Genomic DNA, 56,792 nt, shown 5'->3' on the forward strand with positions numbered 1-56,792 from the left:
GGGGAACGCCGAGAACCCTGTCGTCGTACGACGACAGGGTTCGGGAAGTGCGGCTTACGCGGCGGAGCTGCTGCTGGACGAGGTGCCCGTGCTCGACGACTTCGAGTCCGAGGAGGACGACGAGGTCGAGGACGACGACGAGGAGTCCGACGAGCCGGACGTCGACGACTTCGATGACGACGCCGGGGAGCTGCTCGACGAGGAGCCGCGGCTGTCGTTGCGGTAGAAGCCGGAGCCCTTGAAGACGATGCCGACCGCGGAGAACACCTTCTTGAGGCGGCCCTGGCAGTTGGGGCACACGGTCAGCGCGTCATCGGTGAACTTCTGCACCGCCTCGAGGCCCTCGCCGCACTCGGTGCACTGGTACTGGTAGGTCGGCACTTGTCTTCCTCCTGGCACTCTCACTCAATGAGTGCTAACGAGGGTCCATAGTGACGTATTCCCGGGGATCAGTCCACTGCCACCGGCACTCGGTGACCGACACCACGTGCGACGGTACGGCCCCGGGGCCGCCCCGCCAGGTGCGAGCGCAGCGCCAGCAGGGTCGCCAGGGCCAGCAGCGTGCCGCCCATCGGCACCAGGAACCCGGCGCCGCCCCAGAACCGGTCCTCCAGCTGTCCGGCGATCGTGACGGCGGCCGCCTGGCCGAGTGCCACCGCCCCGGTCAGCCAGGTGAAGGCCTCGGTGCGGGCGCCGGCCGGGACCAGGTTCTCGACCAGGGTGTAGCCGGTGATCAGGGCGGGCGCGATGCACATGCCGACCAGGAGGCCGAGGCTCGCCAGGACGAGCACCGAGTGCGCCGCCCACAGGCCGGAGGCCGTCAGCGCGAGGGCGCCGTAGGCCACGACCAGGCGCCGCCGGGGGGCCACCTTCCAGGCGATCGCCCCGCAGACCAGGCCGGAGATCATGTTGCCCGCGGCGAAGACGCCGTACAGGACACCGTTCAGGCCGGGTTCGCCGATCGACTCGCTGAACGCGGCGAGGGAGACCTGCATGCCGCCGAAGACGGAACCGATGCCGAGGAAGGTCACGATCAGGACCCGCACGCCGGGGACGCGCAGGGCGGAGCCGTGCTCCACGCGCGTGTGCCCGCCGAGCACGACCGACGGCTGGGTGCTCTTCTGCGCGGCGAACAGCAGGCCGCCGAGCAGCGTCAGGGAGGCCTCCGTCACCAGGCCCGCGGCGGGGTGGACCGCCGTGCACAGGGCGGTGGCGAGCAGCGGGCCGAAGACGAAGGTCAGCTCGTCGGTGACGGACTCGAAGGCCGCCGCGGTGGTCATCAGGGGTGAGTCCTGGAGCTTGACGCCCCAGCGGGCGCGCACCATGGGGCCGATCTGAGGCACCGAGGCGCCGGTGGGCACCGCCGCCGCGAACAGCGCCCACAGGGGCGCGTGCGCGAGGGCGAGTGCCGTCAGGGACAGGCCCGCCAGGGTGTGCGCCAGCACGCCGGGGACCAGCACGGCGCGCTGTCCGTAGCGGTCCGCGAGACGGCCGCTCCAGGGCGCGAACAGCGCCATGGAGACGCCGGTGACGGCCGCGACGGCGCCCGCGGCGCCGTAGGAGCCGGTGGTGTGCTGCACGAGCAGCACCAGGGACAGGGTGAGCATCGCGAACGGCTGGCGTGCCGCGAAGCCGGGGAGCAGGAACGTCCAGGCGCCGCGGGTGCGCAGCAGCTGTCCGTATCCCGGGCGGGAGGAGGTGACCGTGGATGCCACGGCCCGTGCCTTTCTGCCGCCTGGTAGCGCCACTCCCTTTCCCAGGGATGGCACCGAGAGCTGTCCTCTTGCGCGGACTGCGGTAGATGCCGAAGACCACGTCGCGAGGGACGTCCCGGCCGCCATACGGTCGCGCCAGCTCTGCGTCAGGCAGAGTTGGTTCGATCAGGAGTGCGGCCCCCATCGTACAGGGGGCGCGAAACACCCTGTTAACGTGCGTCGCTGTCGCCGCTCGTGCCCAGCCAGTCGGCGAGCTTGCCGCCGTGGCCCACCGCGCGGAGCCGTCGTTCGGCGGCGTCGCGGACCGGGTCGGTGGCCACGACGAGGAGTTCGTCCCCGCGCCGCAGCACGGTCGTGGGCAGCGGGACGAACGATTTTTCATCGCGGACGACCAGGGTGACCGCGGCCCCGGCCGGCAGCCGCAGCTCGTTGACCTCGACGCCGTGCATCCGCGAGCCCTCGGGGATCGCGACGGACAGCAGATGCCCGCGCAGCCGCTCCAGGGGCGCCGACTCGATGCCGAGGTCGGCGGCCTCGGGGTCGCCGCCCAGGCGCAGCTTGCGGGCCAGCCAGGGCAGTGTCGGGCCCTGCACGAGGGTGTAGACGACGACCAGCACGAAGACGATGTTGAAGATGCGCCGGCTGCCCTCGACGCCGTTCACCATGGGGATCGTCGCCAGGATGATGGGCACGGCCCCGCGCAGCCCGGCCCAGGACATGAGGGTCTGCTCCTGCCACGGCACCCGGAACGGCGTCAGGCACAGCACGACGCTCAGGGGCCGCGCGACCATGGTCAGCACCAGGCCGATGACGAGTCCGGGCAGCACGTCGTCGCCCAGCTCGTGCGGGGTGACCAGCAGGCCGAGCAGGACGAACATGCCGATCTGGGCGATCCAGCCGAGCCCGTCGGCGAAGCCGCGGGTGGCGGGCCAGTGCGGCAGCTTGGCGTTGCCCATCGCCATGGAGGCGAGATAGACGGCGAGGAAGCCGCTGCCGTGCGCCAGCGCGCCCGCCGCGTAGGCGGTGACGGCGATCGCCATGACCGCGATCGGGTAGAGACCGGAGGCCGGCAGGGCGACGTGCCTCAGGCCCCAGGAGCCCAGCCAGCCCACCGCGATGCCGACGGCGGCACCGATGGCCAGTTCGAGGGCTATCTCGCCGATCAGCGTGTACCAGTGCTCGACCGGACCGGACTGCGAGAAGGCGACCACCAGGATGACCACAGGGGCGTCGTTGAAGCCGGACTCCGCCTCCAGCGTGCCCGTTATGCGCGAGGGCAGGGGGATCTTGCGCAGCACCGAGAACACCGCCGCCGCGTCCGTCGAGGAGACGACCGCCCCGATGATCAGCGCCTGCCGCCACTCCAGCCCGATCAGGTAGTGCGCGGCCGACGCCGTGACCCCGACGCTCACCGCGACCCCGGCCAGCGCGAGCGCGGTCGCCGCGGGCAGGGCCGGTCTGATCTCCTTCCACTTCGTGCCGAGGCCGCCCTCGGCCAGGATCACGACCAGGGCCGCGTACCCGATGACCTGGGTCAGTTCGGCGTTGTCGAAGTGGATGTCGCCGATGCCGTCCTGGCCCATGGCGATACCGATCCCCAGGTACACGAGCAGGCTGGGGAGCCCGCTGCGCGAGGAGATCCGGACCGCTGCCACGGCGACGAGCAGGACGAGCGAGCAGACGAGCAGGAGCTGGTTGAGGTGGTGGACAGTCAGCGGCCGTTCCCTTCCCTGGCTCACCGCATCACGCGCGCGTGAGCTCACGTACATAGGACACGAAGAGGGGGACTCCCGCATCCAAGTACTTCGTTACCTTACCTAACTCTTGACGATTTCTTGACGCTCGGCGAGGCATGATCGAACGCTCGTCCGCGCTGGTTCCCGACTCCGCGTCAAGTGCCCGTAGGCGCTGCGCCTATGGTTGCTCCAGCGCGCAGAGCCTGCGTCACGCAGGCTCTCAGTCAAATGCACCAGCCCGCCCTGCCGCTCGCGTTAGGACAGCAAGGACAGCGATGCCCCCCACCACCACCGCCTCCTCGGGTCAGCAGCCCGGCAAGTCCGGCAGGAAGAAGGGGCGCAGAGCCCGTCTGATCGTTCTCGTCCTCGTACTGGCCCTGGTCGGCGGCGTCGCCTACGGCGGCTACTGGTCGGTGAGCACCGTGCGCGCGTCGTTCCCGCAGACCAAGGGCTCCATCGAGCTCCAGGGCCTGTCGGGCCCGGTCGACGTCAAACGCGACAGTTACGGCATCCCGCAGATCTACGCCTCTTCCGACGAGGACCTGTTCATGGCGCAGGGCTACGTCCAGGCGCAGGACCGGTTCTACGAGATGGACGTGCGCCGCCACATGACCTCCGGGCGGCTGTCGGAGATGTTCGGCAAGGGGCAGGTCGAGGACGACGAGTTCCTGCGGACGCTGGGCTGGGACCGGGTCGCGAAGAAGGAGTACGACACCAAGCTGTCGGCCTCCACCAAGAAGTACCTCCAGGCCTACTCCAAGGGGGTCAACGCCTATCTTGAGGGCAAGAGCGGCGAGGAGATCTCCCTGGAGTACGCGGCGCTCGGCTTCGTCAACGACTACAAGCCCGCGAAGTGGACCCCGGTGGACTCGGTCGCGTGGCTGAAGGCGATGGCCTGGGACCTGCGCGGCAACATGGACGACGAGATCGACCGCGCCCTGATGACCAGCCGCCTCGGCCCGAAGCAGATCGCCGACCTGTACCCCGAGTACCCGTACAGCCGGAACCGGACGATCGTCCAGGAGGGCCAGTACAACGAGCTGACCGGGACGTTCGAGCAGGACGGCAGCTCGCAGGGGAACGGCCTGTCCGGCTCCGGCGGCTCCACGAGCGGCTCGGGCACGGCCACCGGCGGTACCACGGGCACGTCGTCGTCCACCGGCACCGGTACGGCCGGCTCGGCCCTCCAGAGCCAGCTGTCGGGCCTCTACGACGCCCTGGGCGACCTTCCGACCGCCGTCGGCGTGAACGGCCAGGGGATCGGCTCCAACTCCTGGGTCGTGGCCGGCGAGCACACCATCACCGGTCACCCGCTGCTGGCCAACGACCCGCACCTGTCGGCCTCCCTGCCCTCCGTCTGGTACCAGATGGGCCTGCACTGCCGGACCGTCTCCAGCAAGTGCCAGTACGACGTCACCGGCTACACCTTCGCGGGCATGCCCGGCGTGGTCATCGGCCACAACGGCAAGATCGCCTGGGGCATGACCAACTCGGGCGTCGACGTCACCGACCTCTACCTGGAGAAGCTCTCCGGGGACGGCTACCTGTACGACGGCAAGACGGTTCCCTTCACCACGCGCGAGGAGACCATCAAGGTCGCCGGCGGCGCCTCCAAGAAGATCGTCGTCCGGGAGACCAACAACGGCCCGCTGCTGTCCGACCGCTCCAGTGAGCTGGTGAAGGTCGGCAAGAAGGCCACCGTCGACAACGCCGCCCCGGACCGCGGCGACGGCTACGGCGTCGCCCTGCGCTGGACCGCGCTGGACCCGGGCACCACCATGGACGCCGTCTTCGCGATGGACAAGGCGTCGAACTGGAGCGAGTTCCGCGCGGCGGCGGCCCTGTTCGACGTGCCGTCCCAGAACCTCGTCTACGCCGATGCCACGAACATCGGCTACACCCTGCCGGGCCGCATCCCGATCCGCGCCAAGGGCGACGACGGCTCCATCCCGGCGCCCGGCTGGGACCCGAAGTACCGCTGGACCGGCAAGTACATCCCGCAGGACGAGCTGCCCTACGAGTACAACCCGGAGCGCGGCTACATCGTCACCGCCAACCAGGCCGTCGTCGACCAGGACAAGTACCCCTACACGCTCACCACGGACTGGGGCTACGGCACCCGCAGCCAGCGCATCACCGACCTGATCGAGCAGAAGATCAAGGGCGGCGGCAAGATCTCGACCGACGACATGCGCCAGATGCAGCTCGACAACAGCAGCGAGATCGCCAAGCTCCTGGTGCCCAAGCTGCTGAAGATCGACATCGGCGACAAGGATGTGCGCGAGGCGCAGGAGCTGCTGGAGGGCTGGGACTACACCCAGGACGCCGACTCGGCGGCGGCCGCCTACTTCAACGCCGTCTGGCGCAACATCCTCAAGCTCGCCTTCGGCAACAAGCTGCCCAAGGAGCTGCGGGTCAAGGGCCAGTGCCTGAGGGTCGACCCGGCCAGCACCACCGGTCCCGCGGACGACACGGAGAAGGTCCGCGAGTGCGGCCAGCGCGACGCCGACCAGGCGCAGCCCGACGGCGGCGACCGCTGGTTCGAGGTCGTGCGCAACCTCATGGACGACCAGAACAGCGACTGGTGGAAGACCCCGAAGGGCGTCGGCGACCGGCCCGAGGCCACCAACCGCGACGAGCTCTTCAAGCGCGCCATGATCGACGCCCGCTGGGAGCTGACCGCCAAGCTCGGCAAGGACATCGACACCTGGAGCTGGGGCCGGCTGCACCGCCTGTTCCTGAAGAACCAGACCCTGGGCACCGAGGGCCCCGGCTTCGTCCAGTACCTGCTCAACCGCGGCCCCTGGAAGCTCAGTGGCGGCGAGGCCACGGTCAACGCGACCGGCTGGAACGCCGCGGGCGGCTACGGCGTCGTCTGGGTGCCGTCGATGCGCATGGTGGTCAACCTCGGCGACCTCGACAAGTCGAAGTGGATCAACCTCACCGGGGCCTCCGGGCACGCCTACAGCGCGCACTACACCGACCAGACCGGCAAGTGGGCCAAGGGCGAGCTGCTGGACTGGTCCTTCTCGGACGCGGCCGTCGACAAGGGCACCAAGGACTCGCTGGTGCTGAAGCCGTGACGTGAACCGGTAGGGGCCCTCCACGCGCGCGTGGAGGGCCCTTCGTCATGCCGGGGCGCGGAAGCGGCGCACGCCCGAGGGCGTCACCACCGCGTGCACCGGCCGGTCGTGCGCCTCCGTCGGGACCTCGGCGACGACCTCGGTGTCGTACAGCAGCACCACCAGCGCCGGTCGTGCGCCGGCGCGCTCCAGGCGCGCGAGCACCCTGTCGTACGACCCCCCGCCGCGCCCCAGTCGCATCCCGCGCGAGTCCACCGCCAGGCCGGGCAGCAGCACCACGTCGGCGCCGGTCACGGCGTCCGGGCCCAGGCGGTCGCCGGAGGGTTCGAAGAGCGCCATTTTTCCGCCGTGCTGGACCCGTGCGACCGAGCCCTCACCGGTGTAGGCGCCCCAGTCCAGGTCGTTGTCCGGCAGCAGCGCCGGGAGCAGGACCCGCACGCCCCGCTCGCGCAGCGCGTCCAGCAGCGCCAGCGTGCCGGGTTCGCTTCCCACGGAGACGTACGCCGCCACCGTGCGCGCACGCGACAGCTCGGGCAGCTCAAGGGCCCGGCCGGCCAGCGCGGAAGCCGCTTCCCGCACGTCATCGGCCGTCAACCTGTTCCTCACCGCCAGGTATTCTCGCCGCAACACTCGCTTGTCAGGCTCGGTGGGACGTCCGACGTGACTCAAAGTCTGCACCCGTACCCTTCCAATACGCTCATATAAGAGCTTATTAACCGGAGCCCCAGATTCCAGGCAAAGGCACCGGATAGGGTTGCGGTCATGACTCAGTCGCACCCTCGGATCAGCAAGGCTGTCATCCCGGCAGCCGGGCTCGGCACCCGCTTCCTGCCGGCAACCAAGGCCACTCCCAAGGAGATGCTGCCGGTCGTCGACAAGCCGGCGATCCAATATGTGGTCGAGGAGGCCGTCTCGGCGGGCCTCGACGACGTCCTCATGATCACGGGACGCAACAAGCGCCCCCTGGAGGACCACTTCGACCGCAACTACGAGCTCGAGTCCGCCCTCCAGAAGAAGGGCGACGCCGGCCGGCTCGCCAAGGTCCAGGAGTCCAGCGACCTCGCCACCATGCACTACGTCCGCCAGGGCGACCCCCGCGGCCTCGGCCACGCCGTCCTGTGCGCGGCGCCCCACGTGGGCCACGAACCCTTCGCCGTCCTCCTCGGCGACGACCTGATCGACGCCCGCGACGCGCTGCTCCAGCGGATGATCGAGGTCCAGGAGCAGCACGGCGGCAGCGTCATCGCGCTCATGGAGGTCGCCCCCGAGCAGATCCACCTCTACGGCTGTGCCGTGGTGGCGGAGACCGAGGACAGCGACGTCGTCAAGGTCAGCGGCCTCGTCGAGAAGCCCGAGGCGGCCGACGCCCCCTCGAACTACGCCGTCATCGGCCGCTACGTCCTCGACCCGCACATCTTCGAGATACTGCGCAAGACCGAGCCCGGCCGCGGCGGCGAGATCCAGCTCACCGACGCCCTCCAGCAGCTGGCCCAGGACGAGAAGGTCGGCGGCCCGGTGCACGGCGTCGTCTTCAAGGGCCGCCGCTATGACACCGGGGACCGCGGCGACTACCTGCGTGCCATTGTCAGACTCGCGTGCGAACGTGAAGACCTGGGCCCGGACTTCCGGACCTGGCTTCGCAGTTACGTAGCCGAGGAGATGTAGGGACTTGAGCAGCGCCGCGCCCCGCCCCGCCGACCAGGACCACCTCTGGTCGGTGGACGAACACCTGGAGGACATCCTCGCGACCGTCCGCCCCCTCGAACCCATCGAGCTGCAACTGCTCGACGCCCAGGGCTGCGTCCTGGTCGAGGACGTCACGGTCCCGGTGTCCCTCCCGCCGTTCGACAACAGCTCCATGGACGGCTACGCGGTGCGGGTCGCGGACGTGGTGGGCGCGAGCGAGGAGTTCCCGGCCGTCCTCGACGTGGTCGGGGACGTCGCGGCGGGCCAGGCCGAGCTGCTCCATGTCGGCCCCGGGCAGGCCGCCCGCATCATGACGGGCGCCCCGCTGCCGCCCGGCGCCGAGACCGTCGTCCCCGTCGAGTGGACCGACGGAGGACTCGGCGAGGGCCCGGTCAGCGGGATGCGCGCCCGCAGCCTCGCCCCCGAGGGCGCCGAGGGGCAGGTCCACGTGTACCGGCCCGCCGAGGCCCGCGCACACGTGCGTGCCCAGGGCAGCGACGTCCGGGCCGGCGACCGCGCCCTGGACGCCGGCACCGTCCTCGGCCCCCCGCAGATCGCCCTGCTCGCCGCCATCGGCCGCGGCACCGTACGCGTGCGCCCGCGCCCGCGCGTGGTCGTCATGTCCACCGGCAGCGAACTCGTCCAGCCCGACGAGGGCCTCGGCACCGGCCAGATCTACGACTCCAACAGCTTCGCCCTCACCGCGGCCGCCCGGGACGCCGGCGCCATCGCCTACCGGGTGGGCGCCGTCGCCGACGACGCCGAGACCCTGCGCTCCACCATCGAGGACCAGCTCGTCCGCGCCGACCTCGTGGTCACCACGGGCGGCGTCAGCGTCGGGGCGTACGACGTCGTCAAGGAGGCGCTGTCCTCGGTGGGCGACGAGGACGAACCTGGCAGCGGCATCGACTTCCGCAAGCTCGCCATGCAGCCCGGCAAGCCCCAGGGCTTCGGCTCCATCGGCCCCGACCACACCCCGCTGCTGGCCCTGCCCGGCAACCCGGTGTCGTCGTACGTCTCCTTCGAACTGTTCGCCCGCCCCGCGATCCGCGCCCTCATGGGCCTCGACGACGTCCACCGCCCGCGGACCCGGGCCACCCTGACCGCGGACAAGGCGCTGAGCTCGCCCAAGGGGCGCCGGCAGTTCCTGCGCGGTGCCTACTCCGATGGGTCGGTCGCCCCGGTCGGCGGCGCCGGCTCCCATCTGGTGGCCGCGCTCGCGCAGGCGGACGCGCTGATCGTCGTACCGGAGGACGTCGAGTCCGTGGAGCCCGGCACCGAGGTCGAAGTGGTCCTGCTCGGCTGAGCACCGCTGGTTGGCGGTACCGTGTCGCGCACAACGCCGGGACCGGGAGCGCCGCACAACCATGAGTACGCAGGACCGACTGACCCACATCGACGAAGCGGGCGCCGCCCGCATGGTCGACGTATCCGGCAAGGACGTCACCGCACGCACCGCGCGCGCGAGCGGGCGCGTCCTCGTCTCGCCCCGAGTGATCGAGCTGCTGCGCGGCGAGGGCGTCCCCAAGGGAGACGCGCTGGCCACCGCGCGGATCGCGGGCATCATGGGCGCCAAACGCACCCCGGACCTCATCCCGCTGTGCCACCCGTTGTCGGTGTCGGGTGTGAAACTGGATCTGTCGGTCGCGGACGACGCCGTGGAGATCCTCGCCACCGTGAAGACCACGGACCGCACGGGTGTCGAGATGGAGGCCCTCACCGCGGTCTCCGTCGCCGCGCTCACCGTGATCGACATGGTCAAGGCGGTCGACAAGGGAGCGGTCATCACGGACGTACGGGTGGAGGAGAAGACGGGCGGCAAGTCGGGCGACTGGAGCCGGTCATGACAGCCGACGGCTCGATCGGCGGCGCCCTCCTCGCGCCGTACAGCGCCCTGGTCGTCACCGCCTCCAACCGGGCCGCCGCCGGTGTCTACGAGGACAAGGGCGGCCCGCTGATCGCCGACGGCCTGAAAGGGTTCGGCTTCGCGGTCGACGGCCCGCAGGTCGTCCCGGACGGGGACCCCGTCGAGGCCGCCCTGCGCGCGGGCGTCGAAGCGGCCTACGACGTCATCGTCACCACCGGCGGCACCGGCATCTCGCCCACCGACCGCACCCCCGAGGCGACCCGCGCGGTGATCGAGTACGAGGTGCCGGGCATCGCGGAGGCCATCCGCGCGTTCGGCCGGGACAAGGTGCCCACCGCCGCGCTCTCCCGGGGCCTGGCCGGGGTGGCGGCAGGCACGCTGATCGTGAACCTGCCGGGTTCCAGTGGCGGGGTCAAGGACGGACTGGCCGTCCTGGAGCCCCTGTTGAGGCACGCCGTCGACCAGATCCGTGGCGGCGACCACCAAAGACCCGGCGCCGGCAGTGGGGGTGCGAGCTGAACAGCCCGTCATGGCCCGTCGTACTGGCGGACGGCGATGTCGTCCTGAGGCCGATAAGGATGCGCGACCAGCGGACCTGGCGAGAGGTCAACCGGCGCAACCGGGACTGGCTGCGCCCGTGGGAGGCGACCATTCCGCCGCCCACCCCGAGCGGGCCGATCGCCCACCGGCCGACCTACCGGCAGATGGTCCGCCACCTCAGGTCCGAGGCCAACGCGGGCCGGATGCTGCCGTTCGTCATCGAGTACCGGGGGCAACTCGTCGGGCAGTTGACGGTCGCCGGAATCACCTGGGGCTCGATGTGCTCGGGGCACGTCGGTTACTGGGTGGACGAGTCGGTGGCCGGGCGCGGGGTGATGCCGACGTCCGTGGCGCTTGTCGTGGACCACTGTTTCCGCACGGTCGGACTGCACCGCATCGAGGTCTGCATTCGCCCGGAGAACGGGCCCAGCCGACGGGTCGTGGAGAAACTCGGATTCCGCGAGGAGGGGCTGCGGCCGCGCTATCTCCACATCGACGGGGCCTGGCGGGACCACCTCGTCTTCGCGCTCACCGCGGAAGAAGTGCCGGACGGGTTGCTCAGACGCTGGCAGCGGGCACGCTCCAGCAAGCAGGTTCCGGATACAGGTCCCGGAAATTGAATAAGTGTTCGAAAATGATCGGTGCATGACCGTCTCAGGGCATTGAATTCGCGACTCGGGCGGCCTGCTGATCGGATCGGTCACAAAAAAAGCTCGAAATATCAGCCAGATCGTGCGACACACCGGCTCAATTGGCAGATGGCCTCACGCAAACCCCTCTACCGTGTGAGGCGTGAGCAGCAGCGGCCTCATCTACGCAGTCATTGTCGGGGCCTGGGCCGCCTACTTGGTGCCGATGTGGCTCCGTAGGCAGGACGAGCTGAACGAGGCCCGTCCGACGGAACGCTTCAGCACCGCCATCCGGCTGCTGTCCGGACGGGCGGGCATGGAGCGTCGATACGCCAAGGACCTGCGCGCGCGCTCCACCGACGAGGGGGAGCACGGCGCCGACGATCCGGACGCCGTCACCGACTCGGTGGACGTCCGGGCCTTCGCCATGCCCCCGACCCGTCCGCAGGCCCAGGCGACGGTCCCGCCGCCGGCCACGGGACGCTCCGCCGACCCGGCACGCGAGTCCACGCGGGAAGCGGGACAAGCGGGACGGGAAGCAGGGCGAGAAACGGGACGGGACGCAGCGCGGGAAACCGCACGGGAAGCGGCGCACGGAGAATCGGCGCGCGCGAAGACGAACGCGCCCGCGCCCGAACACGGTGGCGCCCCCACGCGGAAGCAGCCCCCCGTCTCCGCCGCCCGGCGCACGGCCGCCGCGGAGGCGGCAGCAGCACGCGCCCGGCGTACGAAGGTCCTCGCGCGCCGACGCCGTACCACCGTGATGCTCTTCGCGGCCTTCACCCTCGGCACGATCGTCGCCGCCGTCGGAGGACTCGCCTTCCTCTGGGCGCCCGGTGTCCCCGCGGTGATGCTCAGCGCGTACATCGCGTACCTGCGCTCCCAGGAACGCCGCCGGTTCGCCTACCAGATGGACCGGCGCCGGGCCGAGGCCGCCGCGCAGCACCTGCGGGAACGGGCCCGCCAGCCGCGCCGGCGCGCGTCCGTGGCCACCGGAGTGGACGCCGACGAACCGGACGAGGGACCAGCGCCCCAGACGGATCCCGGGCTCTCCGCCCTCGCCGCCGACCGGCGCGCCCTCGTCGAGCAGACCGACCACGCCGAGTGGGTCGACCAGCAGCGGGAGCGGCAGCGCCGGCCCGGACACGGGGACAGCTGGGACCCGGTACCGGTGCCGCTGCCGACGTACGTGACCGCTCCGGTCGCGCCGCGGGCCACCGCGGACGTGGACCTCGGCGCACCCGACGCGTGGAGTTCGGCACGGTCCAGCACGGTCACCCCGGAGCACGAGACGGCACCCGTCGCGCAGGACGGGGGTTCGGAGGACGAGCCCGCCGACGCGGACGACAGGCCCGCGGCGGACGGCCGCACCGACGCCCGCCGCGCCGCCTCCGCACGCCGGGCACGCGAGCGTGGCCGTACCCCCCTCTTCGACCAGTACGAGGAAGGCGAACGGCCGCGCGCGGCCAACGAGTGACGTCCGGGACGGGACCGCGAGGCCCGCGGACCGCCGTCCCTGACCAGCCGGGAACGGATTTCCAAGCACCCGGACGGGGATGCTAGAGTTTCACTCGTTGCAAGGGCCTGTGGCGCAGTCCGGTAGCGCACCTCGTTCGCATCGAGGGGGCCAGGGGTTCAAATCCCCTCAGGTCCACGCATCATGAAGACCCGCTCCTGATCCAGGAGCGGGTCTTCTGTCGTCTGTACGGCGTCTCACAGCGCCTTCGCGAAGCAGCGGCTGTCCTCGAAGTGGCGGTAGTAGCCGAACTTGGCGCAGGGCTCGTAGCCGCTGGACGTGTACAGGGCGATGGCCTCCGGCTGCTTGGTGCCGGTCTCCAGGACCATGCGGCGGCGGCCGGCCGCGCGGGCGTGGTCCTCCAGAGCGGTGAGGATGCGACGGGCGAGACCCCGGCCGCGCATCTCCTCGATCACATACATGCGCTTGAGCTCGGCGTCCCCGTCCAGGTTGCCCTCGCCGTTGGTGTCCTGGGCGCGCCAGCCGCCCGTGGCGACGGGGCTGTCCCACTCGTCGTACGCGATCAGGTACACGCCGTTCGGGGGCGCGAAGTCCGCCGGGGCCAGTTCGGTGGCGTCGCCGCCGTCGCCGTAGCGGACGTGGTACTCGGCCTGGACCTGGTCGTTGAGCTTGACGGCGTCGGGGTGGTCGAAGGGGACATGGCGGATCATCATGCCCTCCAGTGTGCCGGTATCGTGCCGGGGTGCTCACTGTGACCTCCGCCAATGTGAACGGGCTGCGTGCCGCCGCGAAGAAGGGCTTCGTGGAGTGGCTCGCGGACACCTCCGCCGACGTGCTCTGCCTTCAGGAGGTGCGCGCCGAGCCGCAGCAGCTGCCCGAGGGGGTCCGGGCGCCCGAGGGCTGGCACGTGACGCACGCGCCGGCCGCCGCCAAGGGGCGGGCCGGGGTCTCCCTCTACACCCGCCGTGAGCCGGACCGGGTCCAGGTCGGCTTCGGGTCGGGCGAGTTCGACACCAGCGGGCGGTACGTGGAGGCCGACCTGCCGGGTGTGACGGTCGCCTCCCTCTATCTGCCCTCCGGCGAGGTCGGCACCGAGCGGCAGGACGAGAAGGCCCGCTTCATGGACGAGTTCCTGGAGTACCTGAAGGGTCTGCGCGTGCGCGCCGCCGCCGACGGCCGCGAGGTCCTCGTCTGCGGCGACTGGAACATCGCCCACCAGCAGGCCGACCTCAAGAACTGGCGCGCCAACCAGAAGAGTTCAGGCTTCCTGCCGGAGGAGCGCGCCTGGCTGAGCCGGGTCCTCGACGCCGGTGACGGCGGCTACGTCGACGTCGTACGCACCCTGCACCCGGACGTGACGGGGCCGTACACGTGGTGGTCGTACCGGGGGCGGGCCTTCGACAACGATTCGGGTTGGCGCATCGACTACCACCTCTCCACGCCGGGGCTCGCCGCCAAGGCGCTCAAGGGGTACGTCGAGCGGGCGGCCACGCACGACGAGCGCTGGTCGGACCACGCGCCGGTGACCGTGGTCTACGACCTCTAGGCCCCTCTAGGCCTGCGGTTTCCGCAGTCGCCGGTCCAGCGCCAGGGACAGTTCCGCCTCCACCACGCTCCGTGCCAGGGGGCGCAGGCGGTGGAGGTCGTTCTCGGTGGCGTGGCGGAGGACCAGGTCGGCGAACATCTCGGCCAGGGCGTCGACGTGTTCGCGGACCTGTTTGCCAGCGGTCAGGACCTCCGCGAGCGGGATGCCCTCGCGGACCAGGGCGGAGGAGACGTCCAGGAGGCGGCGGCTGATGTGGACGATCTCGTCGCCGTCGGTGCCGAGGTAGCCGAGGTCGAGGGCGGCCGCGAGGTTCTCCGCGGTGACCTCGCCCTCGAAGCGGGCCGCGAGTTCCTCGGGGGTGAGGCGGACCGGTTCCTCCTCCGAGGGGGCGACGCCCAGGACGTCGGCGACATCGCGGCCGTGGTCGAGGGCTTCGGCCAGTTCCGCGATGCCCGTGAGGGTGTGCCCCCGTTCCAGGAGCGCCGCGATCGTGCGCAGGCGGGCCAGGTGGTGGTCGTCGTACCAGGCGATACGGCCCTCGCGGCGGGGCGGCGGGATCAGTTTGCGTTCGCGGTAGAAGCGCAGGGTGCGCACGGTGATGCCGGCCAGACGGGCCAGTTCCTCCATGCGGTATTCGCGTCGTCCTCCGTCTTCTGCCACGCCCGCACCCTATGACGTACTGCCGGTAACTTCTTGCCCCCCACCCCCTACCCATCGGTACGGAGCTGCTCTACCCTCCCATTGCGCCAGTGTTCACTGGCAGAGTCGGGCAGGGAAGGCATCGGCATGGCCGAACACGAGCATGTGCGGGTGGCGGTGGTCGGGTCCGGGTTCGGTGGGCTGGGGGCCGCCGTACGGCTGCGGCGGGAAGGCGTCACCGACTTCGTCGTGCTGGAGCGGGCCGACAGCGTCGGCGGCACCTGGCGGGACAACAGCTATCCGGGGTGTGCCTGCGATGTGCCGTCCCATCTGTACTCGTTCTCCTTCGCGCCCAACCCCGACTGGCCCCGCACCTTCTCCGGGCAGGAGCACATCCGCGCCTATCTGGAGCATGTGACCGACGTCTTCCGGCTCCGCCCGCACATCCGTCTCAACTCCGAGGTCAAGCGCATGACCTGGGACGCCGAGAAGCTGCGGTGGGACATCGAGACCGCCAGTGGCCGGCTCTCGGCCGACCTCGTCGTCTCCGCCACCGGGCCGCTGTCCGATCCCAAGATCCCCGAGATCCCGGGGCTGGACTCCTTCCCCGGCAAGGTCTTCCACTCCGCCCGCTGGGACCACGACTACGACCTGCGCGGCAAGCGGGTCGCCATGGTGGGGACCGGAGCCTCCGCGATCCAGATCGTCCCGGCCATCCAGCCGCTCGCCCGGAACGTCACGCTCTTCCAGCGCACCCCGCCCTGGGTGATGCCCCGCATGGACCGGGCGATCAGCGGCGCCGAGCGCTGGCTGCACCGGCAGCTGCCCTTCAGCACCCAGGCGCGGCGCGCGCTGCTGTGGGGCATCCGGGAGTTGCAGGTCCAGGCGTTCACCAAGCGTCCGGGCGAGCTGGGCGCGGTGGAGCAGCTGGCCAGGCGGAACATGGCCCGCGCCATCAAGGACCCGGCGCTGCGCGCCAAGCTCACCCCCGACTACCGCATCGGCTGCAAGCGGATCCTGCTGAGCAGCACGTACTACCCGGCGCTCGCGCAGCCCAACGTGGACGTCGTCGCGAGCGGGCTCAGCCGTGTCGAGGGGTCGAAACTCGTCGCCGCCGACGGCACCGAGGCCCAGGTCGACGCGATCGTCTTCGGGACCGGCTTCCACGTCACCGACATGCCGATCGCCGACCGGGTCGTGGGCGCGGACGGGCGGACGCTCGCCGAGGCGTGGAAGGGCGGGATGGAGGCGCTGCGCGGTGCCTCCGCGGCCGGCTTCCCCAACTGGATGACGATCATCGGGCCCAACACCGGTCTCGGGAACTCCTCGATGATCCTGATGATCGAGTCCCAGCTGAACTACCTGGCCGACTTCGTACGGCAGTTGGACGTTCTCGGCGGCCGGGTGGCCCTCGACGCCCGCCCCGAGGCCGTCCGGACCTGGAACCACCGGGTGCAGGAGCGGATGAAGCGCACGGTGTGGAACACCGGCGGCTGCACCAGCTGGTACCTGGACGCCAACGGCCGCAACAGCACGATCTGGCCGGGCACGACGACCGAGTTCCGGCGGGCGACCCGGCGGGTGGACCTCGCCGAGTACGAGGTGCTGCGGCCCGCCCCCCGCGGCAGCGGCAGCGCGGTCGCGGACGAGAGCGCGGAGGCCGCCGTATGAGCCGACTGGCACACGTCGACTCCGGGCCGTACGCCCCGCCCGCGCCGGCGCGCGAACTCACCGTCTCCTCCGCCGACGGCGCCCGGCTGCACGTGGAGGTGCACGGCCCCGAGGGCGCGCCCCCGGTCGTCCTCGCGCACGGCTGGACCTGCTCCACCGCCTTCTGGGCCGCCCAGATCCGTGAACTGGCCGTCGACCACCGGGTCATCGCGTACGACCAGCGCGGCCACGGACGCAGTCCCGCGAGCCCGGCGTGCAGTGCGGACGGACTCGCCGACGACCTCGAAGCCGTACTGGAGGCGACCCTCGGGCCGGGCGAGAAGGCGGTGATCGCCGGTCACTCCATGGGCGGGATGACCGTCATGGCCGCCGCCGAACGCCCCGCGTTCCGCGCGCACGCGGCGGCCGTCCTGCTGTGCAGCACCGGTTCGTCGCGGCTGGTCGCCGAGTCGACCGTCGTACCGATCCGGGCCGGGCGGCTGCGGACCTGGCTGACCCGGCACGTCCTCGGGGCGCGGGCGCCGCTCGGGCCGGTCACACCGCTCGCCCTGCGGATCCTCAAGTACGGCACGATGGGCCCCGGTTCGGCCCCGCACATGGTGGAGGCGTGCGCGCGGATCGTGCACGCGTGTCCGCGCAAGGTGCGCCACGCCTGGTCGCAGGTGCTCGATCTGCTCGACCTGGATCACGGTGTACGGCGGCTCACCGCGCCGACGGCCGTCCTGGTCGGTACCGCCGACCGGCTCACCCCGCCCGTGCACGCACACCAGTTGGCGGCCGCGCTGCCGAACTGCCTCGGGGTCACCGAGCTGCCCGGCCTCGGCCACATGACGCCCGTGGAGGCGCCCGAGCTGGTCAGCGCGCGGATCCGGGAACTCGTCACCACCTACGTCCAGGTCAAGGAGGGCGCATGAGCAGGGTCGGACTCGAAGGACAGGTCGCGGTCGTCACGGGGGCCGCGCGGGGCGTGGGCGAGCTGCTCGCCCGCAAGCTGTCGGCGCGCGGGGCGAAGGTCGCGCTGGTCGGCCTCGAACCGGACGCCCTCAAGCAGCTCTCCGAGCGGCTGCACGGCGAGAGCGACCACTGGTACGCCGACGTGACGGACCACGAGGCGATGGCACGGGTCGCGGGGGAGGTGAAGGAGCGGTTCGGCAAGGTCGACATCGTGGTCGCCAACGCCGGGGTCGCGACCGGCGGCCCCTTCGTGGACTCCGATCCCGAGGCCTGGCGGCGGGTGATCGAGGTCAACCTCATCGGATCGGCCGTCACCGCGCGGGCGTTCCTGCCGGCGCTGACGGAGAGCCGGGGGTACCTGCTCCAGATCGCCTCCCTCGCCGCGATCACCCCGGCGCCGATGATGACCGCGTACTGCGCGTCCAAGTCCGGTGTGGAGGCGTTCGCGCACAGCCTGCGGGGCGAGGTCGGGCACAAGGGCGTGCGGGTCGGGGTGGGGTATCTGTCGTGGACCGACACCGACATGGTGCGCGGCGCCGACCAGGACGACGTGATGCGGGAGCTCAGGCAGCGGCTGCCGTGGCCGGCCAACAAGACGTATCCGCTGGGGCCGGCCGTCGAGCGGATCGTGGCCGGGATCGAGCGGCGCTCCAGCCATGTGTACGGGCAGGGGTGGCTGCGCGGGACGCAGGGGCTGCGCGGGTATCTGCCGGGGATCATCGGGACCGTCGGACAGCGGGAGATGCGGCGGTTCGGACAGCGGTTGGAGGGCATGCGGGTGGGGCTCGTCGGTGCAGGTGGGGCGGCGGATGAGGAGGCCCGCGCGGAGGGGCGCGCGGAGGGGCGCGCTACGCACCGTAGTTGATCGAAATGCGGTCTTTGTCCGGCCGTGTGAATCTGGTCGAGGCCCCGGACCGGGGCTCTTCCCCTCACCCCCACGGGAGTGAACCCACATGGGTATCAAGGACCAGTTCCAGGACAAGTCCGAGCAGTGGCAGCAGCAGGCGAAGCAGAAGGCCCAGGAGGGCCGGGAGCGGGGTCGCCGCGGCGAGCAGGACGGCGAGCGGATGCGGGACGAGGAGTCCGAGCGGATGCGGCGCGAGGAGCAGGAGCGGCTGGATCCTGACTACGACATGTAGTCACTGCGCTTGAAGTGTGGGGTGCCCTCTGGTTGTTGGAGGGCACCCTGTGCTTTTTGGGTTCGTTGTCGGGTGCGGGCCCGGTGGGGGTTCTCGCGCAGTTCCCCGCGCCCCTAAAAGCACCTACCTGGGCGGCAACTTCGGCCGTGCCCTGTTCGGTACGTCCCGGTAGTCCGGTGGGGTTGCCGGGGGGTTCGTCTCCAGCAGGTCCAGCGCGAGCGTTACCGCGTCGTCCAGTTGGGCGTGGCGGCCCTCCGCCCAGTCCAGCGGGGTGCGCAGGATCTCCAGGTCCGGGCTCACTCCCTCGTTCTCGATGGACCAGCCGTACGCGTCGAACCAGGCCGCGTTCATCGGGACCGTGATCACCGTGCCGTCGCCGAGCTGGTGGCGGCCGGTCATGCCGACCACTCCGCCCCAGGTGCGCTGGCCCACCACCGGGCCCAGCTTCAGGAGTTTGAAGGCGGCCGTGATCATGTCGCCGTCCGAGGAGGTCGCCTCGTCGGCGAGGGCGACCACCGGGCCGCGCGGGGCGTTCGAGGCGTACGACACCGGCTGGGCGTTCCTCGTCAGGTCCCAGCCGAGGATCTTGCGGGTGAGTTTCTCCACCACCAGTTCGCTGATGTGGCCGCCCGCGTTGCCGCGGACGTCGACGATCAGGGCGGGGCGGGAGACCTCCATCCGCAGGTCCCGGTTGAACTGGGCCCAGCCCGAGCCGCCCATGTCGGGGATGTGCAGATAGCCGCAGCGGCCGCCGCTCAACTCCCGGACCACGGCCCGGCGTTTGGCCACCCAGTCCTGGTAGCGCAGGGGGCGCTCGTCGAGGAGCGGGACCACCGCCACCCGGCGGGGCCTGCCTTCTTCCGAGGTGGACTCCGCCGGGGTGAAGGTCAGCTCCACCGTCGTACCGCCCGCCGCCGCGAGCAGCGGATACGGGCCCGCCGTGGCGTCGACCGGGCGGCCGTCCACGTGGGTCAGGACCGCGCCCTCGCGGATGCCCGTGCCGGCCAGCGGGGAGCGGGCCTTGGAGTCCGAGGAGTCACCGGGCAGGATCCGCCGGACCGTCCAACCGCCTTCCCTGAGCTCGAAGTTGGCGCCCAGCAGGCCCTGGCGGCGCTGGTAGTGCGGCGGGCCCTCGTTGCGGCGGGCGGCGGTGACGTAGGCGTGGGAGGTGCCCAGTTCGCCGAGGACCTCGCGCAGCAGGTCGGCGAACTCGTCGGGGGAGGCGATCCGTTCGAGCAGCGGGCGGTACTGGTCGAGCACCGCGTCCCAGTCGATGCCGCACATCCCCGGGTCCCAGAAGTAGGCGCGGATCAGCCGGCCCGCCTCCTCGTAGGACTGGCGCCACTCGGCGGGCGGGTCGACCTCGTGGAGGATGCGGCGCAGGTCGATCCAGACGGTCGAGTCGCTGTCGCCGGACTCGGTGGCGGGGGTGGCGCGCAGGTCTCCCTCGTCGACGACGACCAGCCTCGAACCGTCGCCGCTGACCGCGAACCAGTCCAGGTGCTCGACGAGTTCGGTCTTCTTCGCCTTGCCGATGGCGAAGTGTTCGAGGGTCGGTCGCTCGGAGGTGTCGTCGGGGTTGACGAAGGTCTCGCCGAGCGCGCCCGAGATCGGCCAGCGCAGCCAGACCAGGCCGCCGCCCGCGACCGGGTGGAGCGCCGAGTACTTGGAGGCGGGGACCGGGAAGGGGGTCACCCGGCTCTCCAGTCCTTCGAGTTCGACCGTGACGGCCCCGCCGTCGCCGCTCTCGTCCTCGACCGGGTCCAGGCCCCCGGCGGCCGGCCGGCCCTCCGGGTTCAGGGCGAAGGGAGAGGGGGTCGCCGAGGAGAGCGGGACGAGGTAGGGGCGGCAGCCCAGCGGGAAGGACAGGTCGCCGGTGTGGACGTCGTACACCGGGTCGAAGCCGCGCCAGGAGAGGAAGGCCAGGTAGCGGCCGTCCCTGGTGAAGACCGGGTTCTCGTCCTCGAAGCGGCCGTTGGTCACGTCCACGATCAGACGGTCCTTCATGCGGGCCATCTTGATCTGTCTGAGCGACCTGCCGATCCCCGGGTGCGACCACGTCAGCCAGGCGCCGTCCGGGGAGAAGGAGAGGTCCCGGACCGGGCCGTTGACCGAGCGGATCAGCTCGGTGACCTCACCGTTGGAGTCCTCGGTGGCGTCGAGGAGGAGCAGGCGTCCGTCGTGGGCGGCGACGGCCAGGCGCTCGCCCGCCGGGTCCGAGACCAGCTCCAGGACCCGGCCCAGCTCGCCGGAGGCCAGCCGGCGCGGGGCGCGGTCACCGGTCGCCCGGGGCAGGTAGGCGATCTCGACCGCGTCCTCGCCCTCGGCGTCCGTCACGTACGCGACCTGGCCGACGGAACCGAGCATCTCCGGGAGCCGGACCCGTACCCCCGCGGTGTCCGTGATCGTGCGCGCGGGCCCGTCCCGGTGGGTCAGCCAGTACAGGCTGCCGCGGACGACGACCGCGCTCGCGCGGCCCGTCTCGTCGACCGAGATGCCGTCCACGTGCTGGGCGGCGGGCACCTGGTACGTACGGCGTCCCGCGCGCGGCCCGCCCAGCCGGACGTCGAGCCTGCGGGGCTCCGACGAGGCGAGGTCGTCCACGATCCACAGGTCGCCCCCGCACTGGTACACCACCCGGGTGCCGTCGCTCGCCGCGTGCCGGGCGTAGAAGGCGTCGTGGTCGGTGTGGCGGCGCAGGTCGGAGCCGTCGGGGGCGCAGGAGTAGAGGTTGCCGACGCCCTCGTGGTCGGAGAGGAAGGCGATCCGGTCGCCGACGAACAGGGGGGAGTGGAGGTGGCCGTTCAGGTCCGGCAGCAGGCGTTCGCCGTGCAGCCAGAGCCGGCCGGTGGCCCCGCCCCGGTAGCGCTTCCAGGCGGCCGGTTCGTGCGGCGGGGTGCCGGTCAGCAGGAGGGTCCTGCGGTCGGCGACCTGGATGTCGGAGACCGGGCCCCAGGGCAGCTTGCGGCCGGGGGAGCCGTCGGTGGGGACCTTGTAGGCCCAGGTGAAGTAGGAGAAGGGCTCGCCGTGGGAGGCGACGGCGAGGATCTCGTCGTTCGGGGTCCAGCCGGTCACCTGGGTGTCCGAGGAGCCCCAGTAGGTGAGCCGCCGGGCCGGTCCGCCGGACACGTCGGCCAGGTGGATCTCGGGCACGAGACTGCGCCAGCTCGTGTACGCGATCCGGGTGCCGTCGGGGCTGAAGCGGGGGTGGCCGACCTTGGTGCGGTCCACGGTCAGCCGCCAGGCGCGGCCCGGGCCGTCGAGGGGGGCCAGCCAGAGGTCGTCCTCGGCGACGAAGCACAGCAGGTCGCCGCTCAGGTGCGGAAGGCGCAGATAGCTCACCTCCCCATGCTTTTCCGGGGGATGGACCGGAGCAACTTATGAAAAATCCTCCGGATGGAGGCATGGGTGGATGCCCGGGTGACCCATGACACGAACGAAACCGTTTCGTTTCGTTCGGTGATGCGCTACATTCGTGTCGTACGAAACAGTGTCGTTCGACGTCCGAAACCGGAAGGGTGAGGGCCATGACCGAGGTCACGACAGCACGTCGCAGCCGCATCACCCCCGAGCGCGAGGCCGAGCTCTACGAGGCCGTGCTCGAACTGCTCCGGGAGGTCGGGTACGACACCCTGACCATGGACGCCGTGGCGGCCCGCACCCGGTCCAGCAAGGCCACGCTCTACCGTCAGTGGGGCGGCAAGGCCGAGCTGGTCGCGAAGGCGGTGCGGCACACCAAGCCCGGCGGCCTCGCTCTAGGCGAGATCGACACCGGGTCCCTCCGGGGCGACCTGCACGCCCTCACCATGCGCTCGGACGACTGCACGATGGAGCAGAACTCCGCGCTCATGCGAGGGCTGGCCATGGCGATCCACGGCAACCCGGATCTCCTCCAGGCGTTCCGCGCGCACCTCATCGAGCCGGAGATGGCGGAGTTCCGCCGGCTCGTGCAGCGGGCCGTCGACCGGGGCGAGGTACGCCCCGACAACCCGGCCATCGACTTCATGATCCACATGATGATCGGCGGGTTCGCCGCCCGCACGATGATCGACGAGCTGCCGCCGACCCAGGCCTACCTCATCTCGTACATCGACGCCGTGGTCCTCCCCGCCCTCGGCATTCCCCACGACTGACCCGGGGACGAGCCGGTGAGAGGGACCGCCCTCACCGGCTCTCCGTCGCCGTGGGCCGGCCGAGACAGGTGACGGGCCCGGCGTCCGGTACGGCGATCTCGTGGAAGCCGAGACGGTCGTAGAAGGCGCGGGCGGCCGTGTTGGCGGTCACCATGCACAGGTGTTCGGTGGCCACGCCCCGCTCGTGCAGCGCGCGGAACAGGGTCGTCAGGAGCGCCCGGCCGTATCCGCGCCCCTGCCACCCGGGCAGCAGATCGATGTGCAAGTGGGCCGGGTACGCGGCGACTTCGGGCACCAGCATCCGCTCGGGATCGTGCAGCAGCGCCGCGATCTCCTCGTCCGGGGTGCGCGGCGGGCCGCTGGGCTCGGGATGGCGGTCGGCCACGAGGGGCAGCCACCGCGCGCGGTACTCCGCGACGAACCGGGGCGTGTCGGCGGTCCCCACGACATACCCGACGGCCTCCCCCTTCCCGTCGTCCAGGACGAAGGCGAGTTCCGGTTCGAGATGGGCGTACGGCGCCGCGAAGGCCGCGGTGAAGACACTCGCGTCGGTGTAGTGGGGTCGGGCGTCCTGGCCCAGGTGCGCGGTGCGGACGCAGATCTCGTCGAGCGCGTCACGGTCCCGGGCTTCGTAGGGGCGTATGGCGGGAGACGGGGTCATCGCAGCATCCTGCCCGACGACAGCGGGAACGACCCGCAAACCGGGTCGCGTGGCCCGTACACCCACCGCTAGCGTGGCGGGCATGACGACCGCAGACGCCGCCCACCCCCGTTTCGCCGAGGCCCTTCGCACGCTGGGACTCGACGAGCTGAACGGGAGGATCCGCCGTTTCCCGGACGCCACCCGGACCGCCGCCGAGGCCGCCGCGGCCGTCGGGTGCGAACTCGGTCAGATCTGCAAGTCGTTGATCTTCGCGGCGGACGGGGTGCCGGTGCTCGTGCTGATGGACGGGGCCTCCCGGGTCGACGTCGAGCTGGTGCGGCGGGAACTCGGCGCGGAGAAGGTCACCCGGGCCAAGGCCGAGGTCGTACGGGAGACGACCGGGTACGCCATCGGCGGGGTGCCGCCGTTCGGGCACCGCACCCGCACCCGGGTCCTCGCCGACCGGGCGCTGCTCGACCACGACATCGTGTGGGCGGCGGCGGGCGATCCGCACACCGTGTTCCCCCTCGCGCCCAAGGACCTCGTCGCACACGCCGGCGCCACCCTCGTGGACGTCCGCGAGCGCACCGCGTGACCCCCCTGGTCACCGCGGCCGTCCTCCTCGCCGCGGTCACCCACGCCTGCTGGAACGCCATCGCGCACCAAGTCACCGACAAGCTGGTCGGGTTCACGCTGATCTCCGGCGGCGGGATGCTCATCGGGCTGGCGATGATCCCGTTCGCGGCCGTGCCGGCCGCGGGGGCGTGGCCGTATCTGCTCGTCTCCTCCTGCATCCACATCGCCTACTACGCACTGCTGATGAAGTCCTTCCGGCTCGGGGACTTCGGCCAGGCCTACCCGATCGCGCGTGGCACCGCGCCCCTGGTCGTCACCGTGCTCGCCGCCCTCTTCGCCCACGAGGTGCCCGACGGCTGGGCGGCCGCCGGAATCGCCCTGTCCTGCGCGGGGCTCACCGGCGTCGCCCTGTGGGGGCTGCGCGGCCGCCGGCCCAACTGGTCCGCGATCGGGGCCGCGCTGGCGACCGGGCTGAGCATCGCCGCGTACACCGTCGTCGACGGCCTCGGCGTGCGTGCCTCCGGCTCCTCCCTCGGGTACATCGCCTGGCTGATGGCGGTGCAGGGGGCGGTGATCCCGCTGTACGCCCTCACCCGCTGGCGCGGCCGGTTCGGCGCCGAGCTGCGGCCGTTCGCACGGGTCGGCCTCCTGGGCGCCGCCCTCTCCGTGGCCGCCTACGCGCTCGTCCTGTGGGCCCAGACCAAGGCCGAGCTGGCCCCCATCGCGGCCCTGCGCGAATCGTCCATCATCGTCGGTGCGGCCATCGGCGCGGTGTTCTTCAAGGAGCGGTTCGGGGCGCCGAGGATCGTCGCGGCGGGACTCCTGGTCGCGGGCATCGGGCTGATGCTGCACGCGGGTTAGGCAATGGGCTGGTGCTGAACGCCGGTTAGGGCACGCCCGCGGAGCCCGCCCGTCCCCCGGAGCTCGCCCCCGTTCCCAGGAGCCGCTTCCGGAACGCGGCTCCAAGTCTTGGTGATCTCCATACCCGCGCAAAGTGGTCAACCCCTCGGCTGCCAGTGAGGATTGCCGACAACACCATGGGAGAAACCGGAGGGGCCGTGCTGTCACGTTCGATCGCGGTCTACGCAAGCGCAGTCGGCCTTCTCTGCATGGGGCTCGCGCTGACTCCGTCCACCGCCCGCGCGGACAGCAGCACCCTGTACGTGAACAGCCTCTCCTCGTCGAACTGCTCGAACGACGCGGCCGGCGCGGGCTCGCAGGCTCAGCCCTACTGTTCGCTGCAGACCGCCGTCGACGCCGCCCAGCCCGGTGACACCGTCATGGTGGTGGGCGGGACCTTCGGATCGCTCGACGTGAAGACCTCGGGTACGGCGAGCGCTCCCCTCACCATCACCGATGCGAGCAAGGGACGCCTCGACATCGTCGCCCCCTCGTCGGGCTCCGGCCCGGGGCTCACGCTCGACCACGTGCACGACGTGGTGGTTCACGGCTTCTTCATCGGTACGGGCACCCAGGCCCCGGCCGTCGCGGTCGAAGGGTCCGACGACGTCACGCTGGACGGGAACACCGTGGGAGGTGATTCCTCGGCCGTCCTGGTGGGTATCGACGGGCAGAGCAACGCGGTCACGCTGAGCCGGGACTACGTGGAAGCCAGTCCCAGCCAGGAGGGTGTGGACATCGCGTCGGGAGCCGGCGGGACGGTGATCACCGACAGCAAGTTCTCCTACACGAAGAACACCCCCGTGCACGCGGCAGGGGCGCCCGGCACGGTCGTGGTGGGCAACACCTTCACCGATGACGGCGGTTGCAACACCGTGGTCGCGCTCACCGGCGCCTCCACGGGGTCGACGATCGAGAACAACGCCTTCTTCCTCGGAGTCCCGGGCACCTGTGCGTCCTACGGCACCAGCACGCCGGTGGTGGTGTCCTCGGGCTCGACCGGCGGCACCACCTATGCCTACAACGTCTTCGAGTCCGAGTCCGACGGCGCGCCCTACAGTTGGGCAGGCCAGACCTACGCGACCGCCGCCGATCTGCAGGCCGCGACCGGCCAGGGGCAGCACGACGAGTACGTCGCGGTGCCCACAGGCGCTTCCAGCTGGGACGTCACCTCGCTCATCGACTCCGCCGACGCCGCCGCACCGGACGAGCTCAGCACCGACTACGACGGCAAGCCCCGCGTGGACGACCCACGTGTGGCCGACACCGGCACCGGCGTCGGCTACTACGACCGCGGTGCCGCCGAAGCCCAGGACCCCTACCAATTGGCGCCCGCCGTCTCCATCAGCAAGGGGCCTGCCCCGCTGTCCGAGACGGTCACGGCGACCGAGACCAACCCCTGGAAGACGCCGATCACCCGCTACACCTTCGACTTCGGAGACGGCAGCGCCCCGGCGGTGTCCACCATCCCGAGCGTCACCCACTCCTACACCGCGGTCGGCTCCTACCCCGTCACGGTCACCGCGAGGACGGCGGCCGGGGCCTCCGTCAGCGGCAGCAAGAAGGCATACGTCACCGTCGCGGCCGTAGCTCCGCTGGTGCCCGCGCTGTCGCTCGGCCAGGCCTCCGCGCACAGCAGCCTCAGCGTCCAGGCGGACGCCTCCAAGACCACCGACGACTGGAGCATCGCCGAATACAGCCTGGACTACGGCGACGGCACCCCGGCGACGGACCTCGTCAACGGCGGCTTCGGGGGCCACACCTACGCTGAGCCCGGCACCTACACCGCCACCCTGACGGTCAGGGACGACGGCGGAAACACCGCGACCACCACCGGACAGATCACCGTCGGCAGCGCACTCGTCCCCTTCGGCCCGACCCGGATCCTGGACACCCGCACCGGCACCGGCGCCGCCAAGGCGAAGCTCGGCCCGGGCGCGGTGCTCCGGCTCAAGGTGGCCGGCGTCAAGGGGATGCCCGCCACCGGCGTCACCGCGGTCACCCTCAACCTGACCGGCGTCAACGCGTCCACCAGCACCGTGATCACCGCCTATCCCGACGGCATCACCCGGCCGACCGCGTCCAACCTGAACCTGGTCCCCGGCCAGGTCACGCCGAACCTGGTCACCGTCCCCGTCTCGCCGGGCGGCTACGTCGACCTGTACAACCACGCCGGCAGCGTCGACCTGGTGGGCGATGTCGAGGGCTACTACAGCACCACAGCCGTGGTCGCCCCGGGCCAGGCGGGCTTCGTCCAGGAGAGCGGCCCTGGCCGGGTGCTGGACACCCGCAACGGGACCGGCACCCCCAAGGGACAGGTCGGGCCGGGCGGGCTGGTCACGCTCACCCTGCCCGACGACGGCTCCAGCAACGCCTCCGCGGTCCTGCTCAACGTCACCGAGACCCATGCCTCCGCCTCCGGATGGGTCGGTCTCGAGCCGAGCTCCGGCGATGCCCCCACCAGCTCCATCCTGAACTTCACGGCCGGACAGACCAGCGCCAACCTCGTCGTCGCGCCGGTCAGGAACGGGCAGGTCCAGTTCTACAACCGCAGCGGAAGCATCGACCTGATCGCTGACATCGAGGGCTATGTCGTCTCCGATGAGACGACCTCCCCGGCCGGCCCGGGCTCGCCCTACCTGCCGGTCTCGCCGACCCGGGTCCTGGACACCCGCACCGGCACCGGCGCGGCCAAGGGCATGCTGGGTGCCAAGGCCAGGCTCAGTGTCAAGGTGGCGGGGACAGGCGGCGTCCCGGCCGGAGCGAAGATGGTGCTGCTCAACCTGACCGGCGTCAAACCCACCTCCAGCACCTATCTCTCGGCCTACGCCGACGGCTCCGCCCTGCCTGTCAGCTCCGTCCTGAACATCACTGCCGGCGCCACCCGCGCCAACCTCGCCCTGGTACCCGTCGGTTCCGACGGGGCGATCGACATCTACAACAACAGCGGCAGCGTCGACGTGGTCGCGGACGTCGAGGGTTACTACACCGACTGACCCGGCCCGCCGCGAGCCGCTCGCCGCACCGCGGCCGTCCCAGGCGTCGCCCAAGTCCCGCCCAACCCTCACCCCCCGTTTGCCCCTCCCTTGCCCTCCTTGCCGAGGCCTTGACGGTTCGTTCCCTGAGCGTTCAGTCAGTCTTCTGTGCCGCTGTTGTGTGTCGTCCCTAGGGTCCCTGAGGACTCAGAAGAGGGGACTCATGGACACACGCCACGCGGTCCGGGCTCGCGGGATCACCAAGTGCTTCGGTGACGTCGTCGCGCTCGACGGTGTCGATCTGGACGTGACGCAGGGTCAGATCCATGGTCTGGTCGGGCCGAACGGGGCCGGCAAGACGACCCTGCTCGGGCTGCTGCTGGGGCTGGCCGTCGCCGACAGCGGCCGGCTGGAGATCCTCGGGGCGCCGGTCGGGCGGGAGTTCGCCGCCCCCGACCCGGTCGCCGGCTTCGTGGACGGGCCCGGTCTCTACCCCTCCCTCACCGCCCGGCAGAACCTCGCCGCCCTGGCCCGGCTCCGGGGCCGGCAGGAACGTACCGCCGACATCGATGCCGTGCTCGACGAGGTCGGGCTCACCGCCGTGGCTGACGACAAGGCCCGCGGCTTCTCCCTCGGCATGCGCCAGCGGCTCGGGCTCGCCGCCGCCCTGCTGACCGGGCCGCGGCTGCTGGTGCTCGACGAGCCCGCCAACGGGCTCGACCCGGCCGGGAAACGGCAGGTGCACGGGGTGCTGAACCGGCTCGCCGCGGGCGGCACGAGTGTCGTGGTCTCCAGTCACCGTATGGACGACCTGGAGGCCCTGTGCTCCGAGGTCACCCTCCTCGCCACCGGCCGGGTGGTGTTCTCCGGCCCGCTCGACAAGCTGGCCGCGGAGAGCCGTGAACTCGACTACCGGGTACGGACGTCCGACCCGCGGGCCGCGCGTCGGCTGGCCGACGGCACCGAGGGGGTGCGGGTCGTCGACGCCGCCCCCGTACGGCAGGACGGCGAACTCCTCGTCGTGCGCGCACGGGTGCCCGCCCTCGACGAACTCGTCGCACGGCTCGTGCAGTCGGGCATCTCGGTGCGCGAACTCGCCCCCGTCGTCTCACCGTTGGAAGCGGCCTTCCTGGAGCTCACCGCGTCCCGGGAGGCGGACGGATGACCGCCACCCTGCCCCGGGAGACCGCCGCCCCGACCGTCCCAGTCGTCCCGGTCTCCCGCGCCTACCGTTTCGAGCTCGTCAAGCTGGTCTCCCAGTGGCGCGTCCGGCTCCTCGTCCTCGCCTGCTGGCTCGCGCCCGGGCTCTTCGTCGCCGGGGTGTCCCAGCAGAGCACCCTGCCCTCCGACACCCTCTTCGGCCGCTGGATGCACGCCACCGGCTGGGCCGGTCCGCTGGTGGTCCTCGGGTTCGCCGGCACCTGGGCGCTGCCGCTGCTCACCTCGGTGGTGGCCGGTGACGTGTTCGCCGCCGAGGACCGGCTCGGCACCTGGCGGCACCTGCTGGTCGCGGTCCGCTCGCCGCGGCGGATCTTCGTGGCGAAGGCGCTCGCCAGCCTCACCGTCATCCTGCTGCTGGTGGCGGGGCTGGCCTGCTCCAGCGCCGCAGGAGGGCTCTTGGCGGTCGGCAACCACCCGTTGGTCGGACTCGACGGCCACCTCCTGGCCCCCGGGGACGCGGCCGCGAGGGTCCTCCTCGCCTGGACCGCCGCCCTCGCCCCCACCCTGGCCCTCGCGGCGATCGGCCTGCTCGGGTCGGTCGCGCTGGGCCGGTCCCCGACGGGCCTGCTGCTGCCCCCTCTCTTCGCGCTCGCGATGTCGGTCGCCCAGATGCTGCCGCTGCCCGTCGCCGTACGCCTCGCCCTGCCCGGCAGCGCCTTCGTCTCCTGGAACGGCCTGTTCACCGGCCCGGCCCAGCTCGCCCCGCTCCTGATCGGGATCGCGGTCAGCCTTCTGTGGGCCGTCCTCGCGACCGCCCTGGCCCATCACCTGTTCCTGCGCAGGGACTTCACCGACCCCGCCTACGACGGAGCGGGCCGCCGCGCGCTCACCACCGGACTGCTCCCCCTGGCCGGGCTGCTCGCCCTCAGCGTCGCGGTGCTCGCCGTGGCGGCCCCCTCCGCGGGCATCACCCGGGCCAAGGTCCAGCGCTCCCTCGCCACCGCCTTCGCCCACCTCTACCGGATGCAGACCGGCCAACTGCACCGCCCCGCCGTCACCGAGGCCCAGTTGCGGGCCTCGGCGGCCTGCACCAAGAGCGACGGACAGGCCGCGCAGGAGGGGCCGGGCAACGACTGGCGGTGTGTCGTGACCTGGCACCTGCCCGGGACCGCGGTCGCGGGGACCGCCGTCTACCAACTCGACGTCGGATCGGACGGCCGCTTCGTGGCCGACGGGGACGGTCCGAAGGAAGTGAACGGCTACTTCCTGGTGCGGACCGAGACCGGGGACGCCCCGAACCCGCTGTGGCAGTTCGACGGCAACGTCGAGCTGCTCGACACCACCTCGAAGGGATAGGTCCATGCAGGTAACACGGCGTATCAGAGAGAAGGAGCCGGTCGGACGCCGGACCCTCCTGGTGGCCGCCGGGATCGCTGTCGCCCTCGGCGTCACCGGCACCGCGGTCGCCTCGACCTACCAGTTCGGCACCCGGCAGGTCGCCCAGGACACCCCCGACGGCCAGGTCATCTCCAGCGACCAGTACCTCAAGCCGTACGGCAGCCGGACCGTGATCAACGACGGCAAGATCATGTCGTCCACGGTCAGCCCGGACGGCACCCACCTCGCCGCCTCCGTCGCCGACGGCGACGCGGCCCTCGTCATCATGGACCTCGCGACCGGCCAGGTGAAGCAGAAGATCGGCGCCAACGCGGCGGACGACCTGCGCATCTCCAGCGCCTCCGTCGGCCAGGAGGGCCCGGCCTACTCGCCCGACGGCAGGCAGCTCTGGCTCGGACAGGCCACCGGCTACACGAAGTTCACGGTGAACCCCGACGGCACCCTCTCCGCCCCGGTGGCCGTCCCGATCCCGACCGTCGGCTCCCAGCAGGCCCTCGTGGGCGCGGCCGTCTTCTCGCCCGACGGCTCCACCGTGTACGCGGCGGTCAACGGCCAGAACAAGGTGGTCGCGCTGGACGCGGCGACCGGAACCGTCGAGCAGACCTGGTCGGTCGGCAACGCCCCGCGTGGACTCGCCCTGGTCGGCGGGAGGTTGTACGTCAGCAACGAGGGCGGCCGCCCGGCGAAGCCCGGCGAGACCACGATGAACTCATACGGCACCCAGGTGCCCGCGAACCCGCAGACCGGTGCCGCCACCACCGGCACGGTCAGCGTCATCGACACCGCCGACCCGTCCGCCGCCGTGGGCACCATCCCCGTCGGCCTGCACCCCACCGCCGTCTACGCCAAGCACGGCACGGTGTTCGTCACCAACACCGCCGACAACACCGTCTCGGTGATCGACACCCGCAAGGACAAGGTCGTCCAGACCATCGCCACCCAGCCCTGGCCCGAGGCGAAGGTCGGCTACGAGCCGGACGCGGTCACCCTCACCGACGACGGCCGCCTGCTGGTGACGCTGGGCCGCGCCGATGCCGTAGCCGTGTACCGGTACAAGTCCCCGCAGGAGCCCGCCAGTTACGTCGGCCTGCTCCCCACCGACTACTTCCCGGCCGAGATCACCACCGTCGGCAAGCAGGTCGTCGTCTCCAACACCCGTGGCATAGACGCCCGTAGGCCCACCACCGCCACCGGCCACGGCACCCACGACACCACGTCCAGCCTCACGCGGTTCACGCTGCCGAGCGACCTCGTGATCAGGTCGCAGACGGCCAAGGTCTTCCAGCAGAACGGCTGGACACCGGGCTCGGTCCGCACCGCCGAGGGCATCGGAAAGGCGAGGCCCGTCCCCGTCCCCGCCCGGCTCGGCGACCCGTCGACCATCAAGCACGTCTTCCTGCTGGTCAAGGAGAACCGCACCTACGACCAGGTCTACGGCGACCTCCCGCAGGGCGAGGGCGACCCGGCCCTCACCACCTTCGGCGCGAACGTCACCCCCAACCAGCACGCCCTCGCCGAGCAGTTCGGCCTCTACGACAACTTCTACGACATCGGCACCAACTCCGCCGAGGGCCACAACTGGCTGATGCAGTCGGACAACCCGGAGTACACCGAGTCCTCCGCCGGTGAGTACACGCGCAGTTACGACACCGAGAACGACGTCCTCGGCCACCAGAAGACCGGGTTCCTGTGGACCGGGGCGAAGGCGGCCGGCCAGTCGGTCAAGGACTTCGGCGAGTTCCAGTCGACCGAGTCCAAGCCCGCCGGGGCCACCTGGCAGAACCTGTACTGCGACTCCAGGACGATGGCCGCGACCGGGGCGCCGACCCAGTACCCCATCCAGACCGGCTCGGCGATCCCCTCGCTCAACGACGTCTCCGTGCAGGGCTTCCCGATGTTCGACCTCAGCGTCCCGGACATCTACAAGGAGCAGATCTGGCAGCAGGACTTCGAGAAGAACGGCCCGGCGAACCTGAACATGTTCTGGTTCTCCAACGACCACACCGGAGGCCCGGCCAACGCGGCCGCCGAGGTCGCCGACAACGACCTCGCGGTCGGCCGGATGGTCGACGAGATCTCCCACAGCAAGTACTGGAAGGACTCGGCGATCTTCGTCGTGGAGGACGACTCGCAGAACGGCCTCGACCACGTCGACGGCCACCGGGCGCCGGTCCAGGTCATCAGCCCGTACGCGCAGCACGGCACCGTCGACAGCCACTACTACACGCAGATCACCATGATCCGCACGGTCGAGCAGATCCTCGGGATCCACCCGATGAACCAGAAGGACAGCGCGGCCACCCCGATGTACGGGGCGTTCACGGCGAAGCCGGACCCCACCCCGTTCACCGCGGTCCCCAACCGCACCTCGCTGACGCTCGGCGTGAGTCCCACGCCCTCCTGCGGCGCGGACACCCCGGCCGCGCAGGACGCCGACGCGGCCCCGGCGCCGACCTCCACGGCGGTGCCGCAGGCAGCGCAGGGCCTCGCGGCGCAGTGGAAGACCTGGGCCTCGCACCAGCGCCTGACCGGCCCGCACGCGGTCCCGGACTACGCGAACGCCGAGCAGATGAACCGCTACACCTGGTACCAGACCCACGCCTGGACCAAGCCCTACCCCGGCGACAAGAAGGTCTACGCCCCGAACGACGTACCCGGCGCCTACCTGCCCTCGGCGGAGTCCGACGGCTGACCCCGGTGCGCCGCCGCCCGCCGAGGAGCACCCTGGAAGCACACGCTTCGGAGGTGATCGTCATGACGCACACCGCTGTGGGATGGCACATCGAGCTGGAGTTCGAGGAGGACGACCAGCACACGCGGGCGGCGGCGATGGTACGGCTGCCGGACGGCACCGAGGTGCGCACGCACGGGCACGCCACCCGCCACCACACCGACAGCAACCAGCCGCGGGTGGGAGAGGAGGTCGCCGGCGCCCGCGCGCTCAACGAACTCGCGATGCAACTGCTCGTCAAGGCGCACGGCGAGATCGACGAGGCGTCCGGCCGGACGTCCCACCCGATCAACGTGTAGCGGTCACAGGGCCGCCCGCACCGCCCTGACCAGTGCCTGCGCCCGTGGGTCCGCGGTCACCGTCTTGCGGAAGCCGTTGGTGACATAGCCGAGGGCGACGCCGGTCTCCGGATCGGCGAAGCCGAGGGAGCCACCGCGGCCGGGGTGCCCGAAGGAGCCCGCGCCGAGGAACGGCGAGGCGCTGCCGTGCAGCATGTAGCCGAGGCCGAACCGGGTGTTCACGACGAGCACCCGGTCCGGTCCTGCCGACTCCTCGGCCCGGGCGAGCTCGACCGTGGCCGGGTCGAACAGCCGCACCCCGTCGACCTCGCCGATCAGCGCGGCGTAGATCCGCGCCAGCCCGTCGGCGGTCGCGATCCCGTTGGTCGCGGGCAGCGCGCTCGCCCGGTACGCCGGTTCGTTCTGGTCGGGGAAGGGGGTGATGGCGGCGAAGGCGCGGCGGGTGAGGGAGTCCGGGTCCTGGTAGGCCTCGGTCACGGACCGCCTGGGCCGGGCGCGCAGGGCGCCGGTCGGCTCCGGCGCCTCGACGCGGCCCACTCGCCCCGCCCGTCCGGCGGCTTCCTCCGCCTTCGGCAGCCCGAGCCAGAACTCCGCCCCGAGCGGCCCGGCGATCTCCCGCGCGATCCACGCACCGGCGCCGAGCCCGGTCACCCGGCGCACCAGCTCGTCCAGCATCCAGCCGTACGTCAGCGCGTGGTACCCGTGGTCCGTGCCGGGCTCCCAGACGGGTGCCTGCGCGGCGACCGCCTCCGGGCCCTTCAGCGGGTCCAGGGCCTGTTCGGGGGTGAGCGGGCGGTCCAGCACCGGCAGCCCGGCCCGGTGGTTCAGCACCTGCCGCACCGTCAGCCGCTCCTTGCCGCGCGCCTTGAACTCGGGCCAGTACTCGGCCACCGGCGCGTCCAGGTCCAGTTCACCGCGCTGCCGCAGCAGCAGGGGTACGGCGGCGGCGACGCCCTTGGTCGCCGAGCGCACGACCTGTGCGGTGCCGCGCTGCCAGGGCTCGGTGCCGTCGACGTCCTTGGTGCCGGCCCACAGGTCGACCACCTTGCGCCCGTCCCGGTACACGGCGAGGGCCGCGCCCCGGTCCCCGAGCGTCTCGAAGTTCCGTGCGAACACCTCCCTGACCGGCTCGAAGCCCGCGGCGACCGCGCCGTTCACGTCCACGTCCGCACTCCTCCTGCTGCTCGGCTGCCCCTTCAGCCAAGCAGAATGGTCACGTCGATGTTCCCGCGGGTGGCGTTGGAGTACGGGCAGACCTCGTGGGCCGCGTCCACCAGCTTGGCCGCGAGTTCCGCGTCGAGGACCGGCAGGGAGACGCTGAGGGCAACCGCGAGGCCGTAACCCTGGGTCTTGTTCGGGCCGATGCCGACCTTCGCGGCGACCGTCGAGCCGGTGAGGTCGTAGCCCGCGCGGTTGCCGACGAGGATCAGCGCGTTGTGGAAGCAGGAGCTGTAGCCGGCGGCGAACAGCTGCTCCGGGTTGGTGCCGTTGCCGTCGCCGCCGAGCGCCGGCGGCATCGCGACCTTCAGCTCGATCTGGCCGTCCTGGCTCGTGACATAGCCGTCCCGGCCGCCGTGCGCGGTGGCCTCGGCGACGTACATGATCTTCGTCGGGCGGGTGTCGACGGCGGTGTCGTCACTCATGGCTGGCTCCCCCCAGAACAGGTGCGCACAAGAACATCGTGCACAAGATACCGGCCGGTAGGGCTGAGGTGTGCCGCCAGGGGGCGGCAACCGGGGGTAACCCAAGGTCGGAGAGTGTGCGCGGGGTCAGCGGGAGCGGGCCGCCGCCGTGCCGGCCCGCTCCGCGAGCTGCCACAGCTCCTCGCGCAACCGCTCGGCCTTCTGACCGTCGAGCTCCGTGGCCGCGAGCAGCGCGCCGGGGACGGCGGCGGCGCGCTCCCGGAGTTCCTCGCCGCGTCCCGTGCACGCGACGCGGACCGAGCGCTCGTCGTCCGCCGCCCGCTCCCGGCGCACCAGGCCGGCCCCCTCCAGCCGCTTGAGCAGCGGCGAGACCGTGCCGTAGTCCAGGCGCAGCGCCCCCGTGAGCTCCTTCACGGTCGTCTCGCCGCGCTCCCACAGCACCAGCAGCACCAGGTACTGCGGGTAGGTGAGCCCGAGCTCGTCGAGGACCGGCCGGTAGGCGGCGGTCACCGCGCGCTGGGCGGCGTACAGCGCGAAGCACAACTGGTCGTCAAGGAGCAGCGATCCGGCGTCCTCTTCGTTCGTCACGCGCCCATTGTCACGGACCGCGGGTCGAATCCGAAGGGCAGCTCCAGCCGGTGGGCGCGCATCAGCTCCTCGTCGGTGAGGAGTTCGGCGGTCTTCCCGTCCGCTGCGATGCTGCCCTCGCTCAGGATCAGCGAGCGCGGGCACAGCTCCAGCGCGTACGGCAGATCATGGGTGACCATCAGGACCGTCACGTCCAGCGAGCGCAGGATGTCGGCGAGTTCGCGGCGGGAGGCCGGGTCGAGGTTGGAGGAGGGCTCGTCCAGGACGAGGATCTCCGGCTCCATCGCGAGCACGGTCGCGACGGCCACCCGGCGCCGCTGCCCGAAGGAGAGGTGGTGCGGGGGCCGGTGCGCGAAGTCGGCCATGCCGACGCGCTCCAGCGCGGTCCGCACGCGGGCCTCCAGCTCGTCCCCCTTCAGCCCGGCCGCCGCCGGTCCGAACGCCACGTCCTCGCGCACGGTCGGCATGAAGAGCTGGTCGTCGGGGTCCTGGAAGACGATGCCGACCCGGCGCCGGATCTCCGCCATGTGCCGCTTGTCCACGGGCAGTCCGGCCACCTTCACCGAGCCGACCCCGCCGCTCAGGATGCCGTTGAGGTGCAGCACGAGGGTGGTCTTGCCGGCGCCGTTCGGTCCGAGCAGCGCGACCCGCTCGCCGCGCGCGATCGAGAAGTCCACGCCGAACAGGGCCTGGTGCCCGTCGGGGTAGGCGAAGGCGAGTCCGGTCACTTCGAGGGAAGCTGTCACAGGGTCCATCCCACCACGCAGACGACAAGGGCGGTCACGGGGAGCGCGAGGGCGTACGACCACTGCGCCCGGGACGCGGTCACCTCGTCGATGACCGGCATCGAACCGGCGTACCCGCGGCTGACCATGGCCAGGTGCACCCGCTCGCCGCGCTCGTAGGAGCGGATGAACAGCGCGCCGGCCGACTTCGCGAGGACGCCCCAGTGCCTGACGCCGCTCGCCTCGAACCCCCTCGACTCCCGCGCGATCCGCATCCGCCGCATCTCGTCGGTGATGACGTCGCCGTAGCGGATCATGAAGGACGCGATCTGGACGAGCAGCGGGGGGAGCCTCAACCGCTGGAGGCCGAGGAGCAGTTCGCGCAGTTCGGTGGTGGACGCCAGCAGCACGGACGCGGCCACGCCGAGCGTGCCCTTGGCGAGCACGTTCCAGGCTCCCCACAGGCCGCTCACGCTCAACGACATCCCGAGCACCTCGACCCGCTCGCCCTCCGCGACGAACGGCATCAGCACCGCGAACGCCACGAACGGCACCTCGATCAGCAGCCGCTTCAGCAGGAAGCCGGCGGGCACGCGGGCGACGTACGCGACGACGCCCAGCAGGACCGCGTACAGGGCGAATGCCCACATCGCCTCGCGCGGGGTCGAGACCACGACCACCACGAAGGCGAAGACCGCCGCGAGCTTGGTGTGCGGCGGCAGGGCGTGCACGGGCGAGTGCCCGTGCCGGTACAGCCGGTGTGCGTGCCCCGCGCCCATCTCAGACGCCGCTCGTGCTCGCCGGGGAGACGTCGGCCGTACGACGCCTGCGGACCGCCCAGAACACGCCGGTGCCCGCGACGACGGTCACGCCGACGCCGATCACGCCCGCAAGGCCCCCGGACAGGCGGGCGTTCTCGACGTCCTTCACGCCGTAGTCGGCGAGCGGGGAGTCCGCCGAGGCGTGCTCCTCTGTCCTGGCGTCGATGCCCTTGTCGGCGGCGACCTTCTCCAGGCCGTCGGGGCTGGCGGAGGCGTAGAAGCTGACGAACCCGGCGAGGACCAGGGACGCCACGAGCCCCGTGATCCACACCTTGCGGTGGGAGCGGGCGGCCGCGACGGGCGCGGTGTCCGGTACGTCGACCAGCTCGCCGCCGACCCGCAGCTTCAGCTTCTGCTGGAGGCCCCGGGCGCCGTACACCAGGTCGGGGCGTACGGCGACGACGGCGCCGACGGTCAGCGCGGTGATGGCCGCCTCGCCGATGCCGATGAGGACGTGGACGCCGACCATCGCGGTGGCGACCTTGCCGATCGAGACGTCGGTGGTGCCGCCGACCGCGTAGATCAGGGTGAAGGCGACGGCCGCTGCGGGCACCGAGAGCACGGCGGCCACGAAGGAGGCCGCGGTGATCGAACCGCGCCTGCGCGGCAGCACCTTGACCAGGGCGCGGAAGACGGCGTACGCCACGACCGTCGTCACCACGGCCATGTCGGTGATGTTCACGCCGAGCGCGGTCAGCCCGCCGTCCGCGAAGAGGATGCCCTGCATGAGCAGGACGACCGAGACGCACAGGACGCCCGTGTAAGGGCCCACGAGGATCGCGGCGAGGGCTCCGCCGAGGAGGTGTCCGCTGGTTCCGGCGGCGACCGGGAAGTTCAGCATCTGCACGGCGAAGATGAACGCCGCGACCAGGCCGGCCAAGGGCGCGGTGCGTTCGTCGAGTTCACGCCGGGCGCCGCGCAGGCTCACCGCGACGGCGGCCGCGGCGACGACTCCGGTCGCGGCCGAGATGGGGGCGTCTATGAATCCGTCAGGCACATGCACCGTTCGATGATAGTGGCTTGTTGCGAACTCTTTGCAAGAGAGCCGTGCCACGAACAGCAAGTCGAGGGCTTTCGGTCCCGGGGGCGGAATCCGGGAAATGTGCGACCCTGGAGAGGGAACGGATGCACAGCTTCCGCACAGGTTACGCAGCGTGAGAGGTCCGTCACGATGTCTGTAGTCGAACAGTACGCGCGAGCCCACATCGTTTCGGACGCGGACATCGCGGAGGACGAGGCGATCCCGGTCGTCCTGCGCTACGACCCCGATACCGACCCGCGCTCGGTCCGGGTCGGTCTGCCGGGCACCGACGAGTGGACCTTCTCGCGGGCCCTGCTGGAGCAGGGACTCAGGGCACCGGTCGGCAGCGGCGAGGTGCGGGTGTGGCCGTGCGGCCGGGTGCAGGCCGTGGTGGAGTTCCACTCGGCGCACGGCGTCTCGGTGGTGCAGTTCGAGCAGAAGGCGCTGCTCAGGTTCCTGCGGCGGACGTACATGGCCGCCGCTCCCGTACGGGGCTGAGCCGGCGGGCCGACCCGAGGGGTCAGCCGCCGATCTTCAGCAGGGCCGCCACGATCGGGCCCGCGGTGTCGCCGCCGTGGCCGCCCGCCTGGGCGACGCCCGCGGCCGCGAGGTCGCCGCGGTAGGCGGTGAACCAGCCGTTGGGCTTCTTCTGGCCGTCGACCTCGGCGGAACCTGTCTTCGCGCCCACGTTGCCGGTGACTCCGGACATCGCCTCGGCCGCGGTGCCGTAGGCCGCCGTGTAGGACATCAGCTCACGCAGCTGCGAGAGCGTGCTCGCGGACATCGTGCGGGAGGCGGTGGCCAGCGTGCGGTGGTCGACGGTCGGGGACACCAGGTAGGGCTGCCTGAAGGTGCCCGACTCGACGGTGGCCGAGACCGACGCCATGTTCAGCGGGTTCATCCGCACCCCGCCCTGGCCGATGAGCGAGGCCGCCTTCTGGGCCGCGCTCTGCACCGGCACCGCGCCGTCGAAGGACGGGACGCCGATCGCCCAGTTGTTCATGGACAGGCCGAAAACCTGCTGGGCCTGCTTGGTCAGGGAGTCGTTGTCCAGCTCGCCGGCCTGGCTGATGAAGGCGGTGTTGCAGGAGCGGGCGAAGCTCGCCTTGAAGGTGCCGCCCTTGATCTCGAACTTGTCGTCGTTCTGGAACTTCCAGCCGCCGTACGTGAAGTACTTCGGGCACGGGTGCGCCTTGTCCGGGGACGCGAGGCCCTTCTCGATCAGCAGCGAGGAGGTGATGACCTTCATCGTGGAGCCGGGGGCGAGGGAGCCCTGGAAGGCGGTGTTGAAGCCGTGACCGGCGTTGGCCACCGCGAGGATCTCGCCGGTCGAGGGGCGCAGGACGACGACGGAGGACCGGGCCTGCGTCATGACCTGCCGCTCGGCCGCCGCCTGGAGCGTCGGGTTCAGGGTGGTCTTCACGGTGCCCGGGGTGCCCTTGCTGAGCTCGGCCAGGGTCTTGTCGGACGACTTGGAGTCCTTGGCGCGGATCACCCGCAGTTCGATGCCCGCCTTGCCGCCGGCCGTCTTGCCGTACTTGTCGCGCAGCCCGTCCAGGACGGTGCCCAGCGAGGGGTACTTGGCCGTGGTGATCTCGCCGCCGTCCCGGTCGACCGCCTTGATCGGCGGGGTGCCGGACTCGCCGGTGACCAGGGTGTCCCCGTCCTGCAGATCGGGGTGCACGACCGCGGCCGTCCAGTCGACCCGGGGCTTGCCGGTGGTGGTGTCGCGGACGACGGTCAGGGAACTGCCGTACGTCAGCGGCTTGCTGAGGCCCTTGTACGCCACCGTCGCCTTGACGGAGAAGGGCACCTTGGCACCGGTGGGGGTGCCCGGGGTGAGGGTGGTGCCGGTGAGGTGGGCGTCCTTGGTCCAGCCGGTGAGCAGGGCGGTGGCGGCCTTGGTGTCGCTGGTCACGGCGGCGGCCGTGCTCACCTTGCCCTGCTGCCAGGAGGTGAGGAAGGCGGTCGCGGTGGAGGTCACCTCGGCCGCCGACAGCGGGCCGGTCTTCACCTTCGGCTTGTGGTCGGCGGCCGCGGAGGTGTTCTGCGTCCGGTCGTCGGCCGCCGCTCCACCGCCGTACAGCGCGTACACGCCGATGCCGGCGCCGCCGACGACCACGGCGATCATCCCGGCGACCACGGCCGGCTTGGTCTTCCGTCGCTCGGCGACGCGCCTTCTGTTACCCACGACTTACGCTTCCTCCGCGCTGTTCAGGGTCCCCGTTGCCCTCATGCACCTCAACGACTGCAACAGACTAGAGTCCCCCTCCCGCACGGGTGACGTCAGCCTGCGGCTCGTAGCACAGCTGCGACAATCGGGCCCGCCGCGTCGCCGCCGTGGCCGCCCTCCTCGGTCATGGCCGCCGCCGACACGTCGTTACGGAAACCGGTGAACCAGCTGTTGGACACCTGCTGTCCGTCGACCTCCGCGGAACCGGTCTTCGCGCCGATGTCCCCGCCGAGCCCCGCCATCGCCTTGGCCGCCGTGCCCTGCGTCGCGGTGAGCCGCATCATCTGCCTCAGCTGGGAGGCGGTGGTGTACGGCAGCCCCCTGGCGGTGGCCAGTTCGCGGTCGTCGAGCTTCGGCGAGACCAGGTAGGGCTGGCGGAAGGTGCCGGTGATGGCGGTGGCGGTGACCGACGCCATGTTCAGCGGGTTCATCTGGACCTGGCCCTGGCCTATCGCGTTGGCCGCCCGGTCAGGACCGCTGACCGCGGGGACCTTGCCGTCGAAGGAGACGATGCCGGTCTTCCAGTCCTGGCCGATCCCGAACCGCTTCTTGGCCTCCAGGGTCAGCGACTCGTCGGTGAGTGGCTTCTCGTCGATCAGCTTGATGAAGGCGGTGTTGCAGGACCGCATGAAGCTGTTGGCCAGCGTGGCGTTCTCGTTGGGCTCCATGCCGGTGAGGTTCTTGAAGGTCTGCCCCTGCCACACAGCGTCGGGCGGACAGGGCGCCGGGCCGTTCATCGAGGTCACGCCGTTGTCGATGAGCATCGCGGCGGTGATGATCTTCATCGTGGAGCCGGGGGCCTTGGTGCCCTCGAAGGCCGCGTTGAAGGCGTCCGTACGGTTGTTGGCGACGGCCAGCACCTCGCCGGTGCTGGGCTTGACCGCGACGACCGAGGACTGCTTGTACAGCTTCACGGCCTTCTCGGCGGCCGCCTGCGCGCTCGCGCTGATCGTGGTCTCCAGCTTGCCCGCCTTGCCCTCGGCGAGGGTGAGCAGGGAGGTGTCGGGCGTCTGGTCCGGGTGCTTGACGACCAGCTCGATGCCGGGGGTGCCGCCGGCCTCGCTGCCGTATCTCTCCCGCAGGGCGTCCAGGACCGGGCCGAGGGAGGGGTACTTCTCCTTGGTCAGCACCTTCCCGTTGCGGTCGACCGCCTCGATGGACGGGTTCGCGGACTCGCCGGTCACCAGCCGGTCGTCCCGCTGGAGCTTCGGGTACACCACGGAGGGCTGCCAGTCGACGAGCGCCCTGCCGGTGGTCACCCCGCGCACGACGGTCAGCCTGCTGCTGTACGCCAGCGGCTTGGACTTGCCGCCGTAGGACACGGTGGCCTTGACGCTGTACGGCACGGTGGCGCCGGTCGCCTTACCGGGCGTGATCCTCACGTCGCCGATGTGCGCGTCCGCCGTGTAGTCCGTCAGCAGCGCCTTGGCCGTCGTGCTGTTGTTGGTGAGCGCGGCGGCGCTCGCCGCGTCGCCCTTCTCCCAGGCGGCGAAGAAGTCCTGGGAGGTCTCCTTGATCTCGTCGCCGGTGGGCGGCCCGCTCCGCTTGGCGTCCCCGACCCCACCGCTGCCGTCGTCGCTGAGCGCCGTGACGAAGTTGTACGCCCCGTATCCGGCCCCGCCGACCATCACGGCGAACACCGTGCCGACGACAGCGACCTTCACCCCCTTGGCCATGCTCTGGCCCCCTCCCCGTTTGCCCCGTTGTTGTGGGCACTCTAAGCGGGAGGTGTGACGGCCGGGGTAGGAGTTTTCCGATTCGTGGGAGTGGGTGCTCAATCACATACGTGAACCCTGGCTCGCTAGACCCACGTGTCCAGCCACATTCTCGAGCGCCAGTCGTCGATCGGGATGCTGGTGCCGGTGTACAGGGGCCAGAAGTAGATGAAGTTCCAGGTGATCAGGAGGACCAGGACTCCTGCTGCCGTCGCGCCCGCGACGCGGCGGCTGTCGCTTGCTCGGGGTGGGCCGACGAGGGCGCCGACGAGCATGGCCACGGCCAGGCAGAGGAAGGGGAGGAAGACGATCGTGTAGAAGAAGAAGATCGTGCGTTCCTGGTAGTTGAACCAGGGCAGATAGCCCGCCGCGATGCCGCAGGCGATGGCACCCGCCCGCCAGTCACGGCGGAAGAACCAGCGCCACAGCACGTACAGGATCGCGAAGCAGGCGGCCCACCACAGCAGCGGCGTACCGATCGCCAGCACCTCGCGGGCACACTTCTCGCCCGCGTCCGCCGGGCAGCCGTCGGTGCCGGGCGAGGGGGACTCGTAGAAGAAGGAGACCGGGCGGCCGTCGACCATCCAGCTCCACGGGTTGGACATGTACGTGTGCGGCGAGGACAGCCCGACGTTGAACTTGTAGACCTCGTGCTCGTAGTGGATCAGGCTGCGCCACCAGTCGGGCAGGAAGGTCCAGCTGCCGCCCTTGCCGTCGATCGCGGCCCAGTTGCGGTAGTAGCCGCCGGTGCCGTCCGCCGGGGAGAGGATCCAGCCGATCCACGAGGTGATGTACGTGACCACCGCGACCGGCACCATGGCAAGGAACGCGATCCCGAGGTCGTGCTTGAGGACCGCCTCGTACGGGTGCCGCGCCCCCGCGACCCGGCGCGAACCGACGTCCCACAGCACGGTCATGACGCCGAAGGCGATCAGGAAGAACAGGCCGTTCCACTTGGTGCCCATCGCGAGGCCCAGGAGGAGGCCCGCCAGCCAGCGGTAGGGGCGCCACCCCAGGCGCAGGGTGTCCCCGACGTGCGCGTCGGGGCGCACGAGGCCGTAGGAGTCGACCGGCAGCGCGGCCGCGAGTTTCTCCCGCGCCCGGTCGCGGTCGACGACCAGGCACGCGAACGCGGCCACCACGAAGAACATCAGCACGCCGTCGAGCAGCGCGGTCCGCGCCATCACGAAGGCCAGCCCGTCCACCGTCATCAGCGCGCCCGCCAGACAGCCCAGGAACGTGGAGCGGAAGATCCGGCGGCCCACCCGGCACACGATCAGCACCGACAGCGTCCCCAGCAGCGCCGTCATGAACCGCCAGCCGAACGGGTCGAACCCGAACATCAGCTCGCCGAGCCCGATGACGTACTTGCCGACCGGGGGATGCACCACATAGGCGGCGTCCGTCGGCAGCGGGACGTGTCCGTTCGAGGACAGGATCTGGCTGTCGACGTTCTTGTCCCAGCTCAGCTCGAAGCCGCGGTGGACGATCGCCCACGCGTCCTTGGCGTAGTACGTCTCGTCGAATATCACCTTCTTCGGGCTGCCGAGGTTCCAGAACCGCATGACCCCCGCCACCAGCGTCACCAGCAGCGGCCCGAGCCAGCCCGACCAGCGCCCGATCCGGTCCGCGAGCACCCCGGGGACGCCGAGGACCTGCCACATCCGCGGACTGGGTGCCGCATAGGGAGGTACCAGGCGCTCCCGCACATCGCCGCTGCTCTGCGCGGTGTAGCCGAAACGGCGCAGCCTCTGCTGCCACGACGGCCGCCGGTCCTGGGGGGCCTGGTCCTGCCGGGTGTCCGTGGAGGACGCGGTACTGGTCACCGCGCCATCGTAGGGAACCGTGCTGTGTGAGTCCCGTGCATGGGTGGATGCGTCCGGTTCGGGGCGCCCCTGGGAGGATGGGGAGGTGACTGGAACCCTTGTCCTGGCGGGCACCCCTATCGGCGACATCGCGGACGCTCCTCCCCGGCTGGCGGAGGAACTGACCGGGGCCGACGTGATCGCGGCCGAGGACACCCGCCGGCTGCGGCGGCTGACCCAGGGGCTCGGCGTGACGCCCAAGGGCCGGATCGTGTCCTACTTCGAGGGCAACGAGGCCGCCCGTACGCCCGAACTGGTCGAGGAACTCCTCGGCGGCGCGCGCGTGCTGCTCGTCACGGACGCCGGGATGCCGTCGGTGTCCGACCCCGGGTACCGGCTGGTCGCCGCGGCCGTGGAGCGGGACGTCCGGGTCACCGCCGTACCGGGACCCTCCGCGGTGCTCACCGCGCTCGCGCTGTCCGGGCTGCCGGTGGACCGGTTCTGCTTCGAGGGGTTCCTGCCGCGCAAGAGCGGGGAGCGGCTGTCGCGGCTCAGGGAGGTCGCCGAGGAGCGCCGGACCCTCGTGTACTTCGAGGCCCCGCACCGGCTCGACGACACGCTCGCCGCGATGGCCGAGGTGTTCGGGGCCGAGCGGCGGGCCGCGGTGTGCCGGGAGCTGACCAAGACGTACGAGGAGGTCAAGCGGGGGGCGCTGGGGGCGCTCGCCGAGTGGGCCGCGGACGGGGTCAGGGGGGAGATCACCGTCGTCGTCGAGGGAGCGCCCGCGAAGGGGGCCGAGGAGGTCGACGACGCCGAACTGGTGCGGCGGGTGCGGGTGCGGGAGGAGGCGGGGGAGCGGCGCAAGGAGGCCATCGCCGCGGTGGCCGCCGAGGCCGGCATCCCCAAGCGGGTTGTCTTCGATGCGGTTGTCGCGGCGAAGAACGCCCCTTCCTGATGGGTCGCATGAGGTGGGTCACACCCCCTCTGAGCAGGGCGCATGACGTCTGAGCGTGCGCCCCATGTGCTCGCAAAGCGGTGTCTCGGAATGCAAAGGTCCGCGCGGCGTGGCGGGCCCCTTCGGCAAGGAAAGCCCAAATCGGCTCCAACACTCGACAGGGTCTGTCGCCTTCGCCTTCCCGGAGGCGTCCACTGGGGTGAGGGACGTACCCGTCCTTCGAACCAGCGGACTCACAGGAGCTGGCATGAGCGAGATCGCGGGGCACCCCGGTGCCACGGCAGTCGTCAAAGAGTCCTACTCCTTCGCCTGCATGCGCTGCGGGCACGGGTGGGAGCAGTCGTACGAGATAGAGCACCACATCGACGGCGACGGCCGGGAGTTCGTGCAGTACACGGCGGACGGACGGGTCGTGCCCTCGCCGCTCTCCAGGCCCACGTGCGCCAACTGCGACCACCACGTCGTGCGGATCATGCGGCCCGGCCGGGTCGCCGCCACCCGCGACGCGGCGCACCGGCAGCAGCCCACGCCCGCCGCCGGACCCGTCGAGGCGCCGACGCCGGCCGACGGGACGCCGCAGCCGGGCGAGCACCACTGGCACCTGTCCGACCTGCTGCACGTGTTCCAGCGCAAGGCGAGCTGAACCGGTCTCCCGACGGGCGAGGCGTGCCCCTTTCGTAGGATCGGGGCATGCCTTCGAACAGCCCCCGCGAGAAGAACGCGGCGCCCCCGCTCCCGGAGCCCCTGCGGGTGCCGGTCGCCGACTCCCACACCCACCTGGACATGCAGGACGGGACCGTGGAGGAGGGGCTCGCCAAAGCCGCGTCGGTCGGGGTGACCACGGTCGTCCAGGTCGGCTGCGACGTCCGGGGCTCGCGGTGGGCCGCCGAGACCGCGGCCCGGTACGACGCCGTCCACGCGACCGTCGCCCTGCACCCCAACGAGGCCCCGCGCATCGTCCACGGCGACCCGGACGGCTGGTCCCGGCAGGGCGCGCGCACCCCCGGCGGCATTGGGGCCCTCGACGAGGCGCTCGCGGAGATCGACCGGCTGGCCGCGCTCCCGCAGGTCAAGGGCGTCGGCGAGACCGGCCTCGACCACTTCCGCACCGGGCCCGAGGGCAAGGAGGCGCAGGAGTCCTCCTTCCGCGCCCACATCGAGATCGCCAAGCGGCACGGCAAGGCGCTGGTCATCCACGACCGCGACGCCCACGACGACGTGCTGCGGGTCCTCAAGGAGGAGGGCGCCCCCGAGCGGACCGTCTTCCACTGCTACTCCGGCGACGCGGAGATGGCCGAAGTGTGCGCCCGCGAGGGCTACTTCATGTCCTTCGCCGGCAACGTCACCTTCAAGAACGCCCAGAACCTGCGGGACGCGGTGGCGGTGGCCCCCCTGGAGCTGCTGCTGGTGGAGACCGACGCGCCGTTCCTCACCCCGGCGCCGTACCGCGGACGGCCCAACGCCCCCTATCTCATTCCGGTCACGGTGCGCGCGATGGCCGCCGTGCGCGGCATCGACGAGGACGCGTTGGCCACGGCACTCGCCGCCAACACCGCCCGCGCCTTCGGGTACTGACCCGGGTCGAACGTAACTGCGGGTAGTCGCGTCGCTTTGGAGAGTGACGGTCGCTCCGCTAGGTTCTGGGGGCCCGATCCGGACTCCTGGAGCGTGTCGTCGTGAGCAACTCGCAGTACGAGACGTACGAGGCGTACGAGCCCTACGGCCCCACCGAGCCGTACACCGCGGACACGCTCCCGTACGGGGTGTACGGGACGCCGGTCCCGCCGTACGAGGACACCTACCGGCCCGCCTACGAGAGCCCCGACGACGCCACGCTGCCGACGGTCCCGGACGTGCGCCTCGCGGCGGGGCGGCGGGCCGCGCGCCGACGCCGGGCGCGGTCCGTGGAGCGGCCGGAGAGCGCGGTGCGCAGGCTGCTTCCGCAGGCGCTGGTCGTCGCCTTCCTCGCCGGCGGCACCACCGCCTTCGTCGCCGAGGACAAGGCGATCGAGCTGACCGTCGACGGCAAGCCGCGCACCCTGCACACCTTCGCGGACGACGTGACCGAACTGCTCGCCGAGGAGGGCGTGGCGGTGGGCGCCCATGACGTCGTCGCGCCGGCCCCCGGTGAACCGCTCACCAGCGGGGACGAGGTCGCGGTCCGTTACGGCCGTCCGCTCCGGCTCACGCTCGACGGACACCGGCGTGAGGTGTGGACGACGGCGCAGACCGTCGAGGGGGCGCTGGAACAGCTCGGGGTGCGCGCCGAGGGCGCGTACGTGTCGACCTCGCGCTCCCGGCGGATCGGGCGGGAGGGCCTCGCGCTCGACGTGCGCACCGAGCGCTCGGTGACCGTCATGGCGGACGGCCGGGCGCGGACGATCCGCACCAACGCGGCGACCGTGGGGGAGGCCGTCAGGGAGGCCGGGATCACGCTGAGCGGGATGGACACCACCTCGGTGGCCTCCGGCAGCTTCCCGCGCGAGGGCCAGACCATCACGGTGCTGCGGATCACCGGTTCGAAGGAGGTCCGCGAGGAGCAGATCCCGTTCCGCGAGCAACGGACCGCGGACGCCTCCCTGTTCAAGGGCACCGAGGTCATCGAACAGGCGGGGCAGCCGGGGGTACGACGGGTCACGTACTCCCTGCGCACGGTCAACGGCGTCAGGCAGAAGCCGCGCCGGATCCGGGTCGAGACGGTGCGCGAGCCCCGGGACCAGGTGGTGCGGGTGGGCACGAGGCCGATGCCGACCTCCGTCCAGGGCGCGGACCACCTGAACTGGCAGGGCCTGGCCCACTGCGAGTCCGGCGGCCGCCCGAACGCGGTGGACCCGTCGGGGACGTACGGCGGCCTCTACCAGTTCGACACCAGAACCTGGCAGGGCCTCGGCGGCTCGGGCCGCCCCCAGGACGCCCCGGCGGCGGAACAGACGCTCCGAGCGAAGAAGCTGTACGTACGGCGGGGGGCGAGCCCTTGGCCGCACTGCGGGGGGCGTCTGCACGGGTGAGGCCCGCGGCTAGGCTGTCCACGTGAGCACCCCCTCCCCAGACTCCCTCCTCGGCCCGGCCGACATCCGCGAACTCGCCGCCGCGCTGGGCGTACGCCCCACCAAGCAGCGCGGCCAGAACTTCGTGATCGACGCGAACACGGTCCGGAGGATCGTGCGGACCGCCCAGGTGAAGCCCGAGGACGTCGTCGTGGAGGTGGGTCCAGGTCTCGGCTCGCTCACTCTCGGGCTGCTGGAGACCGCGGACCGCGTCACCGCCGTCGAGATCGACGACGTTCTCGCCGGGGCGCTGCCGGCCACGATCGCAGCCCGCATGCCCGAGCGCGCCGACCGCTTCCACCTGGTGCACTCCGACGCCATGCAGGTCACCGACCTCCCGGCCCCATTGCCCACGGCACTCGTGGCGAATCTGCCCTACAACGTCGCCGTCCCCGTCCTGCTGCACATGCTCGACACCTTCCCGAGCATCGAGCGCACCCTCGTCATGGTCCAGGCCGAGGTCGCCGACCGGCTCGCCGCGGCGCCCGGTTCCAAGGTGTACGGCGTCCCGTCCGTGAAGGCCAACTGGTACGCCGAGGTGAAGCGGGCCGGGGCGATCGGCCGCAATGTCTTCTGGCCCGCCCCGAACGTCGACAGCGGCCTCGTCGCGCTCACCCGCAGGACCGAGCCGGTCAAGACCACCGCGTCGAAGCGCGAGGTGTTCGCCGTGGTCGACGCGGCCTTCGCGCAGCGCCGCAAGACCCTGCGGGCCGCGCTCGCCGGGTGGGCGGGCTCGGCGGCGGCCGCCGAGACGGCCCTCGTGGCGGCCGGGGTCTCGCCCCAGGCCCGCGGTGAGGCGCTCACCGTGGAGGAGTTCGCCCGGATCGCCGAGCACGCACCGAACAAGGAGCCGGTCCAGCAGTGAGCGTCACCGTCCGTGTCCCCGCCAAGGTCAACGTCCAGCTCGCGGTGGGCGCCGCCCGCCCCGACGGCTTCCACGACCTGGCCAACGTCTTCCTCGCGGTCGGCCTCCACGACGAGGTGACCGTGACGCCCGCCGAGGAGCTCCGGGTCACCTGCGAGGGCCCCGACGCCGACCAGGTCCCCCTGGACCGCACGAACCTCGCCGCGCGGGCCGCGCTCGCGCTCGCCGGGCGGTACGGGATCGAGCCCGCCGTGCACCTCCACATCGCCAAGGACATCCCCGTCGCCGGCGGCATGGCGGGCGGCAGTGCGGACGGCGCCGGCGCGCTGCTGGCCTGCGACACGCTGTGGGGCACGGGCGCCTCCCGGGAGGAACTGCTCGACATCTGCGCCGAGTTGGGCAGCGATGTGCCGTTCAGCCTGGTCGGCGGGGCCGCGCTCGGGACGGGGCGCGGGGAGAAGCTGCGCGCCCTCGACGTCGGCGGCGACTTCTCGTGGGTGTTCGCGATGGCGGAGCGGGGACTGTCGACCCCGGCCGTCTTCCGGGAGTTCGACCGGCTCACCGAGGGCCTCGACGTCCCCGAGCCCGTCGCCTCCGAGGCCCTGCTGGACGCGCTGGCCGCGGGCGACCCGGACGCGCTCGCCGCCGCCGTCTCCAACGACCTCCAGCCCGCCGCCCTCTCGCTCTTCCCGGAGCTGGCCGACACCCTCGCGGCGGGCAGCGCCGCGGGCGCCCTCGCCGGGCTGGTCTCGGGATCGGGTCCGACCACGGCGTTCCTGGCCCGGGACGCCGGGGCGGCGCTGAAGATCGCGGACGCGCTGCGCGCCTCGGGCACCTGCCGGGCGGTGCGCACGGCCTCGGGGCCGGTGCCGGGTGCGACGGTGATCCGGGCGTAGCGGTCGGACTACCCTGGAGGGTCGATCGATCCCCCTGGGCAGGAGAGAAATGGCCGTCAATCTGGTCAATGTCGAGAACGTCAGCAAGGTGTACGGCACCCGTGCCCTGCTGGACGGTGTCTCGCTCGGCGTCTCCGAGGGCGATCGCATCGGCGTCGTGGGCCGCAACGGCGACGGCAAGACCACCCTGATCCGCATGCTCGCCAAGCTGGAGGACGCCGACACCGGACGCGTCACCCACTCCGGCGGCCTGCGCCTGGGCGTCCTCACCCAGCACGACTCCCTGGACCCCGCGGCGACCGTCCGGCACGAGGTCATCCGGGACATGGCCGACCACGAGTGGGCGGGCAACGCCAAGATCCGGGACGTCCTGACCGGCCTGTTCGGCGGACTCGACCTGCCCGGCTTCCCGCAGGGCCTCGACACCGTCATCGCGCCGCTCTCCGGTGGCGAGCGCCGCCGTATCGCGCTGGCCAAGCTGCTCATCGAGGAACAGGACCTGATCGTCCTCGACGAGCCCACCAACCACCTCGACGTCGAGGGCATCGCCTGGCTGGCCAGGCATCTGCGCGAGCGCCGGTCCGCGCTCGTCTGCGTCACCCACGACCGGTGGTTCCTCGACCAGGTCTGCACCCGCATGTGGGACGTGCAGAAGGGCGATGTCTACGAGTACGAGGGCGGCTACTCCGACTACGTCTTCGCGCGGGCCGAGCGGGAGCGGATCGCCGCCACCGAGGAGACCAAGCGGCAGAACCTGGTCCGCAAGGAGCTGGCGTGGCTGCGGCGCGGCGCCCCCGCCCGTACGTCCAAGCCGCGCTTCCGGGTCGAGGCCGCCAACGAGCTCATCAAGGACGTGCCGCCGCCGCGGGACACGAGTGAGCTGATGAAGTTCGCGTCCTCGCGGCTGGGCAAGACGGTCTTCGAGCTGGAGGACGTGACCGTCCAGGCCGGGCCGAAGGTGCTGCTCAAGCATGTGACCTGGCAGCTGGGCCCCGGGGACCGGATCGGTCTCGTCGGGGTCAACGGCGCCGGGAAGACCTCGCTGCTGCGGGCCATGGCCGAGGCCGCGCGGACCGAGGGCGAGAAGCAGCCCGCGGGCGGCCGGGTCGTGGTCGGCAGGACCGTCAAGCTCGCCTATCTGTCGCAGGAGGTCGCCGAGCTCAACCCCGCGCTGCGGGTGCTGGAGGCCGTCCAGCAGGTGAGGGAGCGCGTGGACCTCGGCAAGGGGCGCGAGATGACCGCCGGGCAACTGTGCGAGACCTTCGGCTTCAACAAGGAGAAGCAGTGGACGCCGGTCGGGGATCTGTCCGGCGGTGAGCGGCGGCGGCTCCAGCTGCTGCGGCTGCTGATGGACGAGCCGAACGTGCTGTTCCTGGACGAGCCGACGAACGACCTCGACATCGAGACGCTGACCCAGCTGGAGGACGTCCTCGACGGCTGGCCCGGCTCGATGGTCGTCATCTCCCACGACCGGTTCTTCCTCGAGCGGACGACCGACCGGGTCTTCGCGCTGCTCGGGGACGCCACCTTGCGGATGCTGCCGCGCGGCATCGACGAGTACCTGGAGCGGCGGCAGCGGATGGAGGAGGCGGCGGCCGCCGCGTCCCCGGCTCCCGTGAAGGCTGTTGCCGAGAAGAGCGCGGCCGATCAGCGGGCCGCGAAGAAGGAGCTCCAGAAGATCGAGCGGCAGCTGGACAGGATCTCCGAGAAGGAGACCAAGCTGCACGCGCAGATCGCCGACAACGCGACCGACTTCGCGAAGGTCGCCACCCTCGATGCCGAGCTGCGGGATCTCGCCGGGGAGCGCGAGGAACTGGAGATGCGGTGGCTGGAGCTCGCCGAGGACGCGTGAAGGTGCGGCACATCGGCCTCGAACGACAGGAAAGCCGGGAATTCGTCACTTCCGGGACACTTCTCACCGGTAGGGGAAGCGCAACGTCGAACTAGCGTGTAGCTTCCGGGGGCATGAAGGGCGGGGGGCTGGGAGAGGGCCTCTGTCCGCGCGGATCAGTGGGCATCCATAGTGGGGCATTCACGCGGATCCATGGGGGGACTGGGGGGTTGCTCGATGGGAGTTCGGCTCATGGTGGTCGACGACCACCGATTGCTCGCCGAGGCGCTGGCCTCGGCACTGAAACTGCGCGGGCACCGGGTGCTCGCGGCGGCGGCGCCTGCCGCGGGGGCGGCGGAGCTGGTGATCAGCCGGGCGCCCGAGGTGTGCCTGCTGGGGACGGCCACGCCGGCCGAGCCGGGGATGTTCGACCCGGTCGTGAAGATCAAGCGGGAGCGGCCGCAGGTGGCGGTGCTGGTCCTGGGGCCGGTGCCGAGCCCTCGCGGGATCGCCGCCGCGTTCGCCGCGGGGGCCTCCGGCTATGTGCGGCACGACGAGCGGATCGAAGGGGTCGAGCGGGCGATCATGAAGGCGCGGGCGGGGGAGGCGGCGGTGGCGCCGCAGTTGTTGCAGGGGGCGTTCAGTGAACTGCTGAACCCTGCGGCCCAGCCGGACGACGAGGGACAGCGGTTGCTGCAGATGCTGACGCCTCGGGAGGTGGAGGTGTTGGTGCGGGTGGCCGACGGGGAGGACACGCGGCTGATCGCGGCGGGGATGGGGATAGCGCCGTCGACCGCGCGGACGCATGTGCAGCGGGTGCTGATGAAACTGGGGGTGGGCTCGCGTTTGGAGGCGGCGGCGCTGGCGGCGCGGACGGGATTGCTGGACCGGGCAGGCCCGCTGCCTCTGCCTCCGGCGGCGGGACCGTGAACTGTGCGGGTCCGGTGGGGGCGAGCGTTTTGCGCAGTTCCCCGCGCCCCTGAAATGCCTGCGGCGGCCCGTTGCGCTCCGGTGGGGGCGGACGCGAAGGCTGACGCCCCGTCGTGGCGCACGTCCACTGCAACCCACCCAGGGGCGCGGGGAACTGCGCGACCAGCCACGACGGACCCGCAGCCGCCCTACAACCGCACCCGGCACCCCCTTAGGCGCCCAGCTCAAGCCCAGCGCAGCGGGGGCGCGACCAGCCACGCCGGACCCGCAGCCGCCCCACGACCCCAGCCGGCACCCCCTACGCGTCCTTCTTCTCCTCAGGGACCGGAGGCGGAGTCGGGCGCAGCCTGAGCCAGACCAGGAAGAAGATGCCCAGGAGCAGCATGCCCAGGCCCGTCCAGAGGTTGATGTTGATGCCCTCCGCCTTGTCCAGCGTGGCGTCGGACGGGTTGATGCCGGCGATCGTGACGATGATGCCGTAGAGGACGAACAGGCCGCCGATGATGCGGCGCAGGTCGAAGATGCGGGCCGCCGTCGCGGACTTGGCCTGGAGTTCGGAGACTTCCCGCTGGACGTCGTGTTCGGACATGGTCTATCGATCCTCCGCGATCAGAACGAGAACGGGATGTAGCAGGCCGCCGCCAGGATCACGGCACCCCAGCCCAGCAGCGCCGGCCGCCGGTACCACGCGTCGTCCCCCGCGGCAGGCGGCTCGGACATGCCCGGGGACGTCGTGCCGTAGACCAGGCCCTGGAGTTCCTCCGCGGGCTTCGGGGCCGTGAAGAGGGACACGGCGACCATGACCACCGCACCGGCCACGAAGCCGACGATCGCCGAGACGAAGTTCGCGCCCTGGTCGGAGGGGATGTCGATGATGCCCTGCTTGTAGATCCAGAAGTAGTTCACCATCGCCGCGACCGTGCCGGCCAGCAGCCCCCAGAAGCCGGACTTCGCGGACGCGCGCTTCCAGAACATGCCGACGATGAAGACCACGAACATCGGCACGTTGAAGAAGGAGAACAGCGTCTGGAGGTAGCTCATGATGTTCGAGAAGGACGAGGCCAGGAAGGCCGTCCCCACGGAGGCGCAGACGCCGATCACCGTGATCAGGCGACCGAAGCGGACGTAGTACTCGTCCTCGCGACCCCGCACGACATAGTGGGCCCAGATGTCGTTCGTGAACACCGTGTTGAAGGACGAGACGTTCGCCGCCATGCCGGCCATGAAGGCGGCCAGGAGACCGGTGACCGCGATGCCGAGGACGCCGTTCGGCAGGAGCTGTTCCATCAGGTACGGGATGGCGTCGTTGTACTGGTAGCCCGACTCGGCCGTGCCGAAGCCGGGGATCAGGGCCGCCGCCACCAGGCCCGGGATCATCACCAGGAACACGATGAAGATCTTCGGGTACGCCGCGATCAGGGGAGTGCGCTGCGCCGCCGAGAGGTTCTTCGCCGACAGGGCCCGCTGGACCTCCGCGAAGTTCGTCGTCCAGTACCCGAAGGACAGCACGAAACCGAGGCCGAGCACGATCGTCAGCCAGTTCGCGCCCAGCGGGTTGGCGCTGCCGATGCCCGTACCGCCCCACGCGGTCGTGAAGTTGGCGCCGTGCTCCGCCGTCAGCTTGTCCGTCAGGCCGCCCCAGCCGCCCACCTTCTTCAGGCCGAGGACCACCAGCGGGATCAGGGCCGCCAGGATCACGAAGAACTGGAGGACCTCGTTGTAGATGGCGGAGGACAGCCCGCCGAGGGTGATGTAGGCGAGGACGAAGGCGCCCGCGACCACGATCGCCACCCACTGCGGCCAGCCCAGGAGGGCCTCCACGACGATCGCCAGGGCGTAGAGGTTCACGCCCGCGATCAGGATGGCCGCGAAGGCGAACAGCGCCGAGCTGAGCAGGTGGGCCCACTTGTCGAAGCGCAGGAGCAGCATCTCGGGGACCGAGCGCACCTTGCTGCCGTAGTAGAAGGGCATCATCACCAGGCCGAGGAAGACCATGGCCGGGATGGCGCCGATCCAGTACCAGTGGACCGTGTAGGCGCCGTACTGCGCGCTGTTGGCGGCCATGCCCAGGATCTCGGTGGCGGCCAGGTTGGCGGAGATGAACGCGAGACCCGTGATCCAGGCCGGCAGGGAGCGGCCGGAGAGGAAGAAGTCGAGGCTCGTCTTCACGGATCTCCGCGCCGCGAAGCCGATGCCCAGCACGACCACGAAGTAGATGCCGAGGATCGTGTAGTCGAGCCAGTTGGTGGGGAGCCGTAGCTCAGCGGCCAGGTATGCGCCTTTTGTGGGGGTCTGCATAGTCAGCAATTCAACACCTCGACTGGTGCGCTTTGTTTGATTCCGATGTTGACGTTGGTGGGCGGTCGTGATTACTTGTGTTTAGTTATGTTTGGGTGAAGGAGTTCAGCGGTGAAGAAGACCTCGACCCGGCTGGCCGACGGTCGCGAGCTCATCTACTACGACCTGCGCGACGACACCGTCCGCGACGCCGTGGACCGGCGCCCGCTGGAGCGGACTGTCACCACGTCCGAGGTTCGTCGGGATCCGCTGCTCGGCGACTGTGTGGCCATCGCCTCGCACCGACAGGGGCGCACCTACCACCCGCCCAAGGACGAGTGCCCGCTGTGCCCGTCGCAGGGTGACCGGCTGAGCGAGATCCCGGACTCGTCGTACGACGTCGTGGTCTTCGAGAACCGTTTCCCCTCGCTGGCCGGCGACTCGGGGCGCTGTGAGGTCGTCTGCTTCACCTCGGACCACAACGCCTCCTTCGCGGATCTGAGCGAGGAACAGGCGCGGCTGGTTCTCGACGCCTGGACGGACCGGACTTCGGAGCTGTCTCATCTGCCTTCCGTGGAGCAGGTGTTCTGTTTCGAGAACCGCGGTGCCGAGATCGGTGTGACCCTGGGTCACCCCCATGGCCAGATCTACGCGTACCCCTTCACCACGCCTCGCACCGCACTGATGTTGCGTTCTCTCGCCACCCACAAGGAGGCGACCGGAGGGGAGAACCTCTTCGACGCCGTCCTGGCACGCGAGCTCGCCGAGGAGCGGCTCGTCCTGGAGGGGGAGCACTGGGCCGCCTTCGTGCCCTACGCGGCGCACTGGCCGTACGAGGTGCACCTCTACCCCAAGCGCCGGGTGCCGGACCTGCTCGGCCTGGACGAGGAGGCCCGCACAGAGTTCCCCCAGGTCTATCTGGAACTCTTGAGGCGCTTCGACCGGATCTTCGGTGAAGGTGAGCCGCCGACGCCCTACATCGCCGCCTGGCACCAGGCGCCGTTCGGCGCGCTGGAGGACTTCGAGGGCGTGAGCCGCGACGACTTCGCGCTCCATCTCGAGCTTTTCACCATTCGCCGTACGTCCGGCAAGCTGAAGTTCCTCGCGGGCTCCGAGTCGGGCATGGGCGTGTTCATCAACGACATCCGGCCGGAGGCCGCGGCACAGCGACTGCGAGAGGTAGCGAGTTCATGAAGTACCTGGTGACAGGTGGCGCGGGGTATGTCGGCGGGGTCGTGGCCCAGCACCTCATCGAGGCGGGTCACGAGGTCGTCGTCCTCGACAACCTCTCCACCGGCTTCCGCGAGGGCGTCCCGGCCGGCGCGGCCTTCATCGAGGGCGACATCCGCGACGCCGCCAAGTGGCTGGACTCCTCCTTCGACGGCGTGCTCCACTTCGCCGCGTTCTCGCAGGTCGGCGAGTCGGTCGTGAAGCCGGAGAAGTACTGGGACAACAACGTCGGCGGCACCATGGCGCTGCTCGGCGCGATGCGCGAGGCGGGTGTCCGACGACTCGTCTTCTCCTCCACGGCCGCCACCTACGGGGAGCCCGAGGAGGTGCCGATCGTCGAGACCGCGCCGACCCGGCCGACCAACCCCTACGGCGCCTCCAAGCTCGCCGTCGACTTCATGATCACCAGCGAGGCGAACGCGCACGGGCTGGGTGCCGTGTCCCTGCGCTACTTCAACGTCGCCGGCGCCTACGGCAAGCAGGGCGAGCGGCACGACCCCGAGTCACACCTCATCCCGCTGATCCTCCAGGTCGCCCAGGGCAGGCGGGAGGCGATCTCCGTCTTCGGCGAGGACTACCCGACCCCGGACGGCACCTGCGTCCGCGACTACATCCACGTCGCCGACCTGGCCGACGCCCACCTCCTCGCGCTGAAGGCGGCCCAGCCGGGCGAGCACCTCATCTGCAACCTCGGCAACGGCGAGGGCTTCTC

50 protein-coding genes and 1 tRNA gene (1 of these 51 running past the window's edge) are annotated in these 56,792 nt (G+C 71.1%); 32 read left to right on the plus strand and 19 right to left on the minus strand.

Annotation, left to right across the window (positions count from 1 at the left end; translation table 11 throughout):
* Positions 1-54: 54 nt before the first annotated feature.
* The 3 genes from ACFULQ_RS26325 to ACFULQ_RS26335 all read right to left on the minus strand — a co-directional run bounded on the left by ACFULQ_RS26325 (position 55) and on the right by ACFULQ_RS26335 (position 3,484).
* Positions 55-381 (minus strand): FmdB family zinc ribbon protein, encoded by a 327-nt coding sequence (locus ACFULQ_RS26325; protein WP_383547939.1) that lies wholly within the window; start codon positions 379-381, stop codon positions 55-57.
* 68 nt (positions 382-449) lie between these two features.
* A complete protein-coding gene (locus tag ACFULQ_RS26330; protein ID WP_383547942.1) occupies positions 450-1,715 on the minus strand; it encodes an MFS transporter in 1,266 nt (421 codons plus the stop codon).
* A gap of 209 nt (positions 1,716-1,924) precedes the next feature.
* Positions 1,925-3,484 carry a potassium/proton antiporter gene (locus tag ACFULQ_RS26335; RefSeq protein WP_383547944.1) on the minus strand — a complete coding sequence of 520 codons (1,560 nt, stop codon included), beginning with the start codon at positions 3,482-3,484 and terminating at the stop codon, positions 1,925-1,927.
* A 242-nt stretch (positions 3,485-3,726) separates the two neighbouring features.
* Between ACFULQ_RS26335 and ACFULQ_RS26340 the strand changes: the two genes are divergently transcribed.
* The gene (locus tag ACFULQ_RS26340; RefSeq protein WP_383547947.1) at positions 3,727-6,534 is read left to right on the plus strand and encodes a penicillin acylase family protein; all 2,808 of its coding nucleotides are present in this window, start codon (positions 3,727-3,729) and stop codon (positions 6,532-6,534) included.
* A 45-nt stretch (positions 6,535-6,579) separates the two neighbouring features.
* On the opposite strand, the gene ACFULQ_RS26345 is transcribed toward ACFULQ_RS26340, so the two are convergent.
* Positions 6,580-7,203 carry a 5-formyltetrahydrofolate cyclo-ligase gene (locus tag ACFULQ_RS26345; protein WP_383548086.1) on the minus strand — a complete coding sequence of 208 codons (624 nt, stop codon included), beginning with the start codon at positions 7,201-7,203 and terminating at the stop codon, positions 6,580-6,582.
* 93 nt (positions 7,204-7,296) lie between these two features.
* Between ACFULQ_RS26345 and galU the strand changes: the two genes are divergently transcribed.
* The 7 genes from galU to ACFULQ_RS26380 all read left to right on the plus strand — a co-directional run bounded on the left by galU (position 7,297) and on the right by ACFULQ_RS26380 (position 12,910).
* On the plus strand, positions 7,297-8,199 hold the full coding sequence (gene galU / locus ACFULQ_RS26350; protein WP_383547950.1) for a UTP--glucose-1-phosphate uridylyltransferase GalU: 903 nt from the start codon (positions 7,297-7,299) through the stop codon (positions 8,197-8,199).
* A 4-nt stretch (positions 8,200-8,203) separates the two neighbouring features.
* Positions 8,204-9,526 carry a gephyrin-like molybdotransferase Glp gene (glp, locus tag ACFULQ_RS26355; protein ID WP_383547953.1) on the plus strand — a complete coding sequence of 441 codons (1,323 nt, stop codon included), beginning with the start codon at positions 8,204-8,206 and terminating at the stop codon, positions 9,524-9,526.
* Positions 9,527-9,587: 61 nt separating this feature from the next.
* Positions 9,588-10,067, plus strand: a complete 480-nt coding sequence (gene moaC, locus ACFULQ_RS26360; protein ID WP_020137770.1) for a cyclic pyranopterin monophosphate synthase MoaC — start codon at positions 9,588-9,590, stop codon at positions 10,065-10,067.
* The gene (locus ACFULQ_RS26365) at positions 10,064-10,606 is read left to right on the plus strand and encodes a molybdenum cofactor biosynthesis protein B (RefSeq protein WP_383547956.1); all 543 of its coding nucleotides are present in this window, start codon (positions 10,064-10,066) and stop codon (positions 10,604-10,606) included. Before moaC ends, ACFULQ_RS26365 begins: the two co-directional genes overlap by 4 nt.
* Positions 10,603-11,247 carry a GNAT family N-acetyltransferase gene (locus ACFULQ_RS26370; protein WP_383548091.1) on the plus strand — a complete coding sequence of 215 codons (645 nt, stop codon included), beginning with the start codon at positions 10,603-10,605 and terminating at the stop codon, positions 11,245-11,247. Before ACFULQ_RS26365 ends, ACFULQ_RS26370 begins: the two co-directional genes overlap by 4 nt.
* A gap of 172 nt (positions 11,248-11,419) precedes the next feature.
* A complete protein-coding gene (gene glpR / locus ACFULQ_RS26375; protein WP_383547959.1) occupies positions 11,420-12,733 on the plus strand; it encodes a gephyrin-like molybdotransferase receptor GlpR in 1,314 nt (437 codons plus the stop codon).
* A 103-nt stretch (positions 12,734-12,836) separates the two neighbouring features.
* A tRNA-Ala gene (locus ACFULQ_RS26380) sits at positions 12,837-12,910 on the plus strand.
* Between the two features lie 59 nt (positions 12,911-12,969).
* On the opposite strand, the gene ACFULQ_RS26385 is transcribed toward ACFULQ_RS26380, so the two are convergent.
* Positions 12,970-13,446 (minus strand): GNAT family N-acetyltransferase, encoded by a 477-nt coding sequence (locus ACFULQ_RS26385; protein ID WP_383547961.1) that lies wholly within the window; start codon positions 13,444-13,446, stop codon positions 12,970-12,972.
* Between the two features lie 29 nt (positions 13,447-13,475).
* Here ACFULQ_RS26385 and ACFULQ_RS26390 point away from each other — a divergent pair, with 29 nt between their 5' ends.
* Positions 13,476-14,279, plus strand: a complete 804-nt coding sequence (locus tag ACFULQ_RS26390) for an exodeoxyribonuclease III (RefSeq protein ID WP_383547964.1) — start codon at positions 13,476-13,478, stop codon at positions 14,277-14,279.
* A 6-nt stretch (positions 14,280-14,285) separates the two neighbouring features.
* Here the strand turns inward: ACFULQ_RS26390 and ACFULQ_RS26395 are convergent, their stop codons facing one another.
* Positions 14,286-14,906: a MerR family transcriptional regulator gene (locus ACFULQ_RS26395; RefSeq protein WP_383548094.1), complete on the minus strand. Its 621-nt coding sequence runs from the start codon at positions 14,904-14,906 to the stop codon at positions 14,286-14,288.
* 159 nt (positions 14,907-15,065) lie between these two features.
* Here ACFULQ_RS26395 and ACFULQ_RS26400 point away from each other — a divergent pair, with 159 nt between their 5' ends.
* The 4 genes from ACFULQ_RS26400 to ACFULQ_RS26415 all read left to right on the plus strand — a co-directional run bounded on the left by ACFULQ_RS26400 (position 15,066) and on the right by ACFULQ_RS26415 (position 18,682).
* Positions 15,066-16,589 carry a flavin-containing monooxygenase gene (locus ACFULQ_RS26400; RefSeq protein WP_383547967.1) on the plus strand — a complete coding sequence of 508 codons (1,524 nt, stop codon included), beginning with the start codon at positions 15,066-15,068 and terminating at the stop codon, positions 16,587-16,589.
* Positions 16,586-17,503: an alpha/beta fold hydrolase gene (locus tag ACFULQ_RS26405; protein WP_383547969.1), complete on the plus strand. Its 918-nt coding sequence runs from the start codon at positions 16,586-16,588 to the stop codon at positions 17,501-17,503. The genes ACFULQ_RS26400 and ACFULQ_RS26405 overlap by 4 nt, the downstream gene beginning before the upstream one ends.
* The gene (locus tag ACFULQ_RS26410) at positions 17,500-18,408 is read left to right on the plus strand and encodes an SDR family oxidoreductase (protein ID WP_383547972.1); all 909 of its coding nucleotides are present in this window, start codon (positions 17,500-17,502) and stop codon (positions 18,406-18,408) included. Before ACFULQ_RS26405 ends, ACFULQ_RS26410 begins: the two co-directional genes overlap by 4 nt.
* 88 nt (positions 18,409-18,496) lie before the next feature.
* Entirely contained in the window at positions 18,497-18,682 is a 186-nt protein-coding gene (locus ACFULQ_RS26415; RefSeq protein ID WP_383547974.1) for a hypothetical protein, read from the plus strand.
* 123 nt (positions 18,683-18,805) lie between these two features.
* On the opposite strand, the gene ACFULQ_RS26420 is transcribed toward ACFULQ_RS26415, so the two are convergent.
* Complete coding sequence (locus tag ACFULQ_RS26420; protein WP_383547976.1) at positions 18,806-22,024, minus strand: S41 family peptidase; 3,219 nt, start codon at positions 22,022-22,024, stop codon at positions 18,806-18,808.
* Positions 22,025-22,209: 185 nt separating this feature from the next.
* On the opposite strand from ACFULQ_RS26420, the gene ACFULQ_RS26425 reads away from it, so the two are divergent.
* Positions 22,210-22,815: a TetR/AcrR family transcriptional regulator gene (locus tag ACFULQ_RS26425; protein WP_383547979.1), complete on the plus strand. Its 606-nt coding sequence runs from the start codon at positions 22,210-22,212 to the stop codon at positions 22,813-22,815.
* Between the two features lie 31 nt (positions 22,816-22,846).
* On the opposite strand, the gene ACFULQ_RS26430 is transcribed toward ACFULQ_RS26425, so the two are convergent.
* On the minus strand, positions 22,847-23,476 hold the full coding sequence (locus tag ACFULQ_RS26430; protein WP_383547982.1) for a GNAT family N-acetyltransferase: 630 nt from the start codon (positions 23,474-23,476) through the stop codon (positions 22,847-22,849).
* A gap of 82 nt (positions 23,477-23,558) precedes the next feature.
* Between ACFULQ_RS26430 and ACFULQ_RS26435 the strand changes: the two genes are divergently transcribed.
* The 7 genes from ACFULQ_RS26435 (at position 23,559) to ACFULQ_RS26465 (ending at position 33,498) form a co-directional block, all read left to right on the plus strand.
* Positions 23,559-24,053 carry a YbaK/EbsC family protein gene (locus tag ACFULQ_RS26435; RefSeq protein WP_383547984.1) on the plus strand — a complete coding sequence of 165 codons (495 nt, stop codon included), beginning with the start codon at positions 23,559-23,561 and terminating at the stop codon, positions 24,051-24,053.
* Complete coding sequence (locus tag ACFULQ_RS26440; protein ID WP_383547986.1) at positions 24,050-24,895, plus strand: EamA family transporter; 846 nt, start codon at positions 24,050-24,052, stop codon at positions 24,893-24,895. Before ACFULQ_RS26435 ends, ACFULQ_RS26440 begins: the two co-directional genes overlap by 4 nt.
* Positions 24,896-25,143: 248 nt before the next feature.
* Positions 25,144-27,930 carry a PKD domain-containing protein gene (locus tag ACFULQ_RS26445; protein ID WP_383547988.1) on the plus strand — a complete coding sequence of 929 codons (2,787 nt, stop codon included), beginning with the start codon at positions 25,144-25,146 and terminating at the stop codon, positions 27,928-27,930.
* Between the two features lie 202 nt (positions 27,931-28,132).
* The gene (locus ACFULQ_RS26450) at positions 28,133-29,074 is read left to right on the plus strand and encodes an ABC transporter ATP-binding protein (protein WP_383547991.1); all 942 of its coding nucleotides are present in this window, start codon (positions 28,133-28,135) and stop codon (positions 29,072-29,074) included.
* Entirely contained in the window at positions 29,071-30,426 is a 1,356-nt protein-coding gene (locus ACFULQ_RS26455) for an ABC transporter permease (protein ID WP_383547994.1), read from the plus strand. The genes ACFULQ_RS26450 and ACFULQ_RS26455 overlap by 4 nt, the downstream gene beginning before the upstream one ends.
* Positions 30,427-30,430: 4 nt before the next feature.
* Positions 30,431-33,160, plus strand: coding sequence for an alkaline phosphatase family protein (locus ACFULQ_RS26460; RefSeq protein WP_383547996.1), 2,730 nt, complete (start codon positions 30,431-30,433; stop codon positions 33,158-33,160).
* Positions 33,161-33,222: 62 nt separating this feature from the next.
* Positions 33,223-33,498: a DUF1876 domain-containing protein gene (locus ACFULQ_RS26465; RefSeq protein WP_383547999.1), complete on the plus strand. Its 276-nt coding sequence runs from the start codon at positions 33,223-33,225 to the stop codon at positions 33,496-33,498.
* A 3-nt stretch (positions 33,499-33,501) separates the two neighbouring features.
* Here the strand turns inward: ACFULQ_RS26465 and ACFULQ_RS26470 are convergent, their stop codons facing one another.
* From ACFULQ_RS26470 to ACFULQ_RS26495, 6 genes are all read right to left on the minus strand, one after another.
* On the minus strand, positions 33,502-34,662 hold the full coding sequence (locus ACFULQ_RS26470; RefSeq protein WP_383548001.1) for a serine hydrolase domain-containing protein: 1,161 nt from the start codon (positions 34,660-34,662) through the stop codon (positions 33,502-33,504).
* A gap of 32 nt (positions 34,663-34,694) precedes the next feature.
* Positions 34,695-35,141, minus strand: a complete 447-nt coding sequence (locus tag ACFULQ_RS26475; RefSeq protein ID WP_383548004.1) for an organic hydroperoxide resistance protein — start codon at positions 35,139-35,141, stop codon at positions 34,695-34,697.
* Between the two features lie 126 nt (positions 35,142-35,267).
* A complete protein-coding gene (locus ACFULQ_RS26480; protein ID WP_383548007.1) occupies positions 35,268-35,729 on the minus strand; it encodes a MarR family winged helix-turn-helix transcriptional regulator in 462 nt (153 codons plus the stop codon).
* Complete coding sequence (locus ACFULQ_RS26485) at positions 35,726-36,484, minus strand: energy-coupling factor ABC transporter ATP-binding protein (protein WP_383548010.1); 759 nt, start codon at positions 36,482-36,484, stop codon at positions 35,726-35,728. Before ACFULQ_RS26485 ends, ACFULQ_RS26480 begins: the two co-directional genes overlap by 4 nt.
* Positions 36,472-37,233, minus strand: coding sequence for a cobalt ECF transporter T component CbiQ (gene cbiQ / locus ACFULQ_RS26490; RefSeq protein WP_383548013.1), 762 nt, complete (start codon positions 37,231-37,233; stop codon positions 36,472-36,474). The genes ACFULQ_RS26485 and cbiQ overlap by 13 nt, the downstream gene beginning before the upstream one ends.
* A 1-nt stretch (position 37,234) precedes the next feature.
* Positions 37,235-38,278: an energy-coupling factor ABC transporter permease gene (locus ACFULQ_RS26495; RefSeq protein ID WP_383548017.1), complete on the minus strand. Its 1,044-nt coding sequence runs from the start codon at positions 38,276-38,278 to the stop codon at positions 37,235-37,237.
* Positions 38,279-38,446: 168 nt separating this feature from the next.
* Here ACFULQ_RS26495 and ACFULQ_RS26500 point away from each other — a divergent pair, with 168 nt between their 5' ends.
* Complete coding sequence (locus ACFULQ_RS26500; protein ID WP_383548020.1) at positions 38,447-38,794, plus strand: SsgA family sporulation/cell division regulator; 348 nt, start codon at positions 38,447-38,449, stop codon at positions 38,792-38,794.
* Between the two features lie 22 nt (positions 38,795-38,816).
* Here ACFULQ_RS26500 and ACFULQ_RS26505 read toward each other — a convergent pair whose 3' ends face one another.
* The 3 genes from ACFULQ_RS26505 to ACFULQ_RS26515 form a co-directional block, all read right to left on the minus strand.
* Entirely contained in the window at positions 38,817-40,487 is a 1,671-nt protein-coding gene (locus ACFULQ_RS26505) for a penicillin-binding transpeptidase domain-containing protein (RefSeq protein ID WP_383548023.1), read from the minus strand.
* Between the two features lie 95 nt (positions 40,488-40,582).
* Positions 40,583-42,205: a penicillin-binding transpeptidase domain-containing protein gene (locus ACFULQ_RS26510; protein WP_383548025.1), complete on the minus strand. Its 1,623-nt coding sequence runs from the start codon at positions 42,203-42,205 to the stop codon at positions 40,583-40,585.
* A 125-nt stretch (positions 42,206-42,330) separates the two neighbouring features.
* Entirely contained in the window at positions 42,331-44,070 is a 1,740-nt protein-coding gene (locus tag ACFULQ_RS26515) for a dolichyl-phosphate-mannose--protein mannosyltransferase (RefSeq protein WP_383548028.1), read from the minus strand.
* 85 nt (positions 44,071-44,155) lie between these two features.
* On the opposite strand from ACFULQ_RS26515, the gene rsmI reads away from it, so the two are divergent.
* The 8 genes from rsmI (at position 44,156) to ACFULQ_RS26555 (ending at position 52,573) form a co-directional block, all read left to right on the plus strand.
* Positions 44,156-45,004 carry a 16S rRNA (cytidine(1402)-2'-O)-methyltransferase gene (gene rsmI, locus ACFULQ_RS26520; protein WP_383548031.1) on the plus strand — a complete coding sequence of 283 codons (849 nt, stop codon included), beginning with the start codon at positions 44,156-44,158 and terminating at the stop codon, positions 45,002-45,004.
* A 247-nt stretch (positions 45,005-45,251) separates the two neighbouring features.
* The gene (locus ACFULQ_RS26525; protein WP_383548034.1) at positions 45,252-45,647 is read left to right on the plus strand and encodes a hypothetical protein; all 396 of its coding nucleotides are present in this window, start codon (positions 45,252-45,254) and stop codon (positions 45,645-45,647) included.
* 47 nt (positions 45,648-45,694) lie between these two features.
* Positions 45,695-46,579, plus strand: a complete 885-nt coding sequence (locus ACFULQ_RS26530) for a TatD family hydrolase (protein WP_383548037.1) — start codon at positions 45,695-45,697, stop codon at positions 46,577-46,579.
* Positions 46,580-46,680: 101 nt separating this feature from the next.
* Positions 46,681-48,012: a ubiquitin-like domain-containing protein gene (locus ACFULQ_RS26535; RefSeq protein ID WP_383548041.1), complete on the plus strand. Its 1,332-nt coding sequence runs from the start codon at positions 46,681-46,683 to the stop codon at positions 48,010-48,012.
* 22 nt (positions 48,013-48,034) lie between these two features.
* A complete protein-coding gene (gene rsmA / locus ACFULQ_RS26540) occupies positions 48,035-48,916 on the plus strand; it encodes a 16S rRNA (adenine(1518)-N(6)/adenine(1519)-N(6))-dimethyltransferase RsmA (protein ID WP_383548044.1) in 882 nt (293 codons plus the stop codon).
* Complete coding sequence (locus ACFULQ_RS26545) at positions 48,913-49,812, plus strand: 4-(cytidine 5'-diphospho)-2-C-methyl-D-erythritol kinase (protein ID WP_383548047.1); 900 nt, start codon at positions 48,913-48,915, stop codon at positions 49,810-49,812. Before rsmA ends, ACFULQ_RS26545 begins: the two co-directional genes overlap by 4 nt.
* Before the next feature lie 49 nt (positions 49,813-49,861).
* On the plus strand, positions 49,862-51,664 hold the full coding sequence (locus ACFULQ_RS26550; protein ID WP_383548050.1) for an ABC-F family ATP-binding cassette domain-containing protein: 1,803 nt from the start codon (positions 49,862-49,864) through the stop codon (positions 51,662-51,664).
* Between the two features lie 216 nt (positions 51,665-51,880).
* The gene (locus ACFULQ_RS26555) at positions 51,881-52,573 is read left to right on the plus strand and encodes a LuxR C-terminal-related transcriptional regulator (RefSeq protein WP_383548054.1); all 693 of its coding nucleotides are present in this window, start codon (positions 51,881-51,883) and stop codon (positions 52,571-52,573) included.
* Positions 52,574-52,871: 298 nt separating this feature from the next.
* Here the strand turns inward: ACFULQ_RS26555 and ACFULQ_RS26560 are convergent, their stop codons facing one another.
* On the minus strand, positions 52,872-53,162 hold the full coding sequence (locus tag ACFULQ_RS26560) for a hypothetical protein (protein WP_383548057.1): 291 nt from the start codon (positions 53,160-53,162) through the stop codon (positions 52,872-52,874).
* A 20-nt stretch (positions 53,163-53,182) separates the two neighbouring features.
* Entirely contained in the window at positions 53,183-54,871 is a 1,689-nt protein-coding gene (locus ACFULQ_RS26565) for a sodium:solute symporter family protein (RefSeq protein ID WP_383548060.1), read from the minus strand.
* A 111-nt stretch (positions 54,872-54,982) separates the two neighbouring features.
* On the opposite strand from ACFULQ_RS26565, the gene galT reads away from it, so the two are divergent.
* Positions 54,983-56,044: a galactose-1-phosphate uridylyltransferase gene (galT, locus tag ACFULQ_RS26570; RefSeq protein ID WP_383548063.1), complete on the plus strand. Its 1,062-nt coding sequence runs from the start codon at positions 54,983-54,985 to the stop codon at positions 56,042-56,044.
* A protein-coding gene (gene galE / locus ACFULQ_RS26575; protein WP_383548066.1) for a UDP-glucose 4-epimerase GalE crosses the window boundary here: on the plus strand, positions 56,041-56,792 show its 5' portion. Its footprint extends 211 nt past the window's final position; only the first 752 of its 963 coding nucleotides appear in the window; it begins with the start codon at positions 56,041-56,043; its stop codon lies beyond the right edge, outside the window. The genes galT and galE overlap by 4 nt, the downstream gene beginning before the upstream one ends.

The sequence above is a fragment of the Streptomyces sp. NPDC057253 genome, assembly GCF_042669125.1.
GTDB lineage: Bacteria > Actinomycetota > Actinomycetes > Streptomycetales > Streptomycetaceae > Streptomyces.

Excerpts from the sequence above, each read along its gene's own strand:
- ACFULQ_RS26335 (WP_383547944.1), bottom strand. The coding sequence starts at position 3,484 with ATGTACGTGAGCTCACGCGCGCGTGATGCGGTGAGCCAGGGAAGGGAA.
- ACFULQ_RS26340 (WP_383547947.1), top strand. The coding sequence starts at position 3,727 with ATGCCCCCCACCACCACCGCCTCCTCGGGTCAGCAGCCCGGCAAGTCC.
- galU (WP_383547950.1), top strand. The coding sequence starts at position 7,297 with ATGACTCAGTCGCACCCTCGGATCAGCAAGGCTGTCATCCCGGCAGCC.
- moaC (WP_020137770.1), top strand. The coding sequence starts at position 9,588 with ATGAGTACGCAGGACCGACTGACCCACATCGACGAAGCGGGCGCCGCC.
- ACFULQ_RS26365 (WP_383547956.1), top strand. The coding sequence starts at position 10,064 with ATGACAGCCGACGGCTCGATCGGCGGCGCCCTCCTCGCGCCGTACAGC.
- ACFULQ_RS26385 (WP_383547961.1), bottom strand. The coding sequence starts at position 13,446 with ATGATGATCCGCCATGTCCCCTTCGACCACCCCGACGCCGTCAAGCTC.
- ACFULQ_RS26395 (WP_383548094.1), bottom strand. The coding sequence starts at position 14,906 with ATGGAGGAACTGGCCCGTCTGGCCGGCATCACCGTGCGCACCCTGCGC.
- ACFULQ_RS26400 (WP_383547967.1), top strand. The coding sequence starts at position 15,066 with ATGGCCGAACACGAGCATGTGCGGGTGGCGGTGGTCGGGTCCGGGTTC.
- ACFULQ_RS26405 (WP_383547969.1), top strand. The coding sequence starts at position 16,586 with ATGAGCCGACTGGCACACGTCGACTCCGGGCCGTACGCCCCGCCCGCG.
- ACFULQ_RS26410 (WP_383547972.1), top strand. The coding sequence starts at position 17,500 with ATGAGCAGGGTCGGACTCGAAGGACAGGTCGCGGTCGTCACGGGGGCC.
- ACFULQ_RS26415 (WP_383547974.1), top strand. The coding sequence starts at position 18,497 with ATGGGTATCAAGGACCAGTTCCAGGACAAGTCCGAGCAGTGGCAGCAG.
- ACFULQ_RS26425 (WP_383547979.1), top strand. The coding sequence starts at position 22,210 with ATGACCGAGGTCACGACAGCACGTCGCAGCCGCATCACCCCCGAGCGC.
- ACFULQ_RS26430 (WP_383547982.1), bottom strand. The coding sequence starts at position 23,476 with ATGACCCCGTCTCCCGCCATACGCCCCTACGAAGCCCGGGACCGTGAC.
- ACFULQ_RS26435 (WP_383547984.1), top strand. The coding sequence starts at position 23,559 with ATGACGACCGCAGACGCCGCCCACCCCCGTTTCGCCGAGGCCCTTCGC.
- ACFULQ_RS26445 (WP_383547988.1), top strand. The coding sequence starts at position 25,144 with ATGGGGCTCGCGCTGACTCCGTCCACCGCCCGCGCGGACAGCAGCACC.
- ACFULQ_RS26450 (WP_383547991.1), top strand. The coding sequence starts at position 28,133 with ATGGACACACGCCACGCGGTCCGGGCTCGCGGGATCACCAAGTGCTTC.
- ACFULQ_RS26455 (WP_383547994.1), top strand. The coding sequence starts at position 29,071 with ATGACCGCCACCCTGCCCCGGGAGACCGCCGCCCCGACCGTCCCAGTC.
- ACFULQ_RS26460 (WP_383547996.1), top strand. The coding sequence starts at position 30,431 with ATGCAGGTAACACGGCGTATCAGAGAGAAGGAGCCGGTCGGACGCCGG.
- ACFULQ_RS26465 (WP_383547999.1), top strand. The coding sequence starts at position 33,223 with ATGACGCACACCGCTGTGGGATGGCACATCGAGCTGGAGTTCGAGGAG.
- ACFULQ_RS26475 (WP_383548004.1), bottom strand. The coding sequence starts at position 35,141 with ATGAGTGACGACACCGCCGTCGACACCCGCCCGACGAAGATCATGTAC.
- ACFULQ_RS26485 (WP_383548010.1), bottom strand. The coding sequence starts at position 36,484 with ATGGACCCTGTGACAGCTTCCCTCGAAGTGACCGGACTCGCCTTCGCC.
- cbiQ (WP_383548013.1), bottom strand. The coding sequence starts at position 37,233 with ATGGGCGCGGGGCACGCACACCGGCTGTACCGGCACGGGCACTCGCCC.
- ACFULQ_RS26500 (WP_383548020.1), top strand. The coding sequence starts at position 38,447 with ATGTCTGTAGTCGAACAGTACGCGCGAGCCCACATCGTTTCGGACGCG.
- ACFULQ_RS26510 (WP_383548025.1), bottom strand. The coding sequence starts at position 42,205 with ATGGCCAAGGGGGTGAAGGTCGCTGTCGTCGGCACGGTGTTCGCCGTG.
- ACFULQ_RS26525 (WP_383548034.1), top strand. The coding sequence starts at position 45,252 with ATGAGCGAGATCGCGGGGCACCCCGGTGCCACGGCAGTCGTCAAAGAG.
- ACFULQ_RS26530 (WP_383548037.1), top strand. The coding sequence starts at position 45,695 with ATGCCTTCGAACAGCCCCCGCGAGAAGAACGCGGCGCCCCCGCTCCCG.
- ACFULQ_RS26550 (WP_383548050.1), top strand. The coding sequence starts at position 49,862 with ATGGCCGTCAATCTGGTCAATGTCGAGAACGTCAGCAAGGTGTACGGC.
- ACFULQ_RS26555 (WP_383548054.1), top strand. The coding sequence starts at position 51,881 with ATGGGAGTTCGGCTCATGGTGGTCGACGACCACCGATTGCTCGCCGAG.
- ACFULQ_RS26560 (WP_383548057.1), bottom strand. The coding sequence starts at position 53,162 with ATGTCCGAACACGACGTCCAGCGGGAAGTCTCCGAACTCCAGGCCAAG.
- ACFULQ_RS26565 (WP_383548060.1), bottom strand. The coding sequence starts at position 54,871 with ATGCAGACCCCCACAAAAGGCGCATACCTGGCCGCTGAGCTACGGCTC.